The sequence below is a fragment of the Flaviaestuariibacter amylovorans genome (assembly GCF_039541815.1).
In the GTDB taxonomy this organism is placed as follows: Bacteria; Bacteroidota; Bacteroidia; order Chitinophagales; family Chitinophagaceae; genus Flavisolibacter; species Flavisolibacter amylovorans.
In genome coordinates this window covers 1-57671 of sequence record NZ_BAABGY010000004.1, presented here as the reverse complement: position 1 = coordinate 57671, position 57671 = coordinate 1, and the positions used below count along the sequence as shown (strand labels likewise).

Below are 57671 nucleotides of genomic sequence, written 5' to 3'. Positions count from 1 at the left end.
GAACGGCGTAGCAAATTGCTCCGACGTTCCCGTGCCGAGGTGGAAGCGGAACAGGTTGCCCAGCGGGGCAAAATAGAGGTGCTGGCGGAACCGGACCAGGTTTGGCGACGACCCGACCGGAAGGTTTTTCCCGGGCATCGGCCCGGAGCGGTCGTAGACGACGCCGCTGTGGCTCAGGATGCGCCCGTCGGGGAGCAGTGCCTGCCCGTAGGTGACCAGCTGGGACGAGGGTATGGTGCCGGTTGTGTCGGTGAGCTGGCGGATGAACTGCTGCCGCAGCATATAGATCCCGTTGATGGCGTCGGCAAGCACGATGATGCCCTGGTGCGGTAACTCGCGGACGAATTGGGGCTGGATGCCGGCCGGCAGGCGGGTGCACACCGGGTCGAGCCGCCAGCGGTCGCCGGCGCCTGCGGCGAGGCGGTACAACGTACCGTTGCGGAGCAGCATCGGTGGGCGCTCCCCGTCGTTGCGGATGAAATGATCTTCGGGCGTACGAAAGCCCGCAATGCCCGTCGGGCGCAGTTCCCTGCGTTGCGGGTCGTAGTGCAGCAGGCCCTTTTCCGTGTACACCAGCGCATGGCCGCGCATGCGCAGGAGCTGCGCGCCCCCGACCGCACCCAGCAGCTTTCGTACCTGCCGGCCTTCCCTCAGGTATACGTTCCGGTTGAAGAAGATCAGCACCGTATCGAGCGAAGCCGATACGGGAAGGAGCCAGGCGGGCCAGATGATCGTTCCGGGGCCTTTCCGGATGGGGGCGAAAATTTCTGCCGAGTCGGGGAGATGGAGCTGGCGGAACGCGAGCTCGTCGCGGTGCCGGTACCAGGTGCGTACCCGCCCCTGCTCGATGAGGTACACGGAATCGTTGTCGCATACCGCATAGAAGGGGCTATGATTTCCCTCCGTGCTACCCATTTGCAGCACCCGGCTTGCCTTGCTTCCGCTGATCTCGAAGTTGCTCCCGTCCCAGCGCACGATCCCGCCTTCGGTGCCGATCCAGAGGAGGCTGGTGCGGGCGTCCCACTCCATGCCTTTGATGGAATTCGCGGGCAGCCCGTCGCGGTTGGTGAAATGGCTGATCGAGTAGCGCTGCTGGGCGCCTGCGGCATACACGATGAAACAAAGGATAAACAGCACACAGCGCTTCCGCATCAGGGATGAATTTGATTGGCGGACGCTTTGTCGATCAGCTCCTTCAAATTGGTGGCGCCGGTCTTTTCGAAGATGCGGCTCTTCATGGTACTCACGGTATTCTTGTGGAGGTTCAGTGCGCTCGCGGTGTCGCCGATCGCGTCGCCGCGCAGCAGGTAATGGAGCACTTCGAGCTCCCGCGGCGAAAGCTGCGTAAAGGGGTTGTCGCTTTCCACCGGGGGCGCTGTCGGCGTGTCAACCGGCGCCGCATGCAAAAGAAACTGCGCGAGCGCGGCCTCGATCTTGTCCTGGGCCGATCCCTTGTGCAGGTAGTGCCTGACCCCGTATTTGCGGAACGCCGGCGCATACACGTCTTCCGGCAGCATGCTGTAGACCATGATCCGGACCTCGGGAAAGAGCCCCGTGAGCACAGGCATCAGCTCCAGCGAGTTGCCGTCCGTAAAAATACTGTCCACGATCAGGTGGGAGGGACGGTGCTGGCGAAGGCCCGCCAGGAGCCCGGCGCAGGAGGAGGCTTCAAAGACGTGCGTGATGCCAAAACGAAGCTGCAGCAACATGTGCAGGCCCGTGCGCACGATCGTGTGATCGTCTGCGGTCAACACCGAAGGCTGCTTGTCGCGGGTTTCCATACTGCAAAGTTGTCCGCTCCGGGAGAAGCCCTTGTAGTGCGCGCACTACAAGGGCTTTCACCTATGCGGGATAAGTTTGTTCGCTTATTCCAATGCCCAAAAGGTAAGTCTTCGGGGGCAGCGGGGCAAGAATAATTACCGACCTCAACCGACTACCGCTTATGACCCGTCTCTTCCTGCTGCTGATCGCCTGCCTGAGCGCCACCGGTGGCCGCGCGCAAACCGGCGCTGCCCGGCCTGCCGCGGCGACCTCCACCACCGCATCGCCCTACAGCAAGTCAAAGTTTGCCTACAAGATCATCCCGGCGCCCGGGGGCACCTGGTGCTACGACATCTATGCCGACGGCCGGATGGTGATCCACCAGCCGAGCGTGCCGGGGCTTCCCGGCACCACGGGATTCAGAAACAAAGAAAGCGCCGAGAAGGTCGCCCTGCTGGTGATGGACAAGCTCCGGAAAGGAGGGATGCCACCCACCATCGCGATCGCCGAAATGAAAAAGCTGGGTGCCCTCTGACCCGGTAACGACATCCCCCTAGTATTTCTACCAACACACTATAACTGTTATGAGAAAGTTCCTGGCCGCCATCCTGTCGCTCGCCTGCACGGCGATCTACCTGCCCGGCATCGCACAAACAACCACGGTCGTCAAAAGCTTCACCACCTCGGGTAATATCGTCTTCGGTGCGGGTGTCACCACGGTGAACGTCTCGCTGTGGGGCGCCGGCGGCGGCGGCTCGGGTGGCGGTATGACGGAGAACCCCGGCAATACCCCCACCTTCTGGTGCGGGGCCGGCGGCGGCGGCGCCAACTGGAACGGCGGGCCGGTGTCGGTAACGGCCGGAACCAGCTACGGCTATGCCGTGGGCGTCGGCGGTGCCGCGGGCATCATCGACGGTGACGGCAACCCGCAATGGGGCGGCGACGGCACGGGATCGGCGTTCGGCGGCTACGCCTCCTATGGCGCCTTCGGCGGCAGGATCTACGGGTGGAGCGGCTTCGGCGGCGACCGGGCGCTGAACCCCGTTCCGGACCCGGGCATCGGCTACGCGAACAATGGCGGCCACGGCTCCACGCAGCGGGGCGGCCAGGGCGGCCTTTCGAACAGCGGCCCCTACGGCCCTTCGGCGGCGCCTACTTTTACGAACTACAACTCCGGCGGCGGCTACCCCACGCCCTTTGCCGGCTATGGCGGGGGCGTTCCCGGCCTGCGGCCCGGCGACGGCGGCGGCGGCGGCGGCTACCAGACCGTGCCCCACTTCCCCATCATCTCGTCGCGCAAACCGGGCGGCAGGGGCGCCGACGGGATCGTTACCTTCTACATCAGCTATCCTACCTACCGGCTCACCGCAGCACCGCTGGCAACGCGCCTCTGCGGCTCGGGAACACCGACCATCACGCTCCGGTCGAGCTCGCTTTCGACCGGATCGTACACGGTTACCTACAGCACGAGCAACCCGGCCACCACGGGTAACACCGCGTTCATGAGCTTCAACGCGGCTACGGGCACCGGTACGTTTTCGACCATGGCGCTGAGCAACACGTCGACCATTACGGTCACCAACCTGGCGTCGGGACACACCTGCAGCGATCCCATTACGTCCAATAATTCCGTGGTCGTTATCGTGGACAACACGTTGCCGTACAATTGGAACCCGCAGATCGATTTTGGCGGAGCCGCCCGCAGCCATGCGGTTGGCTTCGTCATCAACAATAAGGCCTACGTTGGCCTGGGCAAGGATGGAGCAGGCGCGAAGAGCGATTTCTGGCAGTTCGACCCGGCTACGAATACCTGGACGCAGCTCGCCGACTTCGGTGGCGGCGCGCGTGCGGGCGCCGTTGGTATGGGCCTCGGCACGAAAGGCTACGTGGGTACCGGCAACGACGGCAGCGCCGACAAGAACGACTTCTGGGAATACGACCCGTTCACGAACGTATGGACGGCGAAGGCCTCTTTCCCCGGCAGCGCGCGAAACGGAGCGGCGGCCATGAACATCGCCGGCAAAGGCTATGTCGGCACCGGCGTAAGCGGCACTACCTATTACAACGACTTCTATCAATACGACCCGCTCAGCAATGCCTGGACGTCGAAAGCCAGTTTCGGCGGCGGCGCTTCCGGCACCGCCCGTACCGGAGCGGTCGCCTTCGGCATCGGCGCGAAAGGTTATATGGGCACGGGCTTCAACGGAAGCAGCGCCATCAACGACTTCTGGGAATACAACCCGGCCACGAACACCTGGGCAGCCAAGCCCGCCCTGCCCGTGAACGCCCGCACCGGCGCCGTCGGCTTTGCCCACGGCAGCCGCGGGTACATCGGCACCGGCTGGAACGGTACCACCAACCTCAACGACTTTTACGTATACAACCCCGCCAACAACGGCTGGCTGACGAGCCAGAATTTCCCGGGTGCCGCCCGCTCGTACGGCATTGGCTTCAGTCTCGGCAACCGTGGCTTTACCGGCCTCGGTGTGTCGGGTACGACGTACCATAAGGACATGCACGAGTACACCGAGAACACCGGCCGTATTACTACGGGTTCCATTGCGGGGAACGCGTTCTGCGCGGGTGCTGCCATCAGCGTTCCGTTCTCAACCGGCGCTTGCCCGGGCGGCTACAACAGCGAGAACGAATTCATCGCGCAACTGAGCGATGCGTACGGCTCCTTTGCCAACCCGGTTGCCATCGGCTCCACGCGAACGGCTGGCGGAAGCATCGCGGCCACCATCCCGGCAAACACCGCCGTGGGCGCAGGCTACCGCATCCGCGTAGTGGCTACATCGAGCGAGACCTTTGGCAGCGACAACGGCTCCAACATTGCCGTCAAGTCGGCAGCGGCCGGCACCGTGGCGGCGGGCATCAGCGCTACCGCTATTTGCAGGGGCGGAGCGATCAGCCTCACCGCTACCGCCTCAACCGCGGCCACGAGCGATACGACGGTCATCCTGAGCGAGCACTTCAACAGCGGCGCGCCGTCCTGGCTCATCACCACTGCCAACTCCTACGAATACGGCCGGTCGGAGATCGCTCCGAGCGGGTTCCAGGGGATGTACAGCAACGACAATTCCCCGTTCTACCTCACCAGCAGCAGCGGACGCTTTTCGAACGATGTGACGAACTCGACGCTGCAGTCGCCGATGTTCAGCACGGTAGGTATGAACTCGGGTTCCCTGTCGTTCTGGCATCACTACTATTACGGCAACTACCAGAACAGCGATTCCATCCGGGTCCAGGTTTCGATCGACAACGGCCAAAGCTGGACGAACGTATACCTCAATAATACCATCACCGTAGGCGACGCCATGGACTCGCTTGGCTTCCGCAACCAAACGGTGAGCCTGGATCAGTTCATGAACCAGCCGTCTGTAGTGGTACGCTTCAACTACGGCGCTTATGGCGGCATGGGCCGCTGGGCCATCGATAACATCGTGATCAAGGGCGTGAGTAAATCCAACAATTTCACCTGGACCTCGAGCCCTGCCGGTTTCCATTCCACTGCCCAGAACCCGACCGGCATTGTTCCTGCGCTGGTACCGGGTACCACGTCGTACACCGTTACGCTGGCGAACAATTTCGGTTGCGGCGCTTCCTCGGGCACGGTATCGGTGCTGGTAAAAGATACCAGTAGTTCTACTACCCGCATCAGCATCTGCCCCAGTGAGCTGCCGTTCCAGTGGAATGGCCTCAGCTTCTCCGGCGCGGGCACGCAGATCGCGCACCTGACCAATGCCGCCGGCTGCGACAGCCTGGCAAAGCTGGTGCTCACCGTGCGCCTCGCCAGCAGCTCCACCACCAACATCAGCATCTGCCCGCCCGAACTGCCGTTCACCTGGAACGGCCTCGTCTTCAACACGGGCGGCGCGCAAACCGCGCACTTCACCAACTCGGTGGGCTGCGACTCCGCCGCCACGCTCAACCTCACGGTGAAGCTCGTAAGCACCTATACCCAAAACCTGACGATCTGCGAGTCGGCCCTGCCTTATTCCTGGAACGGGGTGGTCTTCAACGCCGCCGGAAGCAACACGGTTCATTTTACCAATGCCGCCGGTTGCGACAGCGCCGTTACCCTGAACCTGGCTACCACCGCCTCGGTGACGACGGCTACCGCTACGGCTACCTCGGTTTGCCCAGGCGCCGTGATCAGCCTCAGCGCCGCCGCAAGCTCCGGTGCCACGGTGACCGTGCTGAAGGAAGGTTTCAACAGCACGCACAACGACTGGACGAAGATCAACCTGAGCAGCGGCGGGCTGACCGACAGCGCTGCCTGGACCCTTCGGCCACATGCCTACGAGCCCTATTTCGGCCTGCCCGCATTTACGTCGAACGATAATTCGGCGTTCTATATGACCAGCAGCTATGCGCAAGGCACCGCCGTGACCACGCATACGATCCTGCAATCGCCGCTGTTCAGCACGGTGGGACTGACGAGCGCCTCCATGAACTTCTACCACCAGTTTACCCACCAGAATAATTTCGCAAACGACTCGATCCGCGTGCAGATCTCCAACGACGGCACGACCTGGACGAACCTGTACGTCAACAAGAATGCGAGCGTCGGGTTCAACTCGCTGTTCTCCCAGCAAACCATTTCGCTGAACGGCTACCTCAACTTGGCCACCCTGCGCCTGCGCTTCGTATACAACGGAACACCGATGCCCGGGGGCTACTCCAATTACTGGTGGTCGATCGACAACGTGGTCGTGACGGGTACCATCGCCGCCAGCACCTTCAGCTGGACCTCGGCTCCGGCCGGCTTTACCTCGAGCCTGCAGCATCCGCCCGCCTTCAGCCCGACCCAAAGCACGGTTTACACGCTGAACGTGACCAATGGCTACTGCGCCGCGACGCGCCACGTCGCCGTTACGATGAACGCTACCAATCCTACTTCGGTCACCCACCTCACCGTATGCCCGAGCAGCATGCCGTATACCTGGAACGGGCTCGTGTTCGAGACAGCAGGCACCCAGACCGCAACGATCCGCACTGCGGGTAACTGCGACAGCCTGGCCACGCTGCACCTGACCATCGGGGCGCAAAGCAGCTCGGTTACGCACCTCACGATCTGCCCGTCGGGCCTGCCCTTTACGTGGAACGGGCTCGTGTTTACCGCGGCCGGCACCAAAACGAAGCTGATCGCGACCGGCGCCGCCTGCGACAGCGCAGCCACGCTGGTGCTTTCGGTACAAACCTCGAGCACGAGCTCGGTCACCAACCTGACCATCTGCGATAACCAGCTGCCCTATACCTGGAACGGGCTCGTCTTTACTTCGGCGGGCACGCAGGTGAAGATGCTCACCAATGCCTACGGATGCGACAGCGCCGCAACGCTCCACCTGGCGGTCTCCGCAAGGCCCACCAGTGTAACGGCGGCCGCGTCGGTCACCTCGTTCTGCGTCGGGTCCACCGTCAACCTCACCGCATCCGGGGTGGCGGGCACCGTCATCTTCGAGGAGCAGTTCAACAACGGCGCACCGGGCTGGACCACGCAGAACCTCGGCACGGGCGGCACGCCTGCCCAGTCGGCCTGGACCATCCGCGCCAGCGGGTACGTATACCCCGAGTTGAACCAGACGTTCCGCAGCAACGACAATTCGATGCTGTACCTCAGCAACAGCCGTGCACAGGGCATCGGGTCGACCACGAACGCCTACCTCCAGTCGCCCGTATTCAGCACCGTCGGTTTCACCACCGCGTCGCTCGGCTTCTACCATCACTTCGTCAGCAACAACAACGATTCGATCCGGATCCAGGTATCCACCGATTACGGCAGTACCTGGAAGAACGTGTATTTCCGCACGCTCGGCATCCAGGGCAGCAGCTCGGCCTTCGAGCCGGCCACGGTGTCGCTGAATGCGTACGTCAACCAGCCTGCGCTCATGCTCCGCTTCCATTACAGCGCGACCTACGATTACTACTGGACCCTCGACAACGTGAAAATCACGGGCACCGCCGCGCCGCTTGCCTACAGCTGGTCTTCGGTACCGGCCGGCTTCAGCTCGGCGCTCCAGAATCCGGCGGGCGTAACGCCGACCCAGTCGGGCACCTACACGGTGCAGGCAACGAACAGTGCCGGCTGCAGCGCTTCGGCGAGCGTGGTGCTCACGGCAAAGGCAACAAGCAGCTCTACCACGAACCTGTCTGTTTGCCCGTCTGCGCTTCCGTTTGTCTGGAACGGCCTCAACATCACTGCTGCCGGCAGCCGCACGGCGCGCCTCACGAACAGCGTCAACTGCGACAGCCTCGCCACGCTGAACCTGTCGCTGAGCGCAACGAGCACGTCGCAGACCACCACCAGTGTTTGCCCGGGCAGCTTCCCCTTTACGTGGAACAGCCTCACCTTCCATAGCGCGGGCACGCAAACGCGGACGCTGGTCAACAGCGCCGGTTGCGACAGCATCGCCTCCTATACGGTGACCGTACGAGCGGCGAGCACCTCTTCAAGCAACCTGACGCTGTGTGCCTCCGCACTTCCTTATACCTGGAACGGTGTCGTCTTCACCACGGCGGGCAGCCAAACGGCCCACCTGCTCAACAGCGTCGGCTGCGACAGTGCCGCCACCCTGGTGCTGTCGGTCAACCCGCTTCCGGCAAACCTGACCGTGGGCGCAAGCGCCACTACGGTATGCGCGGGCACTGCCATCAGCCTGTCGGCTTCGGCTACCTCGGGCTCGCCGTCCACGGTGGTATTGGACGAAAAATTCAACAGCGCCACCAACGGCTGGACGCGGATCAACAACAGTGTCGGCGGCAACGCATCTTCGACGGCCTGGAACCTGAGGGCCTCCGACGGAAGCCTGAAAAGCAACGACAACACGCAGCACTACATCAGCCTCAGCGTGAACCTCGATTACGGCGGCACGACCCGTACAACGCTGCAGTCGCCGGCGTTCAGCACGGTCGGACTTTCGGACGCGACACTAACGTTCTACCACAACTACAACCACAACCCGTACGCCTACGACTCCATCCGCGTGCAGGTGTCCACCGATGGCAGCACCTGGAAGACGGTGTACCTCAACAACTCGACCAGCGTTGGCACAGGAGGCGTTGTAGACGCCTACCAGATGACGCTTCAAACCCTTTCCCTGAGCAACTACGTCAACCAGCCGAATGTCCGGATCCGCTTCGACTACAATGCGGCCTGGCAGACGAACTGGTGGGCGATCGACAACGTGAAGGTGTCGGGCAGCCCCCTGTCCACTTACAGCTGGACATCCTCACCGGCTGGCTTTACCTCGGCGGCGTCGGCCCCGGCAGGGATTGTTCCGGCCCATACAACCACCTACACGGTTGCGGTCTCCAACGCCTTCGGCTGCACGGCTACCGATTCGGTGCGGGTGGTCGTGAACCCGCTGCCTTCGGCGGCGATCGCGTACGGCTTCTCCAACTGCGTTTCCGGCGCTACGGCCACCGTGGCCCTCGACGGCAGTGCCGGCGGCGTGTTCAGCGCGCCTGCGGGCCTCGCGCTCCATGCGGCTACCGGTGCGGTTTCCCTCCCGGGCAGCACGCCCGGAACCTATACGGTGACGTATACGATCCCGGCTGCCAACGGCTGTCCGGCATTCTCGACCACGGCCCCCATTACCATTGACCCCACCTACCAGATCCTGGTCGGCGGCGGCACCAACGGTACGATCACCCCCGGCGGCATTCATACGCTGTGCGCCGGATCGACGAGGACCTTTACGATCACGCCCAACGCCTGCTATGAAATCGAAGATGTGCAGGTCGACTTCGTTTCGGTGGGCCCGGTCACTTCCTACACCTTCGACAACCTGGGTGCGGATCATTCGATCACGGCCACGTTCAGGCCGCTGTCCGTGGTGCCGACGATCGACGCAGGCGGCGCCACCTACGTGTGCAGCGGCGGCAGCGTGACGCTTACCGCATCGGACGCAGCAAGCTACCAGTGGTTCTACGGAAACGCGCGGATCAACGGGGCTACCGCGCAAACCTATTCGGCCACCCTGGTGGGCGAGTATAAGGTCGTCGTTACCTACGCCAACGGCTGCACCGGCACCTCCGCGCCGAAGCTGCTGCTCGCCAGCGCGCCGGCGGCCAGCATCAGCGGCACTGCCACCGTGTGCCAGAACGGAACAGCGCAGGTCACCTTTATCGGTACCGGCGCCATCATCCCGTACACGTTTACCTACAGCATCAATGGCGGCCCGGTTCAGACCGCGACGACCAGCACCGGCTCTTCGGTTTCGGTGCCCGTACCTACCGGCACGGCCGGATCGTTCACCTATGCGCTCGTAAGCGTGCAAAGTGCATCGGGTTGCAGCGCGGCTCCCGGCGGCGCTGTCACGATCGTGGTTGAGGAGCAGCCCAACGCCGCCATCAGCTACCCGGGATCGCCTTACCTGGCAGGATCCGGAACGGCAGCGGTAACGCACAGCGGCAAACCGGGCGGCAGCTACACGTCTGCTTCAGGCCTCAGCATCGACGGCAGCACCGGCGCCATCGACCTGGTTGCCTCCAGCGTCGGCACGTATGTGGTGACCTATACGATAGCCGCCTCGGGCAGCTGCGCCGCATACAGCGCCACGGCGAACGTCGAAATCAGCAGCCCCTTCTCGGCCGCGATCACCTACGAAGGCTCACCCTATTGCGCACTCACCGGCACCGCCTCCGTGACCCTGACCGGCTCTGCCGGTGGCACGTATTCGGCCGCCCCCGGCCTTTCGATCAACTCCGCTACCGGGGCCATCGACCTGGCGCTTTCCCTGCCGGGCACCTACGTGGTCACCTACAGCCCCGCCGTCAGCGGCTATGGCACCCCGGTCACCACAGAAGTCTCGATCCGGCCCACCGTCTTCATCAACCCGATCCCGAACCAGGTGATCTGTGCGGGCGCCTCGCTGGCACCGGTTCACTTCAGCGGACCTGCCGGGCAGAACTATACCTGGACCAATTCCAATGACAGCATCGGGCTGGGGGCGTCTGGTGCAGGCGACTACATCAGCTTTGAGTCCAGCAACGCCGGCACCACGTCCCTCATTGCTACGATTACCGTAACGGCCAGTGGTGGCACGGGCTGCAAGGATCCCCGCCGCAGGATCTTCCGGATCACCGTGAAGCCGCGTCCCACGATTGACCTCCTGTCCAATCAGGCGCTTTGCGCAGGCACCGCCACCACGCCTGTTACGTTCATCAGCTCCCTTGCCGGTACCAGCATTCGCTGGACCAATTCAAACCCGGGGATTGGATTGGGCGCTTCCGGAACAGGCAACATTCCCGCCTTTACAGCGCAGAATGGGTCCCTGGCCAATGAGCAGGCGTATATCAACGTGTTCCCTACGGCCGGCGGCTGCGCGGGAAGGAGCGAGGGCTTCATCTACACGGTTAGCCCGTCGGCGGGCACCATCGCTTACCCGCTTGCGTCGTATTGCGCGAAGTCCTGGGCCTACGTGCGCCGCACCGGCTCTGCCGGCGGCACGTTCACGGCAACTCCTGCGGGCCTTGCCCTCAATGCCACAACGGGCGCCATCAACCTGGCCGTATCGGCCGCCGGTATTTATACGGTAACCTACACGCTGGGAGGCCCGGCGCCGGGCTGTGCCACCAGCACCAGCACCCAGCTTACGGTGGAAGCGTTGGCTACTATGAACACGGTATCGAACATCACCGTATGTAACGGCACCAACACGCAGCCGGTTGTTTTCAGCGGTGCTGCCGGCTATAGCTGGACCAACAGCAATCCCGCGATCGGCCTGGTGGCGTCGGGCAACAGCAGCGGACTTCCGTCTTTTGTCGCCACCAACACGGGCGTGGTGCCCATCAGCGGCACGATCCGGGTAACGCCGCTCGCTGCCGCCGGCGCCAGCTGCCCGGGACGCAGCATCTCCTTCCGCATTACCGTAAACCCGACGCCTACGGTAACGTCGGTGCCGAACCAGCTGTATTGCGGCGGCGTTGCCACCAGTGCCATTGGATTCACTGGCACCGTAGCCGCGACCGCCTATAGCTGGACCAGTAGTTCTACGGGAACCGGTCTGCTGGCAACGCGAGGCATCAACAGCGTGCCTTCGTTCCTCACCACGAGCCCGGCTCCGGGCCCGGTGACTGCGAACATCGTAGTGACGCCGGTAGCCTACAAGTGCACGGGCGCACCCATGACGTTCCAGTACCAAGTGGCGCAGTGTGTGGCACAGGTGAAGGGCACCGGCGACGCGGAGCGCGCGCCTGAAGCGGCGTCGCTTGAAAGCGCGGTCACCATCGGGCCTAATCCCACGCAAGGGCGGGCTACGATCTCCTATACAGGTCCGGAAGGTTCTTTCCTGGTGCGGATCACCGATCAGAACGGCCAGGCCCTGCAACGGCCCGCGTCGTTCAGCGGTAACCGGCACACGATCGACCTCAGCGGCTACCCCGCAGGCGTGTACCTGGTGGAGCTGATCGGGAAGGAGCATGGCACAAGGGTGCAGCGGAAGGTCGTCAAGCTGTAGCTTGCTGCGCGCATCTTCACAATGAATAATTAAGATCCCGGCTACGTTGGTAGCGGGGATCTTTTGTTGGTACCGGTGCGCGGTAGTCACCGGCGCCGCCGCGTTGAAGCATTTCCGCCGCGTCAGAATTCCAGGATGAAACCGATCGTCGGCAGGGGAACCGAGGTGTCTTCCGTCAGTACCCGCGGTATCGCGTTGGCGCCGTCGGCGCGCAATGCGGCGCCATCGGTGGTGAGGAAGGAGCCAGTGGTGAGGTCGCGGTCAAAGGTGTACTGTGGGGTCAGCGGCGCCTTGAAGGCTGTCCAGTTCTGGATGTCGATGAAGAGGTCGAGCGTGGCCTTCCGGAAGTTCCATTTTTTGTCTACCCGCAGGTCGCTTTGCTGGAAGGAGCGGAGCCTGTTTTCGTTGAAGCGGCTGTAGTCCAGGATGCCGCTTCCGGTGCGGGCGTAGTTGAGCCGGCTGGCCGCCTCGTCGAAGGGGGTGAAGGGCAGCCCGCCCTGGTAGCGGTACTTGAGCCCGAGTTCCCAGTTGCGCGGAAGCTTGTAGCCGAGCGTGAAGCTCGCCAGGTGCCGGTTGTCCCAGGCGCTCGGACGCAGCACGCCGTCGGTGCCGCTGAACCGCGACAGCACATAGGTGTAGCTCGCGAACCCGAAAAAGCGCTTCGTGAGCTTCTGCTGGGCAAAGAACTCGAACCCATAGGCTTCCCCTTTACCGGTGCCGGCCACGGGCTCGTTGCCGAACGCCGTAAAGTCGGCGCCGAGGTTGTTGAGGCTGATCCCGTTGCGCAGGCTCACCGGTACGTTGCGGTACCCCTTCCGGAAGGCTTCCAGCGTGAAGCGGCGGTTGGAAGAAGGAACGAACTCGATCCCCGCTACATAGTGGTCCGAGTAAATGTAGTCGATGTCGCGGTTGACGAAGGTCCCGGCCTCCCGGAAACCGAGTACTGTGTAGGGGGCGAGGCGTGCATAGCTGCCGGTGGTGGCGTTGAACGACCAGGCCGGCGTGAAGGCGTAGCGCAGCGAGGCCCGTGGCGAAAAGGCGGTACGGCGGTTGAGCCCGTTTCCGTCGAAGCGCAGGCCGCCGCTGAGGCTGAGGCGGCCGTCGAGAAGGGTGCGGCCTGCCTGTACAAAGCTGCCGTAGCGGAGAAACTGCAGGTCGGTATCGTACGCGAAAATGTCGGCCGCCTGTACAACGTTTCCGTTCGGATCGCGCACCTCGGGGCGGCGGCGGATGTAGCTCGAATTGCGGTAGTCGGTGTGCTGCCCGTTGACGCCCAGGGAAAGGCGCCAGTCGCCATAATTCTGTGTCAGCTCCACGCGGAGCTTCTGCTCCGATTCGCGGGAGGCCGTGCGGAAGCGCAGGTTCTCCGCCCGCTCCGCATTGCCATCGTATTTCACGAGGTCGATGTCGAAGCTGTTGCTGCTGAGGGCCGCCGTAAGAAGTCCGCGCGTAAACGAGCGCTGCCAGCGGCCACCGATTGTGTAGTTCCACTGGTTGTTGGCCGGCACTCCTTCGAGGATTGTGTATTTCTCGAGCGTCGGCTTCCGGATCCGCCCGAACTTGAACTGGTCGATGGCGCCGATGCCGATCAGGGTGAACTCGTTCTTCGCGTCGGGCCGGTAATTGAGCTTCGTCTGGAAGTCGTAATACTCGGGGCGGATCGGCAGGTCGAGTGCCGCAAACAGCAGCTGCAGGTAGCTGCGGCGCGCCGAGGCCAGGAAGGTGAGGTCGCGCTTTTTGCTCAGCGGCCCGTCGAAGGTGGCGGCCAGCTCGGAGGCGCTGAGGCGGATATTGCCCTGTACCCGGTTGCGGTTGCCGTTCTTCTGGCGAAAGGCGAACACGCCGCTCAGTGCATTGTCGTACCGCGCATCGAAGGCGCTGGTGCTGACGCGCACATCCTCGATGAAGGATACGTTGAGAATGCCCTGCGGGCCGCCGCCGGCGCCCTGTGTGGCGAAGTGGTTGATCACTGGTATCTCGATGCCGTCGAGGTAGTAGACGCTTTCGTAGGGAGCGCCGCCGCGGATGATGAGGTCGTTGCGATAGCCCACGCCAAGGCCGTCGCTGCCGCTGATGCCGGGCAGCGACTGCACGGCGCGACTAATGTCGAAGTTGCTGCCCGGGCTGCTCTTGATCTCCTCGGTGCTGAGGCGCTGCACGCTCAGGGGTGTTTCGAGCGTTGTGGCGCGCACGGAGCGGCGCGAGCCGCCCACCCGCACCTCGGTCAGGGTGCCGGCGGCCGGCGCCAGCCGGAATACGAGCTCGCCGGTATTACCCGTGGTGACCGGGATGTTGAACTGGGTGAGCGGCTCGTAGCCGGTGACGGTAGCGGTGAACGCATAGGTGCCGGGGGCCAGGTCGCTGAAGAGAAATGCCCCGGTGGAGTCGGCTGCTAATTGGCGGCCGCCCTGCTCCACGCGTATTGTGGCAAAGGGAAGCGGGCTATTGGTGGCTGCATCGCGCACGGTGCCGCCGACGCGTGCCGTCTGCGCAACCGCACTTTGCGTACAAAGGAGAAGTAGCAGGTAGAAAAGGCGCATGAAGATTTATTTTACGATATCAACATATTTTCGGTTGGATTGTTTGGAAATCGTAATAATTTTTTTCACCTGCGCCCCGGTGCAGTAATCATATAAATTTTCGGTTGATATGGGTAAACTGGTGGAACTGATGGGCGCCTGGGAGAAGTTCACGGCGGCGCACCCCGACGGTACGCTCCCGGAATTCGGCGCCTGGCTGGCCTGCGGCAACGACGTGCTGCCCGATGCCACCCCCGACGCGGCACCTATGGCGCAGCAACTTGCCCTGCAGGCCGGCTACCTGCTGGCGAAGCTCAATCAATACGTGGCTGTGTATGCAAAGCCCCTCGTACGCAGGCACGGCCTCAACAGCCTCGACGATTTCGGCTACCTGGCCACGGTGCAGCAAAGCGGTCCCCTGTCGAAAAGCCGCGCCTGCGCGCTGATGCTGCAGGAAGTGACCACCGGTAACGACATCATCCGGCGGCTGGTCAGCCGGGGCCTCGTTCGCGAAACACCCGACGTGCAGGACCGGCGCCAGAAGCTGCTGCACCTCACACCGGAGGGGGCAAAACTGCTGTTCTCCTTGTTCGAGGGCTTCCGCGAACTGCCCGATGTGCTCGGACCCCTGCCGCTTCCCGAGCGTCGGGCGCTCCTTGATTGGCTCGGGCAGCTCGACCGGCATCACCAGCAGGTATTGGCCGAAATGCGCCGCTCCGTTTAGCACATACAACTAAACCCCACGATATGAAAAGCAAACGATGGCTCGTGCTCGCTGTTACACTCGCGAGTCTCTTCGGCCAGTACTGGATCAATGCCGGGATGACGCCACTCAAGCCGACCGCCGAAGTGGCAGGTCGCGAGGTGCTGTTGAATTACACCCTGCCGCCGCCCTTCATCTTCAGCATCTGGGGCCTCATTTACCTGGGCTTCGTATACTACGCTTTCTATGGCGTGAGCCGCACTGCTATCGACGACCGGCAGGCGGACCGGGCGGCACTGCCTGCGGCGCTGAGCATTTTTCTGAACCTGCTTTGGACGGTGATCGTCGGTGCCGAATGGTGGGTGCCGGCCTATTTCCTGCAATGGGCGATGCTGGCAGTGGCCATCGTGCTGCTGCGCCGCTGGGCGCCGGAGCGCTGGCTTTCCATACCCTTCGCCCTGTATGCGGGCTGGCTTACGGTAGCGATGATCCCGTTCACTACTGACCTCCTTAACCGCAGCGGCTGGAGCGGCGCTCCGCTCCCGGCGCGCACCTGGGCCGTGCTGATCTATGTGGTGGCCTGCGCCATCGTACTGCTGGCGTTCCGCCGGCTCCGGCAGCCCTTTTACCTGCTGCCGCTCGCCTGGGCCCTGTTCGGCCTTGCCATCCGCTTCGACGGTGTGCTGCGGCTTACGGCAGGGGTGCTCTCCGCAATGCTGCTGCTGTTGTTCCTCTACCAGGGGTACCGGTGGCAGGCAGCAACGCAGGTACGTCCTGACGCGGCGCTGCTGCACGAAAAGGCCGGGTAAACACCCGGCCTGTCATGAGGCACATGAGATAGAGGTAGATGATTGTTAAGTCGGTTTCTCCGAGTGTTGTCGTGAAGCGTTAGGCATGAGGCGTGAGAAGTAGTCAGCTACTGTCGGACCGCTCACCTCACGCCTGACCCCTCACGCTTTTTCCTATTGCTCGTTAATGTCCTTTCCGGCTTTCAGCCGCTCGATCATGGACTGGATCGCCTTGCGGTTCGCTTCGTTGGGCGCGAGGGGCAACGCTTTCTCGGCGTGCTCGAGCGCCTTCGCGTATTCACCCGCGGCCGACAGGCCCCGCGCCATCCCGGTGAGGCTGAGGAGCTGGCCGGGCGCCTTGTTGTAGTTATACTGGAACGCCTCGAGGGCGGCCGTATTATTACGGGCGGCGAGCAGTTGGCGGCCCAGCTGCTGCACCCCCTGCACATTGCCGTGGGGGAGGGCGGCGCGGGTAGCGGCCAATGCTTCTTCGGTCTTGCCGAGGCGCGTCAGCAGCAGCGCCTTCACCGATAGCGCCGGGAAGGAGGTGGGGTCGCCGGGGAAGCCGGGCCTGGTGGCCATCGTGGCCCATTCGAGTGCCTTGTCGAGCCGGTAGTTGTTCTGGAGCGCCCAGTTGGCGGCCACGGTAAGCCCCTGAGCCGTAAAGCCCTGCGGGTGCTGCGCCTCGATGGTGAACGCCTCGAACTGCTGGGCGAGGAGATCCACCTCCACCCGGAACGGGATCGAGCGCCGCTCCCACGACAGCAGCACCGTGGCGCCCTTCGGCGTCTGCTCCACAAACTCGTAGCGCAGCAGCTCCACGCTCTGCTCCAGCGCGCGCGGCTGCACCGCTACCCGGAGTACATCGTCCTGCTCCTCGTAAAAGAACGCCCCCCAGGCATCGGCGCGCCGCGAGAAGATGACGCTCGACTGCAGCGAGTCGTAGGCAACAAACAATCCGTAGCGGCCGCGGGGGAGGGGCTTGCCTTCGATCAGTACATCCTTGTCGAATTCGATCACCGTGGTTTCGTTGGCACCCGCCCGCCAGGGCGCCGGCTTGCCGTTGCCGAAGCCGGGATCGGCGAAGCCCTTGTGCACCACGCCGCCCCAGATCTTACCGGCGCGCCCGCTCACGGCGGGACGGTGGTAGGTAATGGAAACCTGCGTGAGACCCACCTGCTCGGATACGATCGCTTTGCGGGTATAACCGTTGGGTGCTGCGGCATTGTACGGTACCTGTGCCCGTAGTGCCAGGCCGGAGGCCAGGAGCAGTGCGGTGAGGTAGAGGGGCAGTTTCATGGAGCCTTGTTTTGATGAATGTTGTGCGGCCAAAGTAGCACGTAGTTTACGCTGCCCGGGCGCAAAAGGACGGATCTCATTTTGCAGGTTCCGAAACTGGTTTGCCGATCGGATGGGCGCTGCGAAAAAGGACGAAGCCGTACTTTCCGGGACGGACAGCTGGGTCGCTTCGGCGGTGATATGATTACTTTGCACAAAAGAGCGCGCGGCATGGGGCTATCCAACGACGGCAGGCAAAACGAGTTGCTTTTATACAGGCGCTGGCCCTGGCACCTTGCCTTCTGGACCGGCTATGCCCTCTTCCGCTTCTGGCCCTACTACATCACGGTCAACTACTACCCGCGGATCTTCCTGGAGTATATGCTGCTGTCGGAAGGGGCGCTCGTTATGGTCACCTACGCCACGCTGGCCGGCTATCGCCGGCTCATCGGCCGCGGCAGAACCTTTGCCTACTTCGCGCTCGGCGCCTCCGCCTGGATCGGTTACCTAGTTGTGCGTACCGAGTTCCAGTTCTACTACCTGCGCGGCGAGCCGGCCTTTCGCGGACAGTCGTACCCCGACATCCTCCTCAACAACGTGGCCGTGGTGCTGGTGTATTTTCTCTTCATCTCCGCCTGCCGCTACTTCAAGGACAGCTACATCGCCGGCCGCCTTGCCGCAAAACGGCGTGAGGAGCAGCTCCTGGCCGAAGTGAACAACCTGAAGTCGCAGATCGCGCCGCATTTCCTGTTCAACACGCTCAACAACCTGTACGGGCTCGCCGTTACCAAATCCGACAAGCTGCCCGACCTCATGCTCCGGCTTTCTGACCTGCTGCGCCATGCGCTGTACGATACGCAGAAGCCCTATGTGCCGCTTGGCGATGAGCTCGAAGTGCTGTCGGGGTACATCCGCCTCGAAAGCCTGCGGCTCGAAGACAGCCTCGTGCTCCGGTACGACAACCAGGTGCCGCCCGGCGCCCGCGCGCCGATCGCACCGCTGCTCCTCATCGTGTTCGTGGAGAATGCGTTCAAGCACGCGAAGCGGGCGAGCGCCGGCGCCGTCGAGATCTTCATTCAAACAACGCTCGACGACGACCGCTTCACCCTGGTGGTCCGCAACAACTACAACCCGCAAAGCACCGACCCGGGTACCGGCATCGGGCTCGTCAACGTGCGGCGCCGGCTCGACGTACTGTATCCCGGCGATGCGCACGCGCTCGAGGTGGACCGGCAAGATCATTGGTATACTGTAACGCTGACCCTGCGGCTACACCCAACCTTTCAACCTGCAACCTGAATGGAACCGGAGAAATACACCTGCCTGGTAGTGGACGATGAGCCGATCGCGCGGCGCATCATCACCGGCTATATTGCGCAGCTGCCCCTGCTTTCTGTGGCCGGCGAATGCATCAATGCGCTCGAGGCGATCGCGTTTCTCAAGGGCCATCCCGAGGTGCAGCTCATTTTCCTCGACATCAACATGCCCAACCTGTCGGGCCTGCAGCTGCTCAAGATCCTGCAGCCGCGGCAGCCGGTGATCCTGACCACGGCCTACCCCGAGTTCGCGGTGGAGAGCTACGAGCTCAACGTGGCCGATTACCTGCTGAAGCCGTTCTCGTTCGAGCGCTTTGCGAAGGCCGTTTACAAAGCCATCGACCTGTTCCAGGTTGCGGGCGGCAAGCCGGCGCAGGTGGCTGCGCCTGCCGGCTTTTTCATCAAATCGGAAGGCAAGAGCTACCCGGTGGCGCTCGGCGATATTCTTTACTGCGAGGCCCGCAAGAACTATACGATGGTGGTGCTGCGCTCGGGCAAGCGGCTGATGCCGCTGGTGCCGCTTTCGAAGTTCGAGGCGATGCTGCAGGAGGCGGGCGGCGATTTCCTGCAGGTACACCGGTCTTATCTGGTTGCGCGGGGGCATATCCGTTCCGTTTCACCCAACAGTGTGCTGGTGGATGCCGCCGAGATCCCGATCGGGGTACAGTTCAAGGAGCGGTTCTTCCGGGCTATCGGCATCGGCGACCGGTGATCGATGATTGGCTTCCCGCCACCTGGTCGGATGCACCATAAAGAAGGGCGGCCATCAATGGCCGCCCTTCCGATTGCTCACGGTGTCCGCTTCTATTTCGCAAGGGTGATGACCTGGCTTTTAGTACCTGCTTTGGTGGCGATGCGCAGCGTATACAGGCCGGCCGGCAGTCCGCTCACGTTCAGTTGCACGGTGCTTGCCCCAGAGAGCCTTGCCGACAGCAGTTGCCGGCCGTCGAGGCTGTGGATGCTGGCGACTCCTTCCTTGCCCGCGGGCACACCCCCGAAGACCAGGTTGACGACATCCCGAGCCGGCGTAGGGTATACGTGTACCGCGACTGATGCGGCTGCGTTTTTCGGCGCTGCGGCGCGGCGCTTGCTGCTACGGGCGCTCTCCGTGGCGGCGGGCTGCTGAAACACGATCTGCGACTTGAAGATGCCGCCACGGAACGGGTTGGTGACGTAGAAGCTGCCGGCATAGCCTGTTTCCGCGTCAAAGAACCGGCACACGGCTTTCGAAGCCTGGTTGTCGATCTCGGTCCAGGTCCTGCCGGCATCATAGGATACCGCTGATCCCTGGAAGATGGGATTAGGATGCACGGCGGTAGATACGAAGGCATTGGTGCCCGGCACCGCGGTCATGCGGCTGTTCTTCCAGTTGGGCGGCTGGAAGTAGTTGGTCCAGGTGAGGCCGCCGTCGGTGGTGGAAAACACGAAGGTGCGGCTGCGGCCGCGCAGGTGGGCCACGCCGGTGAGGCCATCATCGAGAAAAGCGATCTCCTGCACATAGGTGCCGGGGATGGAGTCTACGACATGCACCGTCCAGTTCTTCCCGAAGTCGGTGGACTTGTACATCCGTCCGCGCGAGGTGCCGAACCAGATGGTGTTGCCCACCACGGCGTACCCGCTGATCCAGCCGATCTCATTGGGCAACGGTGCGGGCAGATCGGTGGCGTCTACCCGCTTCCACTTTTTACCCATATTCATCGTGGTGTATACTTCGAAGTAACCGCCCTTCGGGTCGCCCACGGCGATGCCCTTGTTCTTGTCTTTGAAGTGCACAAAGCGCGGCACCGAGCCGGTATCGAACAGCTCGCCGGGTTCTGTATGTTCCCAGGTGACGCCGGCGTCGGTGGTATGAAACACGCCGCCTCCCTTGCCGAAGGTGCCCGGCGCGGGGCCGATCTTGTTCATCGCCACCCAGGCTTCCTGCCCGTCGATGGCGCTGATGTTGGAGAAGCGCAGCGTGCGGTCGGTACCCATCTTCCCGGGTATCCAGGTGTTGCCGCCATTGGTGGTGCGGGTGAAGTCGAGCACCGGACGGCCACTGAGGAGCCCGTTCTTACCATCGTAGCAAACGGCCCAGGCCGTGTACTTGTCGGGGAGCGATAGTTCGTAGAAGCCCAGGGTGTCGTTGCTGAAGCCGGCATTTTGCGGCAGCCATTGCGCGCGGGACGTGCTGCCGAGAAAGAGGAGGGAGGCGGCCAGTAGAATTTTTCGCATGTTGTTGGGGTTTGTTTGCTGTAAATTATCCCGGCCAGGCCCTGTCTTTTTTACAAAGGGACGAGGGCTGATCGTGGCGGACAGAAAGAACCTGAATCCGTAGAACACCCGGACGAAAAGCGTTGAATTCGGATGGTGTCTGGACGAAGCGAACGGCCCCTGGGCACTGGTGGTTCCTAAAAAACCGGAACGTGCGAGTTGCTTCCTGCGATCGCCGCCCTACTTTTATACGACTTTACCACGGAACAACCCACGCGCTATATGAAACAGCTTTTCCTGCTTCTCTTTATACTGATTGCTGCAGACGCATCCTTTGCACAAAGCTCCGACTCCATCGCCATCATCCCGGAACCGGTATCGATAAAAAAAGGCAAGGGGCAGTTCGTGCTTCCGAAGCACGTGGTCATTGAAGCCCCGGCGATGGAGGCGCTCAAGACCACGGTTGCCTTCCTTAAAGAGCGTCTCTCGGCGCCTACGGGTGCCCGCGTGTCGGTGGTGTCAACGGCATCCACGCCCACCGTACGCCTGTACCTGACGCGGCCGGCGCAGCGGTCGATAAAGAAAGACGGGTACACCCTGCGGGTAACACCCAAAGGAATTCTGATCACCGCCAACGAGCCGGCGGGCTTGTTCTATGGTGCGCAAACGCTCGTTCAGCTGTTCCCGAAGGAGATCGAGTCCAACGCAAAGGCTGCCCGTACCCGCTGGACGGCTCCGGTGGTGGAAGTGCGCGACTACCCGCGCTTCGGCTGGCGGGGGCTTATGTTCGACGTGACGCGGCATTTCTTTACGAAGGAAGACGTGAAGAAGTTCATCGACGGCATGGTCCGGTATAAATACAATATCCTGCACCTGCACCTCACCGACGACGAGGGCTGGCGGATCCAGATTAAGAGCCTGCCGAAGCTGACTGAGGTGGGCGCCTGGAACGTGAAGAAAGAAGGCTATTTCGGCACCTTCTCGAAGCCCGGGGCCGACGAGCCGCGCAACTTCGGCGGCTTCTACACGCATGAGGACATCCGCGAGCTCGTACAGTATGCGCAGGAGCGCTTCGTGAACATCTTACCCGAGATCGACGTGCCGGGACACAGTCTTGCCGCGATCGCTTCTTACCCGGAGCTTTCCTGCACCGAGGGCGCCGACAAATACGTGGTGCGGTCCGGCGAGCCGATCATGGACTGGTCGCGCGGGGCGCCGCCGATCGCCCTGGTCGACAACACGCTTTGCCCGGCCAACGAGAAGGTGTACGAGTTCATGGACAAGGTGATCACGGAAGTGGCGCAGCTTTTCCCGTTTGAGTACATACACGTGGGTGGCGACGAGGCACCGCATAACTACTGGGAGAAGAACGAGCAGGTGAAGGCGCTCATGCAGCGCGAAGGGTTGAAGACCATCCCGGAAGTGCAGGGGTATTTCGAAAGAAGGCTCCAGAAGATCGTGCTGGCCAAGGGAAAGAAGTTCATGGGCTGGGATGAGATCATGGAGGGCGGTCTGGCGCCCGGCGCGGCCGTCATGAGCTGGCGCGGGATGAAGCAGGGCATTGAGGCCGCGCGGATGGGCCACGAGGTGGTGATGAGCCCGACGCAGTATGCCTACCTCGATTACATGCAGGCCGACCCCGTGATCGAAACAAGGATCTATGCCTCCCTGCGCCTCAGCAAGGCCTACCAGTTCGACCCGCAGCCCGACTCGGTACAGACGACCTTCATCAACGGCGGACAGGGCAATCTCTGGACCGAGCAGGTGTACAACCTGCGGCAGGCGCAATACATGATCTGGCCACGGGGCCTCGCGATCGCGGAGTCGGTGTGGTCGCCGCGGGAGAAGAAGAACTGGAACCGCTTTTTCAGCAAGGTGGAAACGCACTTCGGCCGCTTCGACGAGGCGGAGGTCAAGTACGCACGCAGCGCCTACGATCCCATCTTTACGGTGACGCGTACAAAGGACAGTACCGTGAACGTGGAGCTCAGTACGGAGGTGGAAGGCCTTGATATCTATTACAGCTTCGACAACTCGTTCCCCGATCGCTTCTATCCCAAATACACCACAGCCTTGACACCCCCGAAGGACGCGGTGATGCTGAAGGTGGTGACCTACAGGGGCAAGCAGCAGGTGGGCCGCTTCAACCTCATGCCGGTGGAGGAGTTGAAAAGGAGGGCGGGCCTGTTGAAGAAATAAGCGGTGCGTACTGCGCTGAATGCCTACCGGTAATAGCTCCGGGTACTGCGCAGCCGCTTACCGGCGGCGGCTACAAATAGCTTCCAGTATGCGATGTTTTCGAGCTTGTATTCCAGCTCGTAGCGCAGAACGGGGTCTTTTGTTCCGGCGAGCAGCGCGCTCAGCTCCGAAAGCCACTTCTCGTAGCTTTTGTTGGCGCGCTCCCGGTTGCAAGGCACGCAGCAGGGTTGCTTGTTTTCGGGGCGGTTGTTTCCGCGCCGCGAGCGCGGCACCAGGTGCTCGATACCCCAGGGCAGGGGGCGGCTGGCCGAATTCAGCTGCGCGCCGCAATAACAGCAATATAGAGGTGGTTGGTGCAGGAAATAAAGATAGGGATATGCAGGCCGCGAAGCCCGGTGCGGGGCCGTTTGTGCCGGGTAGTGCCCGCCCGATGAAGTATATTTGAATGCGTATGAAAAAGTTTCTTGCCTTTGCTTGCCTTGCCTTACTGGTGCCTGCGCTGAATATAGCTTTTAAAAGCCCGGAGCGCGCTGGCGTTGATGCGTCGGCTCCGGACGATACCCGGGGCCGGACGAACGTGCCGGTTGCTCCCAAAGACACGATCCGCACCGGGGCCGACCAGACGGAGCAATACGTGCCTTACCTCAAAGGCAAGCGGGTGGCCATCCTGGCTAACCAGACCTCCATCATCGGGCGCCGGCATATGGTCGACAGCCTGCAGGCCCTGGGCGTCAATATCGTGAAGGTATTCGGGCCGGAGCATGGGTTCCGGGGTAATGCCAGCGCGGGTGCGCATGTGGCGGATGAAAAAGACGCTGCCACGGGCATACCCCTCATCTCGCTCTATGGAAAAAAGAACAAGCCCTCGAAGGAAGACCTCGCCGACGTGGACGTCATGGTCTACGACGTGCAGGATGTGGGCGTCCGGTATTATACCAATATCAATGCGCTGTCGCGCCTGATGGAGGCCTGCGCGGAGTACGGGAAGGAGCTGCTCATCCTCGACCGGCCCAATCCGAACGCCTACCTGATAGACGGTCCCATCCTGGATATGAAGCACAAGTCGGGTATCGGTATGTTCCCCATCCCGATGTCGCATGGACTCACCGTTGCGGAGTTTGCGCAGATGGCCAACGGCGAAGGCTTCCTGACCAATAAGATGACCTGCCCGCTCCGGATCGTACCGGTGGCCAACTACCGCCACAGCATGTACTACACGTTGCCCGTGAAGCCGTCGCCCAACCTCAACACGCAGCAGGCCATCATGCTGTACCCGTCCACCTGCATGTTCGAGGCTACCTACCTCAACCACGGCCGCGGCACCCAGTTTCCCTTTACGGTATTGGGCGCGCCTTACCTGAAAGGGATCTACGATTTTTCGTTCACGCCCACGAGCATCAAAGGCATGGCCGAGACACCCCTCTTCATGAACGAGGTATGCTATGGCCTTGACCTCCGCAACTACGATGTCAATAAACTGCTGAAGCGGAAGCAGATCAACCTCGATTGGATCATGGAGTTGTACAAGGCATCCCCGCAAAAGGAGAAGTTCTTCGACTCGAAGCTGAGTAACCAGATGAATTCGATCGAAGTGCAGATCGGCACCTCCGAGTTCCGGCAGCAGATCATCGATGGGGTTTCGGAAGCCGACATCCGGAAAAGCTGGGAGCCGGGACTGAGCAACTACAAGAAGATGCGGAAGAAGTATCTGCTTTACAAGGATTGATGTTTGGTCTCGTAGGTGAGGGGCTAGCTTTTCTCGACGGAGATGTCATTGCGAGCGCAGCGTCCCGAAGCCTCGGGACAATCTCCGCAACCTGCGGAGTGTTCCTTTAGCTGCGGCTTTTAGGGTCACTCCGCGTAACGGAGGAGATTGCTTCGCTACGCTTGCAATGACCTATACAACGCTACCGTCACGTCAACAGCGCTCGCAATGACCTCTAAAGCGGGAGCCGTTTATTCCAAGCCTTTCAGCAGCTTATAGAACGCGTCCGCGTAGCTGTCGCTGATGGGGATGAGGTCGTTCCCGATCCGGATACGGTTCTTCTCGATATGATCGATCTTGTCGATGGCCACCAGGAAGGAGCGGTGCACGCGGGCGAAGGCGCGCGGCGGCAGCATGCTTTCGAGCTTTGCGAAATTGAGCAGCGTCAGGATCGCCTCGTCGCGCGTGTGGATCCGCAGGTAGTCCTTCATACCTTCCACGTAGCGGATGTCGCGCGTGGCTACTTTCCGGATACGGTGGCCCACCTTGAGGAAGATGTGGTCGGGTTCGTTCTGGCGCTCCGGTTTCGGTTCCCTGGATTCCGGCTCGTTCTTCCCGCTTTGCTCCTGGTACAGGCGCAGCACCCCCTTATAGAATCGCTCGAACAGGATCGGCTTCAGCAGGTAATCTTTTACTTCCAGGTCGAATGCTTTCAACGCATACTGATCGTACGCAGTGGTCAGGATGATCATGGGCTTCGGGTTCAGCATCGGGATGAAGCTGAGGCCGTCGAGATCGGGCATGCTGATATCGAGAAACAGCAGGTCGGGCCTGAGGTCCTTGATCGGGCCTGCGGCCTCCAGCGGGCTCATGAACACCCCCTTCAGTTCCAGGAAGGAAACCTTGGCTACATATTCCTCCAGGATCTCCTGCGCCAGGGGCTCATCGTCAATGATAAAGCAGGTGAGCTTCTCTTTCATAGGGCTGTGGTTGAAGACCGTGAATGCGGAGGACGACCGTAAAGGTAGTGCCCGTGTCGTGCAGTTCCAGCGTATGTTGCTCCGGGTACAGCAGTGCGAGTCGCTTGCGTACATTCGGGAGGCCGATACCACCCGCACCTTCGAGCGGAGGCGCGGCCGCAGGTGTGCCGACGGGGTTTTGCACGCTGAACGTAAGCGTATCGTGCTGTACCTCCACCTGCACCCGGATGTCGCCGGGCGCAAGGCGGGCGCTGCTGTGCTTATAGGCGTTCTCGAGCAGGTGGATGAAGAGCAGCGGCGCCACGTGGCAGGCTTCGGTGTCGCCGGATACCTGCAGATCGACCACGGGGCGCTCCCGGTAGCGCAGCTGTTGCAGGCCCATATAGTCTTCGAGGTATTTCAGCTCGCGCGCCAGCGGCACGGTGGGCGCGTTGGATTCATAGATCATATACCGCATCAGCGAGGCCAGCTGCATCACGGCATCCGGCGCCGCCGGGGCCTGCTTATATACCAGCGTGTGAATGTTGTTCAGCGTATTGAAGAGAAAGTGCGGGTTGATCTGCGACTTGAGGGATTGCAACTCGGCTTCCACGGCCTGCTTCTCGAGCTGCTCCTTTCGCACGGTGTTAAGCACAAGATTCTCGGTGATGCGCGCGAGCCAGCCCAGGAACAGGAACGGGAGCACAATGGAGACAAGGGAGATCACGTAATTATCCGCCAGGTCTTCGTTGCGGTCGAACTGACGGTGGTGCAGCAAGAGGTACCATACGGGTGCGCTGAACACGAGTAGGGTGAGCCGCAGGTAGTAGGCGCGTCGGTTCCGCTTGCCCGGGTAGCGGGTGAGCAGCCAGAACTGACCATAGAATGCATAGAGGCAGGTCGCGATCACGGCCACTGCAAGGCGCTGCCATTGCGGCCCGCTCTGGCTAAGCTGCAAGGCTACCAGCCAGGAGAACAGGGCCCACAGAACAACATGCACCCGCAGGAATACCTTTTTGATCCGGTTCATCCCGCAAAGGTACCTGTCGCCTCCGCTTCCGGGCGGTGTACTCGACTAGCCGGGTATCCCGATCTACGAATGGCCCCTTCGGGTCTGCCGGTGGTTCCGTATAGCCATTGGCGCCCTCCGTCGAGCCGTTAGGGGCATCAGCATATCCGGTTTTCTACGGCCGGCTGCACCCCGTTGCTTTGTACCTGGGAAGCCAGACAACCCGTTCCGCCTCCCTTGTATAAACCCTGTTTATGGACCAGCAACCCCTCATTCGTACCACCGGGCTATCCTATCGTTACTCCCGCGATGTGCAAACCCTTTCGGGCATCAACCTGCACGTGGAGCGTGGCAGCATCTATGGCTTTCTCGGGCCCAACGGCTCGGGCAAAACAACGACGCTCTCGCTGCTGCTCGGGCTCCTGAACAACCAGGCAGGCGATATCGAGATCTTCGGACAACACCTGCACCGAAACCGCGAAGCCATTCTCGGGCGCATCGGCTCGCTCATCGAAACACCGTCGCTCTACGGCCACCTCACGGCCCGCGAGAATCTCGAGGTGTACCGCAGCACCTATGGTGCTTCCAAGGCGCGTATAGACGAGGTGCTCGACATCGTGGGGCTTGGCGACACCGGCAGGAAGGTGGCGAAGAAGTTCTCCCTCGGGATGAAGCAGCGCCTCGCCATCGCGCTGGCCCTGCTGCCCGCCCCGGAGCTCCTCATCCTCGACGAGCCCTCCAATGGCCTCGACCCGGCCGGTATCATCGAACTCCGGGCACTGGTTAAAAAGCTGAACCGCGAGCACGGCATGACCATCCTGATCTCGAGTCACCTGCTGGGCGAGATCGAGAAGATGGTGAGCCATGTGGGCATCATCTACAAAGGAAAAATGCAGTTCCAGGGAACGCTCGCCGGGCTGCACGGATTCCAGCGGCAGGGGGCGCGTCTCCACCTCCGTACGTCCGACAACGAGGCCGCGCGCCTGCTGCTCGGCGAATACGCGCCCCGGGTCGGCGCCGACGGCCTGCACGTCGCCTTCGAAAACAATGCACAGGTAGCCGCCATCAACCGGCGGCTTACCGGGCAGGGGATCGATGTGTTCCTGCTCCATCCTAAGGAAAGCGACCTCGAACAATTATTCATTGACCTTACAACCGCCCACGCATGAAACTGCTCACCGCGCTCCGCGCCGAAAGGCTCAAGTCGAAAAGAACCGCGTCGGTTTACCTGACGCTGATCGGATCCGCATTTGTTCCCTTCCTCTTCCTGCTCAACGTGCTCACCGGCGGCAGCGATCTGAAGGCCCTTGCCAAAGACCCGCTCAACAGCGCTTTCGAGCTCGGTGCCGAACGAACCGGGGTCCTGTTCTTTCCGCTGTTCGTGATCCTGGTGTGCACCCTGCTGCCGCAGATCGAGTACCGTAATAATACCTGGAAGCAGGTCTTCGCTTCTCCGCAGGCAAAGGCTAGCGTATTCCTTGCCAAGTTTCTCAACATCAACCGCCTGCTCCTGCTGTTCCTGCTGGCGCACCTGGTCTTTATGGCGGTGGCGGTGCTCGTGATGCACGTCGCGCGCCCCGACCTCCACCTGCTGGAGCAGCCGTTCGACTTCGGCCGGGTGGCGCTGCGCACCGGGAATATGTACGTGACGATGCTGGCCGTATGCGCTCTCCAGTTCTGGCTCGGGCTCCGGTTCCGCAATTTCGTGGTGCCTACGGCCGTCGGCTTCGTGCTCTGGGTCACCGGCATGATGATGGCCCTCGAGTTCCGGACGGCCCTGGTCGACTATTTCCCCTACTGCTTTCACCTGTTCCCGTTGAGCCCGCAGCTGCAGCCCCGGCTCCCGCAGGTAGCCTGGACCTCTGCCGGCTACACCTTCCTGTTCCTCGGCCTTGGCTTTCTCGACTTCCGGAGGAGGCGACTGACCTCAGCCTGAGGGTTCATCAAACCATTATCCACACGAACATCCCCAAACATGAAACAATCGACACTTTTGTTCTTCGCCTTGTTTTTCTCGCTGCTTACGTATGCCCAGCCCGATAACCGGGTAACCATCGGCACCATCGATACGCTGCAGTCGACCATCCTCCATGAGAAAAGAAAGCTCCTGGTCCATGTGCCCCAGAGCAGCGGCAGTGCTCTTTACGGGCAACAGAAATACCCGGTGCTGTACCTGCTCGACGGCGATGCACACTTCAATTCCGTGGTCGGTATGATGCAGCATTTGAGCCGGACGAACGGAAATACCCTATGCCCGGAAATGATCGTCGTCGGCATCGCGAACACCAACCGCACGCGCGACCTCACACCCACCAAAACCGGCGACGACCCGTTCCTGAAGCAGATTTCCGGCTCGGTGAATGCTGCCGTGAGCGGCGGGGGAGAAGCCTTCCTGTCGTTCATCGAAAAAGAGCTGATGCCCTATATCGACGCAAAGTATCCCACACAGCCCTACAAGATGCTGGTCGGTCACTCGTTCGGCGGCCTCACGGCGATGAACGTCCTCATCAACCATACGCGCCTCTTTAATACCTACGTTGCCATCGACCCGAGCCTGTGGTGGGACGACCTGAATTTCCTGAAGGCCACCGAAAAGGCACTGTCGGAAAAGTCGTTTGCGGGTGTCAACCTGTACCTGGCGATCGCCAATACGATGGATGAAGGCATGACTGTAAAGAAAGTGGTGAAAGATACCACGCTCCGTACCCGGGGCATGCGGGCGGCGCTGGGCCTGGACCGCTTCATCAGGTCGCGCAGGCCGGCCGGGCTCACGTACGCCGGTAATTATTACGACAACGACACCCACAACTCCGTTCCGCTGATCGCGCTGTACGATGCGTTCCGGACGATCTTCAAAGATTACCAGCTGCACGTGGAGAACCGGGATGTGCTCGACTCCACGGTTGACCTGTCGGCGAAGTTCCGGTTGCGGTACCAGAAAATATCGAAGCTGTATGGCTATGAAGTGAAACCGCCGGAAGCGGAGGTCAATACCTACGGCTACCGCTTTCTGCAGCGCAAACAGTTTGCGAAGGCGGAAGGGTTCTTCAAACTGAACCTGGAAAATTACCCCGGGAGCTTCAACGTGTACGACTCGTACGGTGATTTCTTCCTGGCCAAAGGCGACAAGGACAAAGCCGTTGCGCAGTTCGAAAAGGCGCTTTCGATCCGGGAAGACGCACGCACCCGGGAAAAGCTGGTCAAGCTAAAGCAATAGGGCTGTGCCACTTTTGCTTAGAGGCTGTTTGAATTAACATACTTCCCTGAAAGCTCTGGAAAGTCGGCCGCAAGCGGCCTTAGCACGCGACGGCGCAACGACGCAACGGCGCGACGATGAAATGCAACGAAAAATTTTCAGCACATTGCCGCTTCGCTGCGCCGCTTCTCGCCGCGCCGCCGCGTAAAACAGGCCGCTTGCGGCCGACTGCTGTCGCACTCCCGTAAAGCAAACAACGTAAACAGTTTCTAACAAAAAAAACACCCGTTCCAGCAATCGCCCTTGCCTGGCTGTTTCATCCCGGAAAGCAACCGCTCGCCACAAAGCACCTCTTTCCGCCGGCATACTGCCAATGATGCACGAACTTTAAAATATGAACTACAAGCTGCTCCTTCTCGTGTCCCTGTTTTCGACACCTGCCTTCCCCGTTTATGCGCAGAGCCAGCGCACCTCCGTTTCCACCAATAATGGAGAGACCCGGATCGTGATCGAAAACAAGAGTGAGGACCTCGAGCTTTCCTACAAAGGCGAGCTGACGTTCAACGAATCCGAGACCGCTGTAGCGGGGATCGCCCCGGGGAGCAAGCTGCGCTACCGCAATGGCGACAACAAGCTCACGATCACCGCCGACACCGATGGACGCCTTACGTATAGCTGCAATGGGGGCGAAGCTGCCGCGCAGCTGCCGGCACCCTGTGCCGGCATGGAGCGGGAGGTGGTGGCGCTTCTGGTACGTACGGGTGTAGGCGCTAAAGAGCGCACTGCCCGGATCTTCGCTCGTGGCGGCGCATCGGCGGTGCTAAAGGAGGTCGACCGGCTGCCAGGCGATTATGTGCGTAGCATCTACCTGAAGGCGCTGATGGAACAGCCCTCGCTTTCCGCCGCCGACTGGCAGTTGCTGGCGACGCGTATCCGGAGCATCGGGTCGGACTACGAGAAAGCCGGTCTCCTGCGCAGGCTCCTTGGCCGGTCGTCGTCGGCCGCGGCGGTGCTGCCGGCAGTCTTCGATGCCACCGCCTCCGTGGGTTCCGACTACGAGCGCGCAGGCGTCCTGAGCGCCGTGTTCGCGCAAAAGCTCGATGCTCGTAACTATACCCGCGCCACCGAGATCACGGCAACGATCCGGTCGGATTATGAGAAGGCACGCGTGTTGAAAGCCGCGGCCGCAGCGCCCGGAATTCAATTCGCACCGCTGCTGTCCGCCGCCGGCTCCATCAAGTCGGACTACGAGAAAGCCGGGGTATTGAAGGCGCTGTTGGGGCTTGCCGGTACTAGGGAAGAAGCCTGGACCGGGCTCTTCGGGGCCGCCAAAGGAATTCATTCGGATTATGAAAAAGCGAGCCTGCTGGTGCTGGCCGCAAAGAAGATGCCGCGCTCCGAAAAGCTGCTGGCCGAATACCGCAAGGCGGCAGCGAGCATCAGCTCGGAATACGAGCTCGGAAGGGTCACCAAGGCCATCGGTACGGAACTGTAAGGCGGCTATCGGGAGGCACGCACGGGCGGAGCCGTGTACGATCCGTATAAATACCGGGCCTGCCGGGCCGGGAGGCCCGTGGGACTTCATTTTGTCCGGTAACGGTATTGGGGGTTACTTTGCGGTCGGAACCGTAGCGCCCGCCGCTGCATTCGGGGCCAAACACCTGCTTTTATGAGACCCACCCTCCTCCGTGCTTCCCTCGCCTGGCTGCTGCTTTTCGTGTGTTGCATCAAGCTAAACGCGCAGCTCGTGGCCGACTTTTCATTGGATAAAACAGGTGGCTGCGCACCGCTTACCGTGCGGTTCCAGAATCTGTCTACCGGTGCTGGCCCCGGCGCCACCTATGCCTGGGACCTGGGAAACGGGAACAGCTCGGCGCTTCGCGATCCCGCGGCGATCTATAACAACGAGCAGGTGTACACGGTGACGCTTACCGTGCGCGACGGCGCCCAGACCGCTACGCGCTCGAAGACGGTTACCGTATACCGGACGCCCGTTCCTGATTTTTCGGTGCAGCGCCCCGTCCTGTGTATGCCCGAGGCCGCGCAATTCACGGTCTCCGGTACTGCCGGAGATGGTGTTATCAACAGCTACCAGTGGAACTTCGGCGACGGGTCGGTGCAGCAAGGCTTCGGCGCCTCCATGACGCATTTCTACTCTTCCCCGATCGAGCCGACCGTTTCCCTCACCACCACCAACAGCTTCGGGTGCGCCGGCACGGTCACCAAAACCAACTTCCTCGAGATCCTGCCGGCGATCAACGTCAGCTTCTCGGTCAACAAGACCCTACTCTGCAACACCGCCGATTCGTTTGTGCTGACGAACGCCAGCACCGGGCCGGGCACGCTTTCCTACTTGTGGGACTTCGGCGACGGCAGCACCTCCACGCAGGCCGCTCCCGTGAAGAAGTACAGCACACGAGGCCTGTACAACATCCGGCTGACGGTGAGCAACGAGCACGGCTGCTCGGTGACGGGCTTCAGCCAGCAGGTCAACGTCGGGTATTTCAACACGAACTTCACGTCGCAGGTGTATTGCCGCGAGGCGCAGTTCTTTCCTACGAGCTACCTGTCGCCTTCCTCCAGCTCCTGGGATTTCGGCAACGGCCAGACGGCGACGGGCACCTTCAACATCCGCCAACTGTACGCCACTGCCGGCACTTACGACGTGCGCCTGATCAATACCTACGGGGTTTGCCGCGATACGGTCATCAAGCCGGTTACGGTGGTGGAGAACCAAAGCTTCAACACGGCGATCACGCTTCCGGCTACGGCCTGTGCCGGCTCCAATGTGGTGATGACGGCTACGAGTACGCTCCAGCCCACCGCCACCTCCTGGGACTTCGGCGACGGCTCCACCTTTCAGAACTTCGGTAATTCGGCCAACAAGATCTACGCACTGCCCGGCACGTATACGGTGACGCTGCGCAACACCTTCGGCTCCTGCACGGAGACCGTTACGCGCAGCATCGTGGTGAACCCGGTGCCCGGCACCACCAGCTTCCTGATCGATTCCTTCGGGGTGTGCGGCGCCCCGGTCAACGTACGTTTCACCGATACTACAACGGGCGCCACCGCCTGGAACTGGCAGCAGGATTTCTTCGGCAATACCTTCTCCACCCAGCAAACGACGGTGCGTCCGTTCAACAACAACGGCTATTACTGGATCACGCTAACCGTGTCGAACGCATTCGGCTGCTCGGCCCGCGCCAGCCGGAGCCTGTCGATCTTCGCGCCGTCGGTGTCCATCGTGACGCGCAGCACCAGCAGCCCGCGCGGCTGGTACGATTGCGATTCGCTGCGCCTCCGGCTAGGTGTCAACGCAAACGTTACGATCGCGACCTACAACTGGGAGCTCGGGAACGGCGTGACGTCGGGCGCTGCCGAGCCGGAAGTGTTCTACGACCAGCCGGGTAGCTACCTCATCCGCCTCAATTATGTGACCGACCGGGGCTGCCAGGGAACGGCCACGTTCCTCGCGCGCGTGTATCCGAAGCCGAGGGCCGGGTTCGTGAACACGGCGCCCTGTGGCAATTCCCTCGCGCTGACCTTCACCGACACCAGCTTTTTCAGCGACCAGTGGCAGTGGACCTTCGGCAACAACCTGGGGTATGGCTATTCGTCGACCACCGGGTTTACCTTTCCGGACAACGGCCAGTACACGGTGCAGCTGATCACCCATATCGGGCGCTGCTCCGATACCGTTCGCCGGGTCGTCCCGGTCACCATTCTCCCGTCGTCGATCCAGATCACGCAGGTACAGAATACCTGTGCCGGCACCCGGGGCCTGGTGCAGTTCGACCAGCGCAGCCTTCGCGCCAACGGCGGTACCTGGGACTTTGGCGACGGTACTACGATTCCGTACGATTCGAGCCAACATGCCGTTACGCATACCTATACCTCGTCCGGAACGTACACGGTCCGTATTAATACAAGTTACAACGGTTGCCCGCTCACGGCGCAGGCGCCCCTGGTCCGGGTGCTGCTGAAGCAAACGCCCCAGCTCGTACTGTCGCCGCCCGTCATCTGCTCGGGCGGCTCCATGAGCTTCCAGGTCAATAACCTGGTGGCCAACCCATTCGCCTTCTCCACCACGCTCTGGGGGCAATACAATGTCAACAGCTTTATCCTCCCGTCAGGGCAATCGGCCGGGGCGCAGTTCTCGATGTCCGGCATCTTCAACCCGTCGGTATTCAACGGTACGGTGAGCGATTTCCCGCCCGGGGTGTACAACATCAGGGCGGTGCTGAATCCCTGGGGTACCGGGTGCTCGGATACCACCACGGCCGTCTCGATCCAGATCAACGGGCCCCAAGCGGGCTTCCGGGTGCTGAATAACGAAAGCTGCTTCAAGACGGCCTTCGTGTTCCAGGATACCTCGCGGGTGGCCACCAGCAGTACCATTCAAAGCTGGCGCTGGGATATGGGCGATGGCCAGCAATACACCAATGCCACCAATGCGCAGGTGCGGCATACCTACAACACGCCGGGTTTTTATACCGTGCGCCTTACGGTCACCGATGCCACGGGATGCAGCAGCACCGCCCTGCAGCCCGTGCAGGTGCGCGGGGTCAAGGCGGCCTTCAACCCCAACGGTATGTTCCTCCCGAACGTGCCCCTCAACTCGGCGATCTCCTTCTTCAACAACTCCATCAGCAATACCACCGGCAACCCGCTGTTCACCTGGCATTACGGCAACGGCATTACCAGCAACAACTACAGCGGGCAGTATACATATACGGTAGCCGATAATTATACGGTAATGCTGGTGGCCTCCGACGGCGCCGGTTGCCTCGACACGGCGAGGTACAACATCCGGGTGGCTGATTTCAATACGGCCTTCAGCTTCACGACGTCGTTCCTGGGTACCGGGAATTGCCTGCCGGCATTGGTGCGGATCAACAACCTGTCGGTCGGCTTCATCCGGCTCAACTGGGATTTCGGTGACGGCAGCACCAGCAGTCAAACCTACCCGTCGCATGTATATACCCAGCCGGGGACTTACCGCATCACCCTCAATACGTTTGGCTTCAACGGGCTCACCGGTACCTATGTGGATTCGGTTACGATCACACAGCCGTCGGTGCAGCTGACGGCCGACCGGCTGCAGGGCTGCGTGTCGCAGACCGTGAACCTTGCCGCAACGACGCAGCATGCCGTCCAGTACCAGTGGGATTTCGGCAACGGCGACGTGCGCCCGGGACCGCTCACGGAAACCTATGCCTACCCTTCGCCAGGTGTGTTCCGCCCGCAGATGATCGTGCGCGACGCCAACAACTGCCCGGCGTCGGGCATCCTCCCGCAACCCATCGTGATCGATAGCTTGTCCGTAGCGATCGGCGGCATCCCGCCCGTCGTGTGCGACTCGGTTCCCGTCAGCTTCCTGGCCGACGTATACAGCTTTGCCAGCACCGCCCTTGGCACGCCGCTCCGCTATAGCTGGAGCTTCGGCACCGGCATCGCGGCCGACACCGCGGCGCTCCAAAACCCGGTGTTCCGCTTTCCGCGTCCCGGCGTTTACACGGTGCGGCTCCGCGTCTTCTCTCAGTATGGCTGCGAAAAGGAGGCGGTCGCCCAGGTGTTCGTGCGCCAGTGGCCGCGGGTGAATCTTTCGGGACCGGCCGAAGCCTGTGTGCAGGCGCCCGTGCTGTTTGCCGCGTCGAGCCAGCCCGCCGATAGCCTGCAATGGAGCTGGTCGTTCGGGAACGGAAACAACGCCACCGTGGCCAACCCGCCGGCACAGGTGTACACAACAACAGGAACGTTCCCGGTGCTGCTGATCGGCAACCGGAACGGCTGCATCGATACCGTAGCACATTCCATCACGATCCACGGCCGCCCGATGATCAATGCGGCGCCGCGCCAGGCAGTGCTTTGCCGTGGCGATTCGGTGCTGCTGCAGGCCAATGGCGGCGTGCAGTACACCTGGTCGCCGGCAGCCGGCCTCAGCAACCCGGCCAGCAGCAGCCCCAACGCTTCGCCCGCGCAGAGCACCCTGTACCGGGTCACCGTGCTGTCCGATAAAGGCTGCTCCAGTACCGATTCCGTATTCATCCGCGTGGCCCAGCCCATTACGGTGCAGCTGCCGGCGAGCGCCGAGATGTGCGCGGGCGGATCGGTGCAGCTGTCGGCCTCCGGTGCCACGAGCTACCAGTGGATCGGTGCTACCGCGGGCCTGAGCAACGCAGCGATCCCGAATCCCGTTGCCGCGCCCGCTGCCACGGCAACGTATACGGTAGTGGGCCGCGACGCCGACAATTGCTTTACCGACACGGCCCGGGTGCAGGTGCTGGTGCGGCCGCTGCCCACCGTCAATGCCGGTCCCGACCTGCAGGCGCAGGGCGGTGTGCCCCTGCAGCTCACGGCCACCGGCAGCCCCGACGTCACCGGCTGGCGCTGGGAGCCGGCCAACCGCCTTTCCTGCGCCAACTGCCCGAACCCGGTCTTCAACCCCAACGCACCTACTACATTTATTGTGCAGGCGCGCAACCAGTACAACTGCGTCCGGTCGGATACGCTCCGCGTCAACATGCCCTGCGGACAGGAGTGGGTATTCGTGCCCAACACGTTCTCGCCCAACCGGGATGGCAAGAACGACGTGTTTTATATCAAGGGAAGCGGCGTCAGCAATATCCGGTACATGCGCATCTTCGACCGCAATGGCCAGCTCATTTTCGAGCGGAACAACATCGCCATCGACGATCGCTCCGCCGGCTGGGACGGCCGCTTCAAGAACGAGGTCGTCGGCACCGGGACCTATGTGTACGTGGCCCTGCTGGCCTGCGAGGAGGGCAATACCTTCCTGATGAAGGGAACGGTGACGGTGGTCCGGTGATTAGTGCGGGCGGCGATCCCCGTCAGGACTGCGCTTTTTTGACGATACCTGCGGGTAACAACCGGGGTGGCTATGCCACCCCGGTTTTCGTTCCGGCCTGCCAAAGGGTGGGGGCGTACGGAATAGATGGATCGGGTGTACCTTAACGGAAACGACTGGTATGAGACCGATCCTGCTGCTCCTCCTTTGCTTCAGTGCGTCGCTGGTGCGCGCGCAGTTGCTGATCCGCAATACGTCGATCATCGACGTGGAGCACAAGAAGATCCTTCCGCCGCAGGATGTGCTCGTGCAGAACGGCGTCATCGCGGCAATCGGCAAAAAGCTGCCGGCGCCCGCGGGCGTCGAGGTGATCGACGGGACCAGTAAATGGCTGATGCCGGGCCTCGTGGATGCGCACGTGCACTTCTTTCAAAGCGGGGGCATCTATGCCCGCCCGGATGCGGTGGACCTGCGCAAATACCGGTCGTACCAGCAGGAGGTCGACTGGGTGCACCGCAATATGGAGCGCTTCCTGCGGCGTTATACGCGCGCCGGCATCACTACCGTAGTGGACGTCGGTTCCACCTTGCCGTTCTTAAAGCAGCGCGACAGCTTTCGGAATAAGTGGTACGCCCCGGCCGTATTCATGACGGGGCCGCTACTCACCACCTGGATGCCCGATGCCTACCGGGGCCTGGGAGGAGAGGAGCCCTTTTTCGAAATGAAGACCACCGATGATGCGCGCCGCCTCGTGCGCCGCCAGCTGCCTTATAAGCCGGATTTTATCAAGATCTGGTACATCGTGATGGGTAGAAATACGGATAGCGCCGCCCGGGTGCACCTGCCGCTCGTGCAGGCGGTGATCGACGAGGCCCATAAGAATAACCTCCGCGTGGCCGTTCATGCCACCGAGCAGATCACCGCGCGCCTCGCCGTAGAATCGGGTGCCGACTTCCTCGTGCACGGTATCGAGGACGAGCCCGTGGACGCTTCCTTCGTACAGCTGCTCAAAGACAAGGGCGTGGTGCTCTCGCCCACGCTGGTCGTGTCGCAGGGGTACCGCGATGCGTTCGGCCAGACTTATCGCCTCTCTTCCGGGCACATACAGCATGCCCACCCGGCGCCCCTGAATTCCGTGCTCGATTTCAAGCACCTCACCGATACGGCGTTGCGCGAGCGGTACCGGGTCGGCGTTGCCCGCTCCAATGCCGCCGCACAAACCACGGATTCCCTCTTGCGCCGCAACCTGAAGCGGTTTGTCGACGCCGGCGTGCTGATCGCTACCGGCACCGACGCCGGCAACGTCGGTACGCAGCATGTGGCTTCCTACTACGACGAGCTGGAGGCGATGCGGCAAAGCGGGATGGATCTCTGGCAGCTCCTGCAGGCATCGACCATCAATGGCGCCCGCAGCGTGGGGAAAGGGGCGGAGTTCGGATCGGTAGCCGTAGGCAAAAGGGCCGACCTGCTCCTCCTCAGCCGCAACCCGCTGGACAGCCTCGGCGCCTGGAAACGAATCGACCTGGTGATCAACAGGGGTGGCACGATCCGGCCCGACTCGGCGCTTACACCGTCGCCGGAGGAGCTGGCCGACCAGCAGCTGCTTGCCTACAACGCGCACGATCTCGAAGCCTTCCTGGCGGCTTATGCCGACGATGTGGAGGTGTACCAGCTGAATTCGGGCAAGCTCCAGATGAAGGGCAAGGAGCAGATGCGGAAGGGGTATGCGTTTCTCACAAAGCCGGGTACGCTGCACTGCCGCCTTATGAACCGGATGGTGGAAGGCAATATGGTGGTGGACCACGAGGAGATCATCACCGACAAGGGAACCTTCTATGGCCTCGCGATCTACGAGATCAGGGGCGACAAGATCGCGAAGGTGTGGTTTCCGGATTAGGCTCCTGCCGCAGGTTGTGACCCTGCCCGAAGAGGCTCCTTAAATACTGACGGATCAAATTGGTAACGGTAAGGCGTACACCTAATCGGCGAAGCGCCGCTGGCTGAGTGAAGTCGTTAAGCCTGGTTGCGCGGTGGATGCCGATCCGCCCGCCTGGCCGGTTTCTTGTGGGCGTCTCCGGAAAAAAATCCGATCTTCGCCTCCTCGAACAACCGTTTTCAACATTGACGTATGTAATCGCCGCATCATAAGCTATGCCTTTCCAGCGCACGTTCTGTGCGCTGCAGCGATTCTTTTACCCCAACATTACGGACACCGGAACCGCTGGTGTCCCTCAACCGAAAACGGAATTTTATGTCATCCGAAAAATACGGGCGCACCTTTCATTATCCCTTCTCGCCGGGCACGAGCTCCGACGACCGGATCAATGATACATACTGGGAGGACCTGCGCCAGGTAGAGACCCTCGTACATACCGAAAAGCTCGACGGCGAAAACAACTGCCTGAGCCGCCATGGCGTTTTTGCCCGCAGCCACGCCGCGCCCACCACATCGCCCTGGACCGCCACCTTGCGTACATTCTGGGCGCAGGTGCGCCGCGAGCTGGGCGACCTCGAGATCTTTCTCGAAAACCTCTATGCCGTGCATTCCATCGAGTACCGGGCCTTGCCGCACCACTTCTTCGTGTTCGCGGTGCGCGAGCGGGGCCGCTGGCTGAGCTGGGAGGAGGTGGTCTTCTATGCCGGCCTCATCGATCTGCCTACAGTGCCGGTGATTGCTGCCGGACCCGTGCCGACCGACCGGCAAGCCTTTGAGTCCGGTATCGCGGCGCTGGTTCAGGGACCGGGCGCATTTGCCGCGCACGACGCCCGGAACGGCGCCCCCTGCACCATGGAAGGAATCGTGAGCCGCAATGCTGCGGGCTTCGAAGCCGCCGACTTCGGGCACAATGTTTTCAAATGGGTGCGCAGGGGACACGTAACCACAGGCGAACACTGGACACGCCATTGGAAGCGTGCCCGTTTAAAATGGGAAGGAGGTGCCGATGTGGACATTGACTGATAATAAAGACTGGGCAGCGGTACGCCGCAGCTTCAGCTGGGTGCGCGACATGGAAGGTGTGCCCCAGGATCCCGTGCATCATGCCGAGGGCGATGTAGCCGTGCATACCCGCCTCGTACTCGAAGCCCTCGAAACCTTGCCGGAGTACCGGCTGCTCGGTGCGCAGGAACGCGAGACCCTTTGGGCAGCGGCGTTGCTCCACGATGTGGAGAAGCGCTCCACCACGGTGATCGAGCCGGATGGCCGCGTCACTGCCCAAGGCCACGCCCGCAAGGGTGCGCTCACAGCGCGTTCGCTCCTCTACCTCGACCAACCGGCGCCCTTTGCCCTGCGCGAAGCGGTGGTGAACCTGGTGCGCTACCACGGGCTGCCGCTGTGGGCCATCGACAAGCCGGACCCGGCGAAGGCGGTCATCGGTGCCTGCCTCGTGGCCGATACCCGGCTGTTGTCGCTGCTCGCTCGCGCCGATGCGCTGGGGCGGCAGTGTGCAGACAGGGAAGACCTGCTCTATCGTATCGGGCTCTTCGATGCGCTTTGCCAGGAACACGACTGCTGGGGTAGGCCCTATGCGTTTGCCACGCCCCATGCACGCTTCCAGTACTTCCGCAAGGAAGAAGCGTACCCGGGGTTTGTGCCCTTCGACGAGTTCGGGTCTACGGTCGTATTGATGTCGGGCCTGCCCGGTGCGGGCAAGGACACGCACATTGCCCGGCATTACCGCGACTGGCCGGTCGTAAGCCTGGATGATATCCGGCGCGCGATGAAGGTGTCGCCCACCGACAAGACCGGAAACGGCCACGCCATTCAGGCGGCCAAGGAAGCGGCGCGCAGCTACCTGCGCGCCGGCCGGAATTTCGTGTGGAACGCCACCAATATCACCCGCAACCTGAGAGGGCAGCTGGTGGACCTTTGTGTGACCTATAAGGCGTATGTGCGGATCGATTACGTGGAAGTGCCTTACGTAGAACTACTGGCGCAGAACGCAGGGCGTGAAGCGGTGGTGCCCGCCGCGGCCATCGACCGGCTCGTGCAGCGCCTCGAGGTGCCCGCGCCGGAGGAAGCCCACGAAGTACACTACTTTGCACGCAACGCCTAGCATTTTGTTCGATGCAATTACACGCTACGCTCGCAATGACCTGTTCGCCGAATAACGTGCGCATGAACCAAGCTCCACCTACTACTAGTAACACCGGTTATCGTAGTGCGTCAAACGCGTACCAAACACAAAAACACCCGCTTCCTGCGGGTGTTTTTGGTTACGGTGAGGTCCTGTCTGGAAACGGTACAGCCACAGGTAGTCTGGCTGTTTTAGTGCCCCTTGATCCACCCGCCATCCACCGCCAACGACTGGCCGGTGATATAGCTGGCGCGCGCGCTTACCAGGAACGCGGCGGCTGAAGCGAATTCTTCCGGCGTGCCGAACCGCTTCATGGGGATCGTCTCTTTTACTTCGTTCACTTTAGGGTTTTTCGCAATCAGGTCTTCGAGGCGATTGGTGCTCGTGTAGCCCGGAAGCAGGTTGTTGACGGTAACGCCATACGGGGCCACTTCATTGGACAGGCTTTTGACGAGGCCCAGCAGGCTGGTGCGCACCGCGTTCGAGGAAATGAGGTTGTCGGCAGGCTGCTTTACCGCCACCGATGTGATCGTCAGGATCCGGCCGAACCCTCGTTCCTTCATGCCGGGGAGCACCAGCCTGATCACGTCAACGGCGCTCAGGAAAAGCAGGTTGTATAGGTGCTTCCAGTCGTCGAGGCTAAACGCTTCGAAGGCGCCGGCTGGAGGGCCGCCGGTGTTGGTAACGAGGATGTCAATAGGGCCGAAGGCGGCAACGCTCTGATCGATCAGCCGCTTTCGCTGTTCTTCGTCGGTAAGGTCGCATACCACTGAAAAGACATTGCCTGGCGCGAGCGCGCCGATGGCTGCCTCCGTCGCCTTCAATGCCCCGGCGTCGGTGCCGCAGATGATCACCCGTGCCCCTTCGCGCGCGAGTTCCAGGGCAACGGCTTTGCCCAATCCTTTGCTCGACGCCAGCACGAGGGCGACCTTATCGTTCAATCCAAGATCCATGCGTTGTACTTTGTTACGGGTTGTACGTTCTTTATTTTCTCAGGTAGGCATCCGATCCGTCGATCCAGTCTTGCCGCGGCGGAGCGAAGGTGTCGGTTTCCACCACCCGCCCGATCATCAGGGCCCGGTGCCTGCGGTTGCCGGGTATGATCATGACGTCGCCGGGCGTCAGGTCGATGTATTCTTCTTCATTGTCGTCAAACCAGAACCGGAGGGTGCCTTCCTGCACTTCCGTGACCTGCTCGTTCTCATGGGAGTGCCAGGGTACGGTGAACCCATCCTCGAATTCCATGCGGGCGATCATGATCTTGTCGCCATAGATCATCTGGCGTTTCATTTTTTCGTTGACTTGCTCTGCCGGTACGTTGTTCCAATTAATCTTTTCCATTCGATACTATTAAGTGGGTTTGAAGCGTCTCAGGTGTCATGCGGTGGCGGATGCGCCCGACCATTGCGGCGCCTAAGTTCACGATTTTCCCGGTACGGGATAGCGTGCCCGCCTGATTAAGATGAGGAGGAATCGAAATCGGCTTGGGGATTATGAACGTCCAGCCCGTTGTGAGCGGAGTTGCTCTTGCGAATCCGTTGATACCCGGCGCCTGCTTTGTGCGGGTAACCGACCCGGCCACCGGTAGCTTCGTGCTGCTTCTCCTGCTACGGATGTGATCATTGGGCGCGCATTCAGGCGCTCGCTGGAGACCGTGAAGCGTCAGGCGTGAGGCGTGAGCGGAAAGCGCCTCCTGTCGGAAGCTTCCCGGCACGCCTTACACCTGTTGGCATAACGCGGAACGTTCTTACCGTCATGCTGAAGGCAACATTCGCTATTCAATGGTGATGGGGCCGAAGCGCTTCAGGCCTCGGGCAGGTTCTGCACGGCCCAGAGCAGCAACGCATTCTTCTCCGGCGGCAGGCTCAGTTTACGGATGATGTTGCTCCGGTGGTTCTCCACCGTGCGCTCGCTGATGAACAGCAGGTCGGCGATCGCTTTGGAGCTTTGCTGCTTCGCAATGAGCGAGAGGATCTTACGCTCGCTCGGGGTCAATCCTTCGAGCTTGCCGCCTGGCGTCGGGTCGGAGTCGATACGCAGGGTTTCCTGCAATTTCGGGCTGAACCACGTACTGTTCCGGACCACCTCTCCAAGGCAGGTCTCGAGCTCCTTCACGGCAAACTCCTTAAGCAGGTAGCCACGCACGCCCAGTTCGCGGGCCCGGTTGAAGATGGAGCTCTCGTTGTGCATCGTGAGAATGATGACCCGGGTCTGTGATCGCTCCCGGCCAAGTCGCTCCAGGATCTCGATCGCGTTCATACCGGGCATGCGCATGTCGAGCAGGGCCACATCGGGGCAATGGAGCCGGATGGCGTTGTAGGCCGTGATGCCGTTGCTGCACACTTCCACGACCTTATGGCCCAGTCCTTCCACGTAGGCGCGGCTGCCCAGCAGGGTGAGGGGATGATCATCGGCTATAAGTACGGTGGCCATGGCGGAGGGGGATGTCGAGGTGAATAAGGGTGCCCTCGGGCGAGGACGTGATGGTGGCCTTGCCGCCCAGGGCGTGGGCGCGCTCCAGGATGCTGAAGAGGCCGAAGGCCGACCCGCCGTGCAGCGTTTCTTCTACATTGAAGCCCTTGCCGTTGTCGCGGATCGTCAGGACCAGTCCTTCCGGGCTGCGCCCCATCTGCACCTTTGCCGCGTGCGCCCCGGCATATTTGATGGTGTTGGTCAGCGCCTCCTGAACGATGCGGTATACCTGTAGTTCTGCGGATGGCGCGAGCTCGCCGGCGTAGTCCATCTCCGCGCTCACGAACAGGGGCTCGCGGTTCATCGTTTGCTCGCAGAGATGCTCGATGCTGCGTGCGAGGCCGATCTCGCGGAGCATCACCGGGTGCAGGTTCCGGCTGATGAAGCGGATGGAGTTGATGATGGCGTCGATCCGGCCTTCGGTGGCCGGGCTCGGCGTTTCCAGGCTGTTCTTGAGCGTAAGTAGCTCGTGGTTGACACCGTCATGCAGCTCGGCGGCGATGCGGCCGCGCTCCTCCTCCGTGGCCGTCAGGAGCTGGCCGGCAAACTGGTGCTGCAGGTGGGCCGTGCGCCGGCTGTGCCGGAGCTGGATCCGCGATACGAAAACGCCGCCGGCGAGCAGGGCGGCCAGCGCAGCCAGCGCCAGCACCCAGATCGTGGAGCGCCTCCGCTCCAGCTCGCCTTGCTGGATGTTGATCTGCTGGTCCTTTTTGCCGGCCTCGAACTGCTTTTCGGCCAATACGGTGAACTCACGCCCTTCCTTATCGGCAATGAGGCCCTGCACCGAGTCGAGCCCCTGGTGCCAGGAGAGTGCTTCGCGGAAGTTGCCGCGCACGCGGGCCACCTCCAGCAGGCTTTGAAAGGCCAGCGCCGTTTTCTGGAGGTCGCCCTTCTGGCTGTATTCGGTGATGAGTTCCCGGATCAGTGCCGCCTCGGCGCCTACGTCGCGCAGGCGCGCATAAGCGGGGGCGCTGTAAAGCGCGAGGATCTTGGCGCCCTCCGGGTCGCCCGTCTGTGCCTGTATCCCGGCCGCCCGCTCGAAGTAGTAAAGGGCCGAATCGTGGCGGTTCAGCGCCGTGAAGAGCTTTCCCTGCCCGCAATAGAGCTGGAAGCTGGCATTCGGGAAGGCAGGTCCCCTGGCAAGAAGTGCTTCGGTGATTTTGAAAAGCCGGTATGCCGAATCGTATCGCTTCAGCGTCAGGAAGTCGGAGCCGAGGCTGCCGTAGAAAAAGGCCTTATGGATCGGGTTGGTGCGATCGGTGATGTAGGCCGACCCGCGCTGCAGCACATCGATGGCTTTCTGCGGGTTGCCCATGCCCCGGTACACGTCCGCAAGGTTGATGTGGGTGCCGAAGAGGCCCGCCGTGTCCCGCAGGCGTTCGCTCATCCGGATGGCGTGGTACAGGCTCCCGATCGCCTCGTTCCGCGCGCCGCGCAGGAGCTGGGCCTGGGCCTCGATCCCGTGCCGCCGGGCGTTGAGCGAGTCGGTGAGCGCCCCCTGCGCACGCGTTGCAAGTGCCAGGTAATGGTCGGCGCTGTCGGGGTTGCCGCGGGTGTAAGCAAAGTGGGTGCCCAGCTCGAGCGCTGCCGTGGCGCGGTGCACGGCTTCCAGCGACGGGTCGGCACAGAGGTGGTGGAACAGCGACACGATGCCCGGCGCGCCATCGGGGTTATAGACGAGCAGGCGCGCCGCTTTATGATCGAATGCCCGGTAATGCTCGTTGCGCACAGCAGGGGAGGAGCTGTGATAGAGCGCTCCGAGTGCGGCGGATATGACGCTGTCGCCGTCGAGGCGCGAAATGCTGTCGAGCCGCCCGAGGAATGCGTTGCCGGCGCCCGCGTCGGCCTTGGGCGCCGCGCACCCGACCCACAGGAGCGAGGAAAGCAGCAGGAAACGATAAGCGGGTTGGGGCAACGGGGTGTGGTTTGAACAAATGTACCCTTCCGGCCGGGCTTCCGGCAATAAAATCCGCGCTCCGCGCGCGATTGCGTGGTACCCCCTATAGGCCCCGCAGCCGGATAAGAGTAGTTTCGTAGCCGGGTATTTTCCGGCCTGTCCGACAGCCTTCGTTTCCGCCGGTGGTATCCCGAATCCTCTTAACTGCAACCGTTCCCATGACCCTTTCTTCCGCCCGCCTCCTTCGCCCGCTTTTCCTCATCTGCCTGCTTGCTGCCGCCATCGGCGCCCAGGCCCAGGTAAACGCGCTGGACGGCGTCGGGCTCTCTTCGGCAACACCGGCCAAGCCTGCCTATTCGCTGCGTAAACTGAGCTCCGCCTATACGGGGAGCGCGGTAGAGGTGCGCCGGAGCAGCGACAACAGCCTGCAGAATATCGGGTTTACCCCCTCCGGCGCCCTCGATACGGCCGCATTGAAAGCCTTTGTGGGATTGGCAAGCGGCTTTGTGTCGAAGTGGTACGACCAGGGCGGCTCCGCCATCGATGCCGTGCAGGCTTCCGCTTCGCTGCAGCCCCGGATCGTCAATTCGGGCAGCATCGACCGTATGAACGGCAAGCCGGCACTCTATTTCGCAACGTCTAACCTGGCGACCGCTGCGGTGGTACTTTTTCCGACTGCCGTAACGTTGATCGGTGTGGCCCAGGGCACCGGCAGTGTGCCCGGCTCCCTCGCTACGAAGACCGGCCTATCCACCGGGGAGGCCCAGCATTTCCCGGCGCCCTTCGATTTCAGCAACGCTTCCGGCAATTTCCTCGTGGGCGATGCGGCCAACCTCAACACACTGTCCACCCTTTCGTTGAGCGGGAGTACGCCCCGCTCTTCAGTGGTGTCGGAAGTCGGCGCCTCCATTTTCGGGTTCGTGATCACGGGTCCCGGGGGGGCGATGACGAATTTATTGAACGGCTACCCGGTGCGCTCAACCACCGCAGCAACGTTTGCCGATCGCGGCGCACCCCTGCGCATCGGCGACCGGAATGGCGGCGGCGGCGCGGGCAACTTTTACTGTCCGGAGCTTGTCTTCTTCCCGAACGTGCTTTCGACGTCGAGCCGCCGCGCGGTAGAAGGCGCGCAGCAGGCCTACTACGGGTTGCCGTGCACAGCGCTTTCGGTCACCGGTCCTGCCACAATTTGCTCGGGGCAAACGGTGCAGCTCGTGGCCTCGGGCGCCGATACGTATTCGTGGTCGCCGGGTGGCGCCACGAGTGCCACGCTGGTGGCAACGCCCACCGCAACCACGGATTATACGGTCACCGGCACCTGGAATGGCTGCTCATCCACGAAAACGTTGCGTGTGACGGTACTCCCGACGCCCCAGCTTTCGGCAGGAGCGGATCGTACGGTTACGCCCGGAACGGCGGTTACGCTCACGGCAACCACTGATGCCTCTACTTTGGCCTGGCACCCGGTTTATTCGACTGCCAGCTCGGTGACCGTGCTGCCTGCCGAAACAACTACGTACCGGGTAAACGCTTCGTCTGCCAACGGCTGTACCGCGGAAGACTTTGTTACGATAACCCTGGCCACCGTGCCGGCAATTTCCGGGAGCACGATCGTTTGCGCCGGAGGTAGCACGACGCTGACCGCAAGCGGAACGGGTTCCATCGCCTGGTATACGAACCAGACGACCGGCAGCACGCTGCATACGGGCGCCGTTTTCACGACCCCGGCCTTGACCGCGTCCACCACCTATTGGGTATCCGCGTCCGGCGGTCCCCGCGTCCCGGTCCGGGTACAAGTGCTGCAGACCGTCCCGGTCGCCAGCCCGGCGGCTATTTGCGCCGGTAGCGGGTCGGAGCTTTCCCTGACGAACACGGGCGCCATCGCCTCCTGGTACGACGCGCCCACGGGCGGCAACCTGCTGTATCGATCGGCAGGCAGCTTCCCGGTTCAGCTGGCGCAAACCACCACCTACTATGTGCAGGCCGATGCACAGGAGCAAACAGATACGATCTTCTATACCGGTTCCGTGCAGACGTTCACGGTTCCAGCCGACGTAGTATCCATCCAGGTGGACCTCCGGGCTGGTTCCGGCGGTGGCGACAATCCGGGCGGGCCGGGTGGGCGCGTGCAGGCCACGCTCAGCGTGACACCCGGTCAGCAGCTTTCCTTGTATGCAGGTGGCGCCGGCACATATTCCGCATCCTATAGTATCACTGCCGGGGGATTCAACGGGGGTGGTGCGGCCACGACGGAATATTCGGGCTCGGGCGGGGGCGCATCGGACATTCGTATCGGGGGCACCGGCCTTACGGACCGCGTGCTGGTGGCAGGCGGCGGCGGCGGCGCCGGGCATTACGCAGGGTACGGACAAGGAGGCGCCGGTGGTGGCCTTACCGGGGGTCTGTCGCCGGTGGTCATGCCTGGGTACTACGCTTCTGAGGTAAACGGTAAGCCCGGCACACAAACGATGTATGGGGAAGGAGGCGACGGCACCTATCCTCCGAGCGCAGGTCCGGGAAGCTGGGGTGCGGGCGGCCCGGGACAGGGCGGCGGCGGCGGTGGTGGCTGGTTTGGCGGTGGCGGTGGCAGCCTCGTCGGCGCCGCGGGCGGCGGTGGATCGTCTTATACCAATCCGGCGCTCACCCAGAACGTGGTGCATACCCAGGGATATCACAGCGGAAACGGGATGATCATCCTGAAGTACCGGGCTGCCTGCACCAACACCGCACGCGTTCCGGTAACCGTAACCGTACAGGCCGCAAATCCGGTCACCATTACCGCGAGTGCCGATACGACCTGCGGCTCGGTGCAGCTGACCGCTTCCGGGGCGAGCTCCTATTCCTGGAGTACGCCGCCGGTTATTCCATCGGCAAAACTGGCAGCCGGGCTGCATCAGCTTTCGAGCAGCTTTAACGGGTCTGCCCTGCAGCTGCGTCGTCCATCCGATAACGCAGTCGCCGAATTCGGATTCATCAACGGAGAGTTGAACCTGGCAGCTATCTATGCGTTCCTGGGATCGGAGACCGGTCGTTGCGTGAAGCTGTTCGATCAATCGGGCAACGGCAATCACCTGGAGCAAACAGACCCGTTGCGGCAGCCGCTCTTTGTGGCCAGCGGCATCAATGGCCGTCCTGTGCTCCGGTTCAGCGCAAGCCCTGCCCGTTTTATGACGAGCCCGGTGGTGCTGGGAGAGCCGTACACGGCCATTTATTTGGCCCGGCAGAACGGCCCGGCACGCGGCCGCATGCTTTCAACGGTCTATAACAACTGGCTGCTTGGCTGGTGGAGCGGAAATAAGGGCATGGCGCATTTCGATAATTGGGTATCGCCGGCCGGCGGTATTCCAGCCGACGCCATGGCCTACCTGTATGCCGCAACCCGCAGCGGCGGCACGTCGCGCGTGTTCGAGAATGGGATTCCCCTCTATTCCAGCGGTAATGGCGGCGGTGGTATCAACGGACTGCAGGTGAACGGAAATGCCGGTGGGCCGATCGAATTGTCGGATGGCGACTTCGGCGACATACTTCTCTTCAATACGGCTTTGAGCGACGACGCACGTGCCGAGGTGGAAGGTTACAGCGCGCGTTATTACGGACTTGCCACGCCCATCAGCAATGCAACCATCACGGTAACCCCCACGGGGCCCGCAACAACCTATTATGTTACCGGGGCATCGGCCACCGGTTGCAGCACCACCGTCGGTAAGACCATCGTAAAGGATGGCAGGCCGCCCGTGGTGCAATGTCCGGCCGGCCAGGAACTTATCGTGAATGCATCCTGCGCGGCTACGCTTCCCGACTATCGTTCCCTGCTGACGGCCGCCGACGAATGCAGCCCCGCAAGCAGCCTGGTGATCACGCAGCTGCCCGCGGCCGGAAGCCCCATCAACGGGATGGATACGGTTCGCGTACAGTTCACCGTTCGCGACAGCGCCGGCTACGAGGCGAGCTGCACGATCAATATCATTCCCCGCGATACGAGCGCCCTTCGAATGGTCTGCCCGTCCGGTCGGACGGTAACGCAGGAGATCGGCGCATGCGGCGCGTACGTTTCTTTAACGGCTCCGGTGACGACCAATTGCCGGACCGCCACGGTGGTACAAACCGGTGGCCCGGCCAGCGCAACCCTGTTTCCGGTCGGCACTTCGGCCGTAACGTTCACCGCCTCCGACGGGGCGGGAAATACGGCTTCCTGTAGTTATACGGTTACCGTACTGCCGCTCCTGCCTGTTCTTTCCGGCGATACGCTGGTCTGCACTGGCGGCAGCACCACCCTTACGATCAACAACATCGCGGGTAGCAGCTCCGTGAGCTGGTACACCGGTCCCAATGCTTCGGGCACGCTGGTGGCTACGGCCAACCCGCTGGTGAACGCCGGTGCGGGCACCTATTACGCCCGTTACCAGGGGCCTTGCGTGCCCGAGGAGAAGCGGGTTACCGTTTCGGAGTTTACCGACTCGCTTACGATCGCCGGCGACAGTATTCTTTGCGCGGGCAGCCGCAGCTTTCTGACCGCATCTGGCTTTGCGTTAAACGGGTGGCTCGACCTCGCCCTGCCCGTGGACGCGGCACCTTCATCGGCAAAGCTTGCCCTCGGACTCCGCCTCCTGAGCAGTACATATACGGGGCCGCTCCTGCGCCTGCGCCGTGCTTCCGACGATGCGCAACAGGATTTCAACGCTATCGGACGCCACCTCGATACGGCGGCGGTCAGCGCCTGGGCGGGCGGCAGTGCTGTGTTCTGCGTGACCCTCTACGATCAGTCCGGAAACGGAGCGCACCTGACGCAGGCCACGGCCTCCGCGCAGCCGCAGCTCCTGCTGCACAGCGCCGCGAACGACCTCCCGGCCCTCCGTTTCGGAACGACGCAGTTCATGCGGCTCGATGCACAGTTCCCGGCACCGTTCACGATCACCTATACGGCGCGTCAGACCGGCGGTGTCCGTGCGCGGGTTCTTTCCACCTATCGAAACAACTGGCTGCTTGGCTGGCACAACGGGCAGCAGGGAAAGGCTTTTTTCAACAACGGCTGGGTGCAGGAGAACGGGTATGCGGCCAACAACTCGATCCAGGTGTATACCGGAAGGTCGACCGGGTCGGTCAGTGCGATCTATGAGAATGGCCTGCTCTTGGCGGCCAACGGAGGCGGCACGAACGGCCCCGACGGCCTGCAGCTCAACGGGCTCGGAAACGGAGAGCGCTCCGACTGCGAGTTCATGGAAGTGCTTGCTTTTGATACGGCGCTTGCCGACTCCGTACAAACCAGTGTGGAAGCGGGCGCCATTAACTACTATGTAAACAGGAGCCGCCTGCTCGTGTCTGATCCCGCAGCCGGCACGCACCGTATTTATACGGCTTTCGGGGCACGCCCTTCCTGCGCCACATTTTCCTCCCGGAGTGTGACGGTGAAGAGTCCCATCGCGGGCGACCCCGCTCTCTACGGGGCGGGCACCTGGAACGTGTATGTCTGGAACAGCGGCGGCGCTTCTGTGCATGCCGGCACCTGGTCGGCAAACTATTCCGGTTACTACACGGCTGCTACCCTCGGACTCAATTCCCACGCACAATGGGCCAGCGGCACGTCGCCGTCGGGCGCTGCGGGCTATGTGGGCTGCCCGGTAGGGGCCGACAACCACTCCTGGAGTGCCAAGCGTAAAGGCTTTCCCTGCAGCCGCTACCGCCTGTCGGTAACGGCCCACGACGATGCGGCCGAACTCTGGATCAACGGTGTCAAGGTGTGGGAGCATGCGATCTGCTGCGACCAGCACCCGAACGTATGGGAGGGAGTCCTAAGCAGCTCCGACAGTGTCGAGTTCCGCGTCACGGAGGGAAGCGGCGGATCGGGCGGCACGCTCGTTTTCACCGAGATCAACCTTCCACTCACGGTATCTTATGCCGCTTCATTTGCCTGCCCCACTACGGTGGTGCCCGCGCCGGTGGTGAGCACCACCGGCGGCTTTTATACGGCGTCGCCGGCTGGCCTGCTGATCGATGGCGCCAGTGGTGTCATCACGGTGCCGGGCAGCACCGCAGGAAGCTATACCATTACGTATCATATTATATCCCCCTGCGGCGATACCACCAGGGGCACGGCTCCTTTTGTGATCGCGGCAACAGGCGATCCGGCACTGTACGGCAACGACATCTGGAACGTGTACGTGTACAACAGCGGCGGCGCTGCTGTGCATGCCGGCACCTGGTCGGCAAACTATTCCGGTTACTACACGGCTGCCACCCTCGGACTCAATTCCCACGCACAATGGGCCAGCGGCACGCCACCATCAGGCGCTGCGGGCTACATTGGATGCCCGGTAGGCGCTGACAACCACTCCTGGAGTGCCAAGCGTAAAGGCTTTCCCTGCAGCCGCTACCGCCTGTCGGTAACGGCCCACGACGATGCGGCCGAACTCTGGATCAACGGTGTCAAGGTCTGGGAACATGCCATCTGCTGCGACCAACACCCGGACATCTGGGAAGGAGTGCTGGGAGCCACGGACAGTGTCGAGTTCCGCGTCACGCAGGGAAGCGGCGGCTCCGGTGGCACGCTTGCCTTCACCGATATCGGTTATCCGGTGACCCTGACCTACGCCACTTCATCGGCCTGCCCGAACACGGCCGTGCCCGCGCCGGTGGTCAGCCGCTCCGGAGGTTTCTTTTCCGCAGCACCGGCCGGCCTTCTGATCGACAGCAGCACCGGTATCATTACGGTACCGGGCAGCGCTTTCGGAAACTACCTCATTACGTATCACTGGCGGACGCCCTGCGGCGATACGGCCCGCGCCACGGCTCCCTTCGCGAACGCGCCAACGGGTGACCCGGCGCAATACGGCAACGGCATTTGGAACGTATACGTCTACAACAGCGGTGGCGCGGCCGTGCACTCAGGTACCTGGAGCCAGAACTACAGCGGCTACTACACAGCTGCCGCAACCTCCTTCAATACGGCTGCGCACTGGGCCAGCGGCACGTCGCCGTCGGGCGCTGCGGGCTATGTGGGCTGCCCGGTCGGGGCCGACAACCACTCCTGGAGTGCGAAGCGCCAGGGCTTCCCCTGCGGCCGCTACCGGCTTTCGGTAACCGCCCACGACGATGCGGCCGAACTCTGGATCAACGGCGTCAAGGTGTGGGAACATGCCATCTGCTGCGACCAGCACCCGAACATCTGGGAAGGATTCCTAAGCAGCACGGACAGTATCGAGTTCCGCGTCACGGAGGCGACCGCCGGCTCGGTGGGTACGCTCGAATTCACTCCGGTCACCGATCCGGTCACGCTTAGTTACCCGGTTGCCGGGGGTTGCGTAGGCGATTCAACGGTCGCTTCGGTGGTCAGCACCGCCGGTGGCTTTTACACAGCAGCGCCCGCTGGCCTGCTGATCGATGGCGCCAGTGGTGTCGTCACGGTGCCGGGAAGTGCCGCCGGAAGCTATACGATTACCTATCACTGGCCAACGCCATGCGGCGACACGGTGCGCGCCACGGCGCCCTTCCGGGTAGCCGCGGTGGCGGGCGACCCGGCACTGTACGGCAACGGCATCTGGAATGTGTATGCCTACAGAAGCGGTGGCGCCGCCGTCGACGCCAACACCTGGAACCTCAATTACAGCGGCTTTTATACCGCTTCCGGTACGGGCTTCAATACGGCTGCGCAGTGGCCGGCTGCTGGCGCGCCTTCCGATGCCGCGAACTACCAGGGCTGCCCGGTAGGCGCAGATGGCCATTCCTGGGCCGCGAAGCGACAGGGCTTTACCTGCGGCTATTACCGCATCGATATCACAGGCCACGACGATGCCGCGGAGCTGTGGATCAACGGCGTAAAAGTATGGGAGCACAGCGCCTTCGGCGATCAGCACCACGGTGTCTGGACCGGCCATCTGAGCGTCACCGACAGCGTGATGTTCCGCGGTAGTGAAGCGCTCGGCGACGCCTACGGCACGATCGATATCGTAGCCGTAAGTGCAGCGGTTGCCTTCAATTACAACGCGAGCGGCGTTTGCACCAGCTACGGCTTGCTCACTCCTTCTGTGAGCAGGAGCGGCGGGGTATTCAGTGCGGCCCCGGCAGGTCTTTCCATCGACTCGCTGACGGGTGTGATCAATACGGCAGCAAGCGCCGCCGGGCAATACACGATCACCAATACGATCACCGACGAGTGCGGACAGGTGCTGACGACGTCGGTAACACTTTCGGTCACTGCGGTTCAAGGCGATCCTTCTGTTTTCGGAGCCGGCGTCTGGAACGTCTATGCATGGAACAGTGGTAGTACGGGTAGCATACCCAACAGCAACGTGTGGAACCTGAATTACACCGGGTTCTTTACGGCTGCCGGGCTCAACTTCAACACGGAAGAGCACTGGTCGAACATTGGTAATCCATCTGAGGCGGCCGGATACGGCGGCTGCGCGGTAAATCCCTACCAGTTTTCCTGGAGCGCCAAGCGTACCGGCTTCCCCTGCGACCGCTACCAGGTCAATATCCCCACCCACCGGTATACCGGCCAGCTGTGGATCAACGGCGTGATGGTGTGGGAGCACCGTGGCTCCGGCGATTACCATAGCAACGTATGGACGGGCTTCCTCGGCCCGACGGACAGTGTGGAGTTCCGCTGCTTCTCGAATGGCTCCGGCTTTGGCTCTATTGCCTTCATCCCCCTGGGCTACTCGGTTGACCTGAGCTACCCGGTAAGCAACAGCTGCTCCGGAAGTGCGCCCGTTGCTGCTACCGTAAACTTCGGTGGCGGCGTATTCAGCGCCCTGCCTGCGGGCCTGGCGCTCGATACCGCGAGCGGAACGATCACGCCGACGGCAAGCAGCACCGGAAGCTATACCATTTATTACACCTGGGTGAGTCCTTGCGGCGACACGCAGGTCGACTCCGCGCAGCTATCGGTCGGGGCACAGCAGGGCGACCCGTCCGTATTCGGGGTTGACCAGTGGCGCGTGCACGTCTGGAACAGCGGCGGCGCTTCGATCGCGCCCAACGCCTGGAGCACCAACTATTCGGGGTATTACACCGCCGCCGGCACCGACTTCAGCACGCTGAATCAATGGGCCGACCATCTGCCGCCCTCCGATGCACCCGGCTATGCCGGTTGTGCGGTGGGCACAGAAAATCATTCCTGGAGCGCGAAGCGAAAAGGCTTTCCTTGCGGGTATTACACCGTCAATATCGATAGTCATGACGATGCCGCGCAGCTCTGGATCAACGGCGTGAAGGTGTGGGAGCACAACTCCTGTTGCGATACGCACAGTCAGGTGTGGGAAGGGATGCTCGGCGCCACTGACTCGGTAGAGTTCCGGGTGACGCAGGGGATCGGCGGTGCGCAGGGCGCCCTGTCGTTTCAGCTTTCAGCACCAACGTTCAGCTATACGTCCAGCCCATACTGCACCTCCGCAGGAGTGGTGTCGCCCAACCGGCAACTGTCGGGAGGCACGTTCACTGCGAGCCCCGCCGGCTTGTCGGTAAATGCGGCCACGGGCGCCGTCAACACGGCGGCCAGCCTGGGTGGTATTTATACGGTGACCTATACCCTGGTCACAAGCTGTGGTGATACCCTGGTCGGCACCGCCCCGATCACGATCAACGCGCCAGGCGGCGACCCGTCGGTTCCCGGCACCAATGCCTGGAATGTATATGCCTGGAATGCCGGCGACCATGCCAACCAGGCACAATCCTGGAACACGGCCTATGTGGGCTACATTCCCGGCGCCACAACCAGCCAGTCGCCGAATTTCTCCTATGCCAACGGCAACTATCCGTCGGCCCATCCTGCCTTCCAGGGTTGCCCGATCACCAGCAGGAGCTTCTCCTGGTCTGCCGTGCGCAAAGGGTTTACCTGCGGTTACTATGCGCTGCGTATTACGACGCTGGATGTTTCGGGCGAGCTTTGGATCAACGGCGACCTGATCCGCCGCTTCGGCCGATTTGAGGCCAGCAGCGCAGTCGTGTGGCAGGGCTATCTGTCATCGGCCGATACAGTAGAAATGCGGGTGCGCAGCACTTCCACCCTGGGCTCGCGGTTGGGTCTTTCGCTGACGGCTATCGCCGAAGCCGCGGGCCTCGCATACCCGGCCAGCACCGGCTGCTATGTAGCCGGCAGCAACGAAACGGTGTCGCCGGTCATTACCGGCATTGCCACGGGAACGTTCAGCGCAACGCCCTCGGGCCTCGCGCTCGACCCCGCAACCGGCGCGCTGGACCTGGCCTCCTCATCGGCCGGTAGTTATACGGTCACCTCTTCCGGCACGTCGATTTGCGGTACGGCACTTTCGGCAAGCACCGCGCTTACGGTTGTGGTCGCCGCGGGTAATCCGGCGACCTTCGGAACAAATCAATGGAACGTCTATGCGTGGAACGCGGGCGATCAGTCCGGTACGCCTTGGAGCGCGGCCTATGCCGGGTATTATGTGGAGCCGACACTTGATCTGAATACCCTGACCCGCTGGGACCCCAGTGGCACGCCCTCATCCGCGAGCGGCTACCAGGGGTGCACGGTCGGCGCCGACAACCACTCCTGGAGCGCGAAGCGCCAGGGTTTCCCCTGCGGATATTATACGATCGATGTGCCCGCGCACGACGACAAGGTGGAGCTGCGCATCAACGACTCCCTCGTGTTTGCACACAGCGATTGCTGCGATGCGCACACCGCGGTGTGGGAAGGCGTGCTCGGCCCCGACGATAAAATAGAATTCCGCGTTTCCGAGGGCGTGGGTGGCTCCATGGGGCAGCTCACCCTGACGCTGCATGCCACCATCACGGCCAGCACCTGGACCGGCGCCGCAGACAGCGACTGGACCAACGGCGCCAACTGGTGCGGACCGGTTCCCCTCGCAACCACGGATGTGGTGATCCCGGCATCGGCCGTCAACCAGCCTGTTGTTGCTAGTGGCGCCGTCGCCACCGCACGCAACCTGATCGTCCAGAGCGGCTCCTCGCTCATGGTGGCGGGAACGATGAACCTTTATGGAAACCTGATGAACAACGGCGGTACCTTGGATATGACTCAGGGGCGGCTGGACCTTGAAGGAAATACACGACAGCAGGTGCCAGCCTTTACCGTGCAGGCACTGCATGTCAATGGCGGCGGCGGTTTCATCTTGTCGGGTCATTCCGTCGTCAGCGGTTCGCTGACCTTCGGTGCCTCTGGTGGCCACGTGATCCTGGGCAGCAGCAACCTCACCGTGGGATCGATCTCAGGTGGCGATGGAAGTGCCTTCGTGGTGACGAACGGATCCGGAGCCCTGACGCGCCGATCGCTCGCCGGCACCCAGCTGATGCCGGTCGGCCTGAGCACGGCAAGTTATACACCGCTTAGCATCACGACCGCTGAAGGCCTGGATTGGACGGTACGCCTGCAAGGCGACTTTGCCGGCTATGCAGCGGTGAATCAGTCCCTGGCCCTGCCGCGCATCTGGCACATCACGCCGTCGGTGACACCCACAGCTACGCCTGCTTCGCTCATCTTCACCTATCCCGATTCCCTTTGGACGACACCTTCGCTGGTCAGTGTGTTCCGTTATGGCGTCACAGGCGGCTGGGCACTGGCGAACAACGACGCATCGGGAATCACCGCCGTACTTAACGGCGGGCTCCGCAGCGTGTCGCTTATGGGCCAGCAGGCCTTCTCGCCCTTTGCCATCGGCAGCACGTCTACGCCGTTGCCGGTATCCTTGCTCTACTTCAGCGGCCAGTCCACCGGGCGTACGAACCAGCTGCAATGGCGTACGGCGTCCGAGCAGGACAACCGGGGCTTCCAGGTGGAGCGATCTTACGACGGTCGCGTCTTCGCGCGCATTGGCTTTGTGGGCAGTGCGGCACCATCGGGCACCAGCAACACGTCATTGGATTACCGCTTTGCCGATTCGTTGTATGCGGGTCTCCGGCAATACTATCGCCTGCGGCAGGAAGACATCAACGGGGAAAGCCGGTACAGCCATGTGGTCACCCTGCAGCAACGCAGCGTGCCGCCTGCCATCACCGTTTACCCCAACCCGGCCCGTACGAGCACCGAGCTGCGCATTGTTGGCGGAAAGGAAGGGCAGGTGCTGATCACCTTATCCGATCCGGCAGGCAGGATCGTATGGAAGCAAACCCGCGGAATAGGAGTGGGGGTATCCGTACAAACCATTTCGCTGCAGGGGCTGGCGGCCGGTATATACCAGGTACAGGTACATACCACTTCAGGCGACTACCTGGGTAGTGTGCGGATTGTAAAAGAGTAGGATATCGTTTTGAATAGTCCTAGAATAGGTTGACAGTTTTTAGAAGAGATCCCGGCTGCCTCAGGTGGCCGGGATTTTTGTTTTGTGCACCTGCTCAGGTGTTTTCAT

At 62.0% G+C, this 57671-nt stretch carries 29 protein-coding genes (1 of these 29 running past the window's edge); 17 read left to right on the top strand and 12 right to left on the bottom strand.

Features of this window, described 5'->3' with window-relative positions; genetic code table 11:
* On the bottom strand, nucleotides 1–1152 hold the 5' portion of the coding sequence (locus ABD937_RS04970; RefSeq protein ID WP_345253871.1) for a sensor histidine kinase. The gene continues 1887 nt to the left of window position 1, outside the view; only the first 1152 of its 3039 coding nucleotides appear in the window; the start codon lies at nucleotides 1150–1152; its stop codon lies beyond the left edge, outside the window.
* Nucleotides 1152–1781: a LuxR C-terminal-related transcriptional regulator gene (locus tag ABD937_RS04965; protein ID WP_345253869.1), complete on the bottom strand. Its 630-nt coding sequence runs from the start codon at nucleotides 1779–1781 to the stop codon at nucleotides 1152–1154. Before ABD937_RS04965 ends, ABD937_RS04970 begins: the two co-directional genes overlap by 1 nt.
* 161 nt (nucleotides 1782–1942) lie before the next feature.
* On the opposite strand from ABD937_RS04965, the gene ABD937_RS04960 reads away from it, so the two are divergent.
* Both ABD937_RS04960 and ABD937_RS04955 read left to right on the top strand, forming a co-directional pair.
* On the top strand, nucleotides 1943–2296 hold the full coding sequence (locus tag ABD937_RS04960) for a DUF4907 domain-containing protein (protein ID WP_345253867.1): 354 nt from the start codon (nucleotides 1943–1945) through the stop codon (nucleotides 2294–2296).
* Between the two features lie 49 nt (nucleotides 2297–2345).
* A complete protein-coding gene (locus ABD937_RS04955; RefSeq protein WP_345253866.1) occupies nucleotides 2346–12224 on the top strand; it encodes a Kelch repeat-containing protein in 9879 nt (3292 codons plus the stop codon).
* Nucleotides 12225–12346: 122 nt separating this feature from the next.
* Here ABD937_RS04955 and ABD937_RS04950 read toward each other — a convergent pair whose 3' ends face one another.
* Nucleotides 12347–14764 (bottom strand): TonB-dependent receptor, encoded by a 2418-nt coding sequence (locus tag ABD937_RS04950; RefSeq protein WP_345253864.1) that lies wholly within the window; start codon nucleotides 14762–14764, stop codon nucleotides 12347–12349.
* 109 nt (nucleotides 14765–14873) lie between these two features.
* On the opposite strand from ABD937_RS04950, the gene ABD937_RS04945 reads away from it, so the two are divergent.
* Nucleotides 14874–15467 (top strand): MarR family winged helix-turn-helix transcriptional regulator, encoded by a 594-nt coding sequence (locus ABD937_RS04945; protein WP_345253862.1) that lies wholly within the window; start codon nucleotides 14874–14876, stop codon nucleotides 15465–15467.
* 23 nt (nucleotides 15468–15490) lie between these two features.
* Nucleotides 15491–16255 (top strand): hypothetical protein, encoded by a 765-nt coding sequence (locus tag ABD937_RS04940; RefSeq protein ID WP_345253860.1) that lies wholly within the window; start codon nucleotides 15491–15493, stop codon nucleotides 16253–16255.
* A gap of 153 nt (nucleotides 16256–16408) precedes the next feature.
* On the opposite strand, the gene ABD937_RS04935 is transcribed toward ABD937_RS04940, so the two are convergent.
* Nucleotides 16409–17533 carry a DUF2911 domain-containing protein gene (locus ABD937_RS04935; RefSeq protein WP_345253858.1) on the bottom strand — a complete coding sequence of 375 codons (1125 nt, stop codon included), beginning with the start codon at nucleotides 17531–17533 and terminating at the stop codon, nucleotides 16409–16411.
* A 210-nt stretch (nucleotides 17534–17743) separates the two neighbouring features.
* Here ABD937_RS04935 and ABD937_RS04930 point away from each other — a divergent pair, with 210 nt between their 5' ends.
* On the top strand, nucleotides 17744–18811 hold the full coding sequence (locus ABD937_RS04930; protein WP_345253856.1) for a sensor histidine kinase: 1068 nt from the start codon (nucleotides 17744–17746) through the stop codon (nucleotides 18809–18811).
* A complete protein-coding gene (locus ABD937_RS04925) occupies nucleotides 18812–19540 on the top strand; it encodes a LytR/AlgR family response regulator transcription factor (protein WP_345253855.1) in 729 nt (242 codons plus the stop codon).
* Nucleotides 19541–19632: 92 nt separating this feature from the next.
* On the opposite strand, the gene ABD937_RS04920 is transcribed toward ABD937_RS04925, so the two are convergent.
* The gene (locus ABD937_RS04920; RefSeq protein WP_345253854.1) at nucleotides 19633–21042 is read right to left on the bottom strand and encodes a T9SS type A sorting domain-containing protein; all 1410 of its coding nucleotides are present in this window, start codon (nucleotides 21040–21042) and stop codon (nucleotides 19633–19635) included.
* A 261-nt stretch (nucleotides 21043–21303) separates the two neighbouring features.
* Between ABD937_RS04920 and ABD937_RS04915 the strand changes: the two genes are divergently transcribed.
* Entirely contained in the window at nucleotides 21304–23220 is a 1917-nt protein-coding gene (locus ABD937_RS04915; RefSeq protein WP_345253853.1) for a beta-N-acetylhexosaminidase, read from the top strand.
* A 23-nt stretch (nucleotides 23221–23243) separates the two neighbouring features.
* On the opposite strand, the gene ABD937_RS04910 is transcribed toward ABD937_RS04915, so the two are convergent.
* Nucleotides 23244–23579, bottom strand: a complete 336-nt coding sequence (locus ABD937_RS04910) for an HNH endonuclease (RefSeq protein ID WP_345253978.1) — start codon at nucleotides 23577–23579, stop codon at nucleotides 23244–23246.
* Between the two features lie 92 nt (nucleotides 23580–23671).
* On the opposite strand from ABD937_RS04910, the gene ABD937_RS04905 reads away from it, so the two are divergent.
* Entirely contained in the window at nucleotides 23672–24946 is a 1275-nt protein-coding gene (locus tag ABD937_RS04905; protein ID WP_345253852.1) for an exo-beta-N-acetylmuramidase NamZ family protein, read from the top strand.
* A gap of 230 nt (nucleotides 24947–25176) precedes the next feature.
* Here the strand turns inward: ABD937_RS04905 and ABD937_RS04900 are convergent, their stop codons facing one another.
* Together ABD937_RS04900 and ABD937_RS04895 are read right to left on the bottom strand one after the other, a co-directional pair.
* Entirely contained in the window at nucleotides 25177–25905 is a 729-nt protein-coding gene (locus ABD937_RS04900; protein WP_345253850.1) for a LytR/AlgR family response regulator transcription factor, read from the bottom strand.
* The gene (locus ABD937_RS04895; RefSeq protein WP_345253848.1) at nucleotides 25874–26914 is read right to left on the bottom strand and encodes a sensor histidine kinase; all 1041 of its coding nucleotides are present in this window, start codon (nucleotides 26912–26914) and stop codon (nucleotides 25874–25876) included. The genes ABD937_RS04900 and ABD937_RS04895 overlap by 32 nt, the downstream gene beginning before the upstream one ends.
* 233 nt (nucleotides 26915–27147) lie before the next feature.
* Between ABD937_RS04895 and ABD937_RS04890 the strand changes: the two genes are divergently transcribed.
* The 8 genes from ABD937_RS04890 (at nucleotide 27148) to ABD937_RS04855 (ending at nucleotide 40955) form a co-directional block, all read left to right on the top strand.
* On the top strand, nucleotides 27148–28062 hold the full coding sequence (locus ABD937_RS04890; protein ID WP_345253847.1) for an ATP-binding cassette domain-containing protein: 915 nt from the start codon (nucleotides 27148–27150) through the stop codon (nucleotides 28060–28062).
* The gene (locus ABD937_RS04885; protein ID WP_345253845.1) at nucleotides 28059–28829 is read left to right on the top strand and encodes an ABC transporter permease; all 771 of its coding nucleotides are present in this window, start codon (nucleotides 28059–28061) and stop codon (nucleotides 28827–28829) included. Before ABD937_RS04890 ends, ABD937_RS04885 begins: the two co-directional genes overlap by 4 nt.
* A gap of 39 nt (nucleotides 28830–28868) precedes the next feature.
* Nucleotides 28869–30110 (top strand): alpha/beta hydrolase-fold protein, encoded by a 1242-nt coding sequence (locus ABD937_RS04880; RefSeq protein WP_345253844.1) that lies wholly within the window; start codon nucleotides 28869–28871, stop codon nucleotides 30108–30110.
* 373 nt (nucleotides 30111–30483) lie between these two features.
* Nucleotides 30484–31584, top strand: a complete 1101-nt coding sequence (locus ABD937_RS04875) for a hypothetical protein (protein ID WP_345253842.1) — start codon at nucleotides 30484–30486, stop codon at nucleotides 31582–31584.
* A gap of 174 nt (nucleotides 31585–31758) precedes the next feature.
* Nucleotides 31759–36921, top strand: coding sequence for a PKD domain-containing protein (locus ABD937_RS04870; protein ID WP_345253840.1), 5163 nt, complete (start codon nucleotides 31759–31761; stop codon nucleotides 36919–36921).
* Nucleotides 36922–37081: 160 nt separating this feature from the next.
* Nucleotides 37082–38797 carry an amidohydrolase family protein gene (locus ABD937_RS04865; RefSeq protein WP_345253839.1) on the top strand — a complete coding sequence of 572 codons (1716 nt, stop codon included), beginning with the start codon at nucleotides 37082–37084 and terminating at the stop codon, nucleotides 38795–38797.
* A 354-nt stretch (nucleotides 38798–39151) separates the two neighbouring features.
* Nucleotides 39152–39859 carry an RNA ligase family protein gene (locus ABD937_RS04860; protein ID WP_345253837.1) on the top strand — a complete coding sequence of 236 codons (708 nt, stop codon included), beginning with the start codon at nucleotides 39152–39154 and terminating at the stop codon, nucleotides 39857–39859.
* Nucleotides 39843–40955: an AAA family ATPase gene (locus tag ABD937_RS04855; RefSeq protein WP_345253835.1), complete on the top strand. Its 1113-nt coding sequence runs from the start codon at nucleotides 39843–39845 to the stop codon at nucleotides 40953–40955. The genes ABD937_RS04860 and ABD937_RS04855 overlap by 17 nt, the downstream gene beginning before the upstream one ends.
* 212 nt (nucleotides 40956–41167) lie before the next feature.
* Here the strand turns inward: ABD937_RS04855 and ABD937_RS04850 are convergent, their stop codons facing one another.
* From ABD937_RS04850 to ABD937_RS04835, 4 genes are all read right to left on the bottom strand, one after another.
* The gene (locus ABD937_RS04850) at nucleotides 41168–41929 is read right to left on the bottom strand and encodes an SDR family oxidoreductase (protein ID WP_345253833.1); all 762 of its coding nucleotides are present in this window, start codon (nucleotides 41927–41929) and stop codon (nucleotides 41168–41170) included.
* Between the two features lie 31 nt (nucleotides 41930–41960).
* A complete protein-coding gene (locus tag ABD937_RS04845; RefSeq protein ID WP_345253832.1) occupies nucleotides 41961–42317 on the bottom strand; it encodes a cupin domain-containing protein in 357 nt (118 codons plus the stop codon).
* Between the two features lie 462 nt (nucleotides 42318–42779).
* Nucleotides 42780–43409, bottom strand: a complete 630-nt coding sequence (locus ABD937_RS04840) for a response regulator transcription factor (RefSeq protein ID WP_345253831.1) — start codon at nucleotides 43407–43409, stop codon at nucleotides 42780–42782.
* Nucleotides 43384–45363, bottom strand: a complete 1980-nt coding sequence (locus ABD937_RS04835) for a tetratricopeptide repeat-containing sensor histidine kinase (RefSeq protein ID WP_345253830.1) — start codon at nucleotides 45361–45363, stop codon at nucleotides 43384–43386. The genes ABD937_RS04840 and ABD937_RS04835 overlap by 26 nt, the downstream gene beginning before the upstream one ends.
* Before the next feature lie 200 nt (nucleotides 45364–45563).
* Here ABD937_RS04835 and ABD937_RS04830 point away from each other — a divergent pair, with 200 nt between their 5' ends.
* Nucleotides 45564–57563, top strand: coding sequence for an Ig-like domain-containing protein (locus ABD937_RS04830; RefSeq protein ID WP_345253829.1), 12000 nt, complete (start codon nucleotides 45564–45566; stop codon nucleotides 57561–57563).
* Nucleotides 57564–57671 lie beyond the last annotated feature (108 nt).

What these genes read in the sequence shown, in the direction of transcription:
- ABD937_RS04880 (WP_345253844.1), top strand. Translation starts at nt 28,869, where the DNA reads ATGAAACAATCGACACTTTTGTTCTTCGCCTTGTTTTTCTCGCTGCTT.
- ABD937_RS04945 (WP_345253862.1), top strand. Translation starts at nt 14,874, where the DNA reads ATGGGTAAACTGGTGGAACTGATGGGCGCCTGGGAGAAGTTCACGGCG.
- ABD937_RS04955 (WP_345253866.1), top strand. Translation starts at nt 2,346, where the DNA reads ATGAGAAAGTTCCTGGCCGCCATCCTGTCGCTCGCCTGCACGGCGATC.
- ABD937_RS04905 (WP_345253852.1), top strand. Translation starts at nt 23,672, where the DNA reads ATGAAAAAGTTTCTTGCCTTTGCTTGCCTTGCCTTACTGGTGCCTGCG.
- ABD937_RS04940 (WP_345253860.1), top strand. Translation starts at nt 15,491, where the DNA reads ATGAAAAGCAAACGATGGCTCGTGCTCGCTGTTACACTCGCGAGTCTC.
- ABD937_RS04950 (WP_345253864.1), bottom strand. Translation starts at nt 14,764, where the DNA reads ATGCGCCTTTTCTACCTGCTACTTCTCCTTTGTACGCAAAGTGCGGTT.
- ABD937_RS04860 (WP_345253837.1), top strand. Translation starts at nt 39,152, where the DNA reads ATGTCATCCGAAAAATACGGGCGCACCTTTCATTATCCCTTCTCGCCG.
- ABD937_RS04890 (WP_345253847.1), top strand. Translation starts at nt 27,148, where the DNA reads ATGGACCAGCAACCCCTCATTCGTACCACCGGGCTATCCTATCGTTAC.
- ABD937_RS04920 (WP_345253854.1), bottom strand. Translation starts at nt 21,042, where the DNA reads ATGCGAAAAATTCTACTGGCCGCCTCCCTCCTCTTTCTCGGCAGCACG.
- ABD937_RS04875 (WP_345253842.1), top strand. Translation starts at nt 30,484, where the DNA reads ATGAACTACAAGCTGCTCCTTCTCGTGTCCCTGTTTTCGACACCTGCC.
- ABD937_RS04830 (WP_345253829.1), top strand. Translation starts at nt 45,564, where the DNA reads ATGACCCTTTCTTCCGCCCGCCTCCTTCGCCCGCTTTTCCTCATCTGC.
- ABD937_RS04930 (WP_345253856.1), top strand. Translation starts at nt 17,744, where the DNA reads ATGGGGCTATCCAACGACGGCAGGCAAAACGAGTTGCTTTTATACAGG.
- ABD937_RS04925 (WP_345253855.1), top strand. Translation starts at nt 18,812, where the DNA reads ATGGAACCGGAGAAATACACCTGCCTGGTAGTGGACGATGAGCCGATC.
- ABD937_RS04845 (WP_345253832.1), bottom strand. Translation starts at nt 42,317, where the DNA reads ATGGAAAAGATTAATTGGAACAACGTACCGGCAGAGCAAGTCAACGAA.
- ABD937_RS04855 (WP_345253835.1), top strand. Translation starts at nt 39,843, where the DNA reads ATGTGGACATTGACTGATAATAAAGACTGGGCAGCGGTACGCCGCAGC.
- ABD937_RS04865 (WP_345253839.1), top strand. Translation starts at nt 37,082, where the DNA reads ATGAGACCGATCCTGCTGCTCCTCCTTTGCTTCAGTGCGTCGCTGGTG.
- ABD937_RS04840 (WP_345253831.1), bottom strand. Translation starts at nt 43,409, where the DNA reads ATGGCCACCGTACTTATAGCCGATGATCATCCCCTCACCCTGCTGGGC.
- ABD937_RS04965 (WP_345253869.1), bottom strand. Translation starts at nt 1,781, where the DNA reads ATGGAAACCCGCGACAAGCAGCCTTCGGTGTTGACCGCAGACGATCAC.
- ABD937_RS04895 (WP_345253848.1), bottom strand. Translation starts at nt 26,914, where the DNA reads ATGAACCGGATCAAAAAGGTATTCCTGCGGGTGCATGTTGTTCTGTGG.
- ABD937_RS04935 (WP_345253858.1), bottom strand. Translation starts at nt 17,533, where the DNA reads ATGAAACTGCCCCTCTACCTCACCGCACTGCTCCTGGCCTCCGGCCTG.
- ABD937_RS04850 (WP_345253833.1), bottom strand. Translation starts at nt 41,929, where the DNA reads ATGGATCTTGGATTGAACGATAAGGTCGCCCTCGTGCTGGCGTCGAGC.
- ABD937_RS04900 (WP_345253850.1), bottom strand. Translation starts at nt 25,905, where the DNA reads ATGAAAGAGAAGCTCACCTGCTTTATCATTGACGATGAGCCCCTGGCG.
- ABD937_RS04885 (WP_345253845.1), top strand. Translation starts at nt 28,059, where the DNA reads ATGAAACTGCTCACCGCGCTCCGCGCCGAAAGGCTCAAGTCGAAAAGA.
- ABD937_RS04870 (WP_345253840.1), top strand. Translation starts at nt 31,759, where the DNA reads ATGAGACCCACCCTCCTCCGTGCTTCCCTCGCCTGGCTGCTGCTTTTC.
- ABD937_RS04915 (WP_345253853.1), top strand. Translation starts at nt 21,304, where the DNA reads ATGAAACAGCTTTTCCTGCTTCTCTTTATACTGATTGCTGCAGACGCA.
- ABD937_RS04960 (WP_345253867.1), top strand. Translation starts at nt 1,943, where the DNA reads ATGACCCGTCTCTTCCTGCTGCTGATCGCCTGCCTGAGCGCCACCGGT.